Origin of the sequence: Pantoea sp. Cy-640 (assembly GCF_011752635.1) — a bacterium.
Taxonomy (GTDB): domain Bacteria; phylum Pseudomonadota; class Gammaproteobacteria; order Enterobacterales; family Enterobacteriaceae; genus Pantoea; species Pantoea dispersa.
Genome location: NZ_VWXB01000010.1, coordinates 172351 through 214099, shown reverse-complemented (window position 1 = coordinate 214099; position 41749 = coordinate 172351). Strand labels below are relative to the sequence as shown.

At 59.5% G+C, this 41749-nt stretch carries 22 protein-coding genes; 17 read left to right on the top strand and 5 right to left on the bottom strand.

What is annotated here, in order from left to right; translation table 11 throughout:
* The first annotated feature begins 255 nt into the window (after positions 1–255).
* Complete coding sequence (locus F3J36_RS21185; RefSeq protein WP_166720520.1) at positions 256–711, top strand: DUF943 family protein; 456 nt, start codon at positions 256–258, stop codon at positions 709–711.
* A gap of 159 nt (positions 712–870) precedes the next feature.
* On the opposite strand, the gene metK is transcribed toward F3J36_RS21185, so the two are convergent.
* Positions 871–2022 carry a methionine adenosyltransferase gene (gene metK / locus F3J36_RS21180; RefSeq protein WP_021506636.1) on the bottom strand — a complete coding sequence of 384 codons (1152 nt, stop codon included), beginning with the start codon at positions 2020–2022 and terminating at the stop codon, positions 871–873.
* A gap of 796 nt (positions 2023–2818) precedes the next feature.
* Here metK and speA point away from each other — a divergent pair.
* The 7 genes from speA (at position 2819) to speB (ending at position 25364) form a co-directional block, all read left to right on the top strand.
* Positions 2819–4798: a biosynthetic arginine decarboxylase gene (gene speA, locus F3J36_RS21175; protein ID WP_166720519.1), complete on the top strand. Its 1980-nt coding sequence runs from the start codon at positions 2819–2821 to the stop codon at positions 4796–4798.
* A gap of 706 nt (positions 4799–5504) precedes the next feature.
* Positions 5505–6200 (top strand): EAL domain-containing protein, encoded by a 696-nt coding sequence (locus F3J36_RS21170; protein WP_058757107.1) that lies wholly within the window; start codon positions 5505–5507, stop codon positions 6198–6200.
* A gap of 200 nt (positions 6201–6400) precedes the next feature.
* The gene (locus F3J36_RS21165) at positions 6401–19384 is read left to right on the top strand and encodes an Ig-like domain-containing protein (protein WP_166720518.1); all 12984 of its coding nucleotides are present in this window, start codon (positions 6401–6403) and stop codon (positions 19382–19384) included.
* A 71-nt stretch (positions 19385–19455) separates the two neighbouring features.
* Positions 19456–20907, top strand: a complete 1452-nt coding sequence (locus F3J36_RS21160) for a TolC family outer membrane protein (protein ID WP_031279469.1) — start codon at positions 19456–19458, stop codon at positions 20905–20907.
* Entirely contained in the window at positions 20904–23087 is a 2184-nt protein-coding gene (locus F3J36_RS21155; protein WP_166720517.1) for a type I secretion system permease/ATPase, read from the top strand. The genes F3J36_RS21160 and F3J36_RS21155 overlap by 4 nt, the downstream gene beginning before the upstream one ends.
* Positions 23087–24310, top strand: coding sequence for an HlyD family type I secretion periplasmic adaptor subunit (locus tag F3J36_RS21150; protein WP_369974314.1), 1224 nt, complete (start codon positions 23087–23089; stop codon positions 24308–24310). The genes F3J36_RS21155 and F3J36_RS21150 overlap by 1 nt, the downstream gene beginning before the upstream one ends.
* A gap of 133 nt (positions 24311–24443) precedes the next feature.
* On the top strand, positions 24444–25364 hold the full coding sequence (gene speB / locus F3J36_RS21145; protein ID WP_021506644.1) for an agmatinase: 921 nt from the start codon (positions 24444–24446) through the stop codon (positions 25362–25364).
* 407 nt (positions 25365–25771) lie between these two features.
* Here speB and F3J36_RS21140 read toward each other — a convergent pair whose 3' ends face one another.
* Positions 25772–26527, bottom strand: a complete 756-nt coding sequence (locus F3J36_RS21140; protein WP_021506645.1) for a M48 family metallopeptidase — start codon at positions 26525–26527, stop codon at positions 25772–25774.
* Positions 26528–26800: 273 nt separating this feature from the next.
* Here F3J36_RS21140 and tkt point away from each other — a divergent pair, with 273 nt between their 5' ends.
* The 6 genes from tkt (at position 26801) to argO (ending at position 34425) form a co-directional block, all read left to right on the top strand.
* On the top strand, positions 26801–28792 hold the full coding sequence (tkt, locus tag F3J36_RS21135) for a transketolase (RefSeq protein WP_166720516.1): 1992 nt from the start codon (positions 26801–26803) through the stop codon (positions 28790–28792).
* 398 nt (positions 28793–29190) lie between these two features.
* Entirely contained in the window at positions 29191–30210 is a 1020-nt protein-coding gene (gene epd / locus F3J36_RS21130) for an erythrose-4-phosphate dehydrogenase (protein WP_166720515.1), read from the top strand.
* A gap of 51 nt (positions 30211–30261) precedes the next feature.
* Positions 30262–31425 (top strand): phosphoglycerate kinase, encoded by a 1164-nt coding sequence (gene pgk, locus F3J36_RS21125; protein ID WP_021506648.1) that lies wholly within the window; start codon positions 30262–30264, stop codon positions 31423–31425.
* 104 nt (positions 31426–31529) lie between these two features.
* Positions 31530–32609, top strand: a complete 1080-nt coding sequence (fbaA, locus tag F3J36_RS21120; protein ID WP_058757103.1) for a class II fructose-bisphosphate aldolase — start codon at positions 31530–31532, stop codon at positions 32607–32609.
* Between the two features lie 187 nt (positions 32610–32796).
* Positions 32797–33672 (top strand): small-conductance mechanosensitive channel MscS, encoded by an 876-nt coding sequence (gene mscS / locus F3J36_RS21115; protein WP_021506650.1) that lies wholly within the window; start codon positions 32797–32799, stop codon positions 33670–33672.
* A 129-nt stretch (positions 33673–33801) separates the two neighbouring features.
* A complete protein-coding gene (gene argO / locus F3J36_RS21110) occupies positions 33802–34425 on the top strand; it encodes an arginine exporter ArgO (protein WP_088517202.1) in 624 nt (207 codons plus the stop codon).
* Here the strand turns inward: argO and F3J36_RS21105 are convergent.
* Positions 34404–36680 (bottom strand): FAD-dependent oxidoreductase, encoded by a 2277-nt coding sequence (locus F3J36_RS21105; RefSeq protein WP_371742071.1) that lies wholly within the window; start codon positions 36678–36680, stop codon positions 34404–34406. The genes argO and F3J36_RS21105 overlap by 22 nt on opposite strands.
* A 61-nt stretch (positions 36681–36741) precedes the next feature.
* Between F3J36_RS21105 and F3J36_RS21100 the strand changes: the two genes are divergently transcribed.
* Entirely contained in the window at positions 36742–37440 is a 699-nt protein-coding gene (locus F3J36_RS21100) for an IclR family transcriptional regulator (RefSeq protein WP_021506653.1), read from the top strand.
* On the opposite strand, the gene F3J36_RS21095 is transcribed toward F3J36_RS21100, so the two are convergent.
* Positions 37427–38734: an MFS transporter gene (locus F3J36_RS21095; RefSeq protein WP_166720513.1), complete on the bottom strand. Its 1308-nt coding sequence runs from the start codon at positions 38732–38734 to the stop codon at positions 37427–37429. The two genes, F3J36_RS21100 and F3J36_RS21095, sit on opposite strands and share 14 nt — an antisense overlap.
* A gap of 219 nt (positions 38735–38953) precedes the next feature.
* Here F3J36_RS21095 and F3J36_RS21090 point away from each other — a divergent pair, with 219 nt between their 5' ends.
* Complete coding sequence (locus tag F3J36_RS21090; RefSeq protein WP_166720512.1) at positions 38954–39685, top strand: oxidative stress defense protein; 732 nt, start codon at positions 38954–38956, stop codon at positions 39683–39685.
* 115 nt (positions 39686–39800) lie between these two features.
* On the opposite strand, the gene F3J36_RS21085 is transcribed toward F3J36_RS21090, so the two are convergent.
* A complete protein-coding gene (locus F3J36_RS21085) occupies positions 39801–40706 on the bottom strand; it encodes a LysR family transcriptional regulator ArgP (RefSeq protein WP_021506656.1) in 906 nt (301 codons plus the stop codon).
* A 182-nt stretch (positions 40707–40888) separates the two neighbouring features.
* Between F3J36_RS21085 and rpiA the strand changes: the two genes are divergently transcribed.
* A complete protein-coding gene (gene rpiA / locus F3J36_RS21080; protein WP_058771548.1) occupies positions 40889–41548 on the top strand; it encodes a ribose-5-phosphate isomerase RpiA in 660 nt (219 codons plus the stop codon).
* Positions 41549–41749 lie beyond the last annotated feature (201 nt).

Below are 41749 nucleotides of genomic sequence, written 5' to 3'. Positions count from 1 at the left end.
ATGAATTCAAGGCGTTGCATGGTAACAGTCTCAGTCCAGGGCATAGTGAGTCTCCTCTGCTATGCCGTTTATAACTGTTACCCATGTGCCCGGTCTAAAGTGTTACCCATGTGGCCGGTTTGTACCTAAATGCGCACCCTACAAAAAGTAACCCGCTCAGATGTAGGGGCGCCATTCATGGCGACCTGAAATAGCGGACTTACAATCATCAATACATCATGCCAATTTCACTTTGGATGAGAAACCAGAGTTATCATGTTTAAAACAGCTAAAGCCACAATAGTCATATTGACACTGGGTGCCGTCTTTTTCTCAAAATATTTTAGGGTGGAGGCTTTCTATCACCCCGTAATCAAAGGTTTTTTTTCGGGGAATGGCGCATTAATGGTCGTTGTTCAGCATCCCCCCGCATCAGGTAAAGCACTTGAGAATTGGTGGATGAATAAACTTAAGCCAATGATTGATCAGCTACCGAACCCGCAGCAACACGATTTAAAATCCATATTCGTGGTGAATTTTAACGGCGGATATAAATCTTTATCGTTTTCTGAAAAGGATTTCTCTGGCGAAAGTGATGAGGATTACATTTGTTTTGAGAAAATAAAAAGCGAAAAAAGATGCTTATTAAAAGACTATCCGGTTTTTATAAATGTTGGGAGTGTTTATTATTCATTGCATATGGGTGAGTTGACTATAAACCTAAAAAAATAGCTTTTTAATAGTCTTCCAGAGAGTGTACGGAAAAGTAGTACATTCAGCGTATTAAAATAAAAGTTTGCTGTTATAAAAAAGCCCGCTTGCGCGGGCTCGATTTTACCTTCTCCGCTAAGAGAAGATCGGGGTGAGGGCCTTCGCCCCCACCCGCGGAGATTACAGGCCTGCGGCCTCGCGCAGCTGGGCGGCTTTGTCGGTCTGTTCCCACGGGAAGTGTTCACGACCAAAGTGACCGTAGGCAGCGGTTTCTTTGTAGATTGGCTTCAGCAGATCCATCATCTGAATCAGACCGTATGGACGCAGGTCGAAGAACTCACGCACCAGCAGCGTCAGCTGTTCGGTTGAAACTTTCTCGGTACCGAAGGTTTCCACCATGATTGAGGTCGGTTCTGCCACACCAATCGCGTAAGAAACCTGGATTTCGCAGCGATCGGCCAGGCCAGCGGCAACGATGTTTTTCGCCACGTAGCGCGCAGCGTAAGCCGCTGAGCGGTCAACTTTCGACGGATCTTTACCGGAGAACGCGCCGCCGCCGTGACGGGCCATGCCGCCGTAGGTATCGACGATGATTTTACGACCGGTCAGGCCGCAGTCGCCCATCGGGCCGCCGATCACGAAACGACCGGTTGGGTTGATGTGGTATTTGGTGCTGGCGTTAATCCACTCGGTCGGCAGTACCGGCTTGATGATCTCTTCCATCACCGCTTCACGCAGATCGGCCTGAGAAATCTCTTCTGAATGCTGAGTTGACAGCACTACCGCATCGATACCGACAATCTTGCCGCCGTCGTACTGGAAGGTAATCTGGCTTTTGGCATCCGGGCGCAGCCATGGCAGCGTACCGTTTTTACGCACTTCAGCCTGACGCTGCACCAGACGATGCGCGTAGGTCACCGGTGCCGGCATCAGCACGTCGGTTTCATTGGTGGCGTAACCAAACATCAGGCCCTGGTCGCCCGCGCCCTGTTCCAGCGGATCGGTACGGTCTACGCCCTGGTTGATGTCCGGCGACTGTTTACCAATCGCGCTCAGCACCGCACAGGAGTTAGCATCAAAGCCCATATCGGAATGAACATAGCCGATTTCACGTACGGTATTACGGGTGATCTCTTCGATATCGACCCAGGCGCTGGTGGTGATCTCACCGCCAACCAGCACCATACCGGTTTTTACGTAGGTTTCGCAGGCGACGCGTGCTTTGGGATCCTGTTCAAGGATGGCGTCCAGCACGGCATCGGAAATCTGATCGGCGATTTTATCAGGATGTCCTTCTGATACGGACTCGGATGTAAAAAGGTGTTTAGCCATTCTGTTCTTTACCTTGCAAATGGTTTGAATTCGACTGCATAGCGTAAGCGGGATGATGCCAGCTCGACGCCCCTTCAGGCAAAGCCGCAAGCAGTAGGAAGTGTCAGCGTACCAGGCTCACACCGCCTGGATGTTAATCAGTTTAGATGGAAAACCATCTGGACGGCTATTTTAGGTCACTCAGTGCGCGTTTTTCCAGTGCTTTTTCGCCATCCGCATTTATCGCTACAGATCAACTGGAATATTTTCCTGACACCCGCCGCAGCGCGCCGACAAAGATTTTGCATTTTGCCGCGTCAGACTGTATAAAACGCCGCAGTTGTCCCATGGATGACGCCCCCGTGCGTCGCGCTGTCAGAGGCTGTTGATCTGATTTTCATCCACTCCGTTTCCGCATGCTGTTAGCAGGCGCTGGAGGTGATAAAAACAATGAACCACATTTTCGCTCTCTTCGGTTCACGGCGCCGTTCTGGCGCGCTGGCACGCCTTTCCATTTCCAGTTCTGCTCTTTTCTCTCGTCGAAGTTTTCTGCGTTGCGGTAATTATCCCGACACGAGCGCCGGCTAAGCTATTCCCCCAGTTTCTCTGCTGTGTTTCACTCGCCTGTGGTGAGGTGATGCGGGACGATTTTGCCCCGTTGTGCACCGCTTCCGGCACGGTGTTTTACACTTAACCTCAGTAAGGCGCACGGTAACCTGCTGAGGCAAGATAAGCAGAGTGAGGAAATTTCCATCCGGCGCAGTAGCAGCAAAATCCGGCAACTTTTTCATATTTCAACGGAAAATTGAGGTTCGTGATGTCTGACGACATGAAGAATATCAAGGGTTCGTCAGCTGGCGAACAGGGTGTACTCCGCTCGATGCAGGAGGTGGCAATGAACGATCAGGACGCAAGCAGAATGCTGCGCACCTACAACATTGCCTGGTGGGGAAACAACTATTACGACGTCAACGAACTCGGCCACATCAGCGTCTGCCCGGATCCGGATCAGCCGGAAGTGCGCGTTGACCTGGCGAAGCTGGTTAAAGAGCGCGAGGCCGACGGCCAGCGCCTGCCTGCGCTGTTCTGCTTCCCGCAAATTCTGCAGCACCGTCTGCGTTCGATTAATGCCGCCTTTAAACGCGCGCGTGAATCCTACGGCTATAAGGGCGACTACTTCCTGGTTTACCCGATCAAAGTTAACCAGCATAAGCGCGTGATTGAATCGCTGGTCAACTCCGGCGAGCCGCTGGGGCTGGAGGCGGGTTCCAAAGCTGAGCTGATGGCGGTGCTGGCGCACGCCGGTAAAACCCGCTCGGTGATAGTGTGTAACGGCTATAAAGACCGCGAATATATCCGTCTGGCGCTGATTGGTGAAAAGCTCGGCCATAAAGTCTATCTGGTGATTGAGAAGATGACCGAAGTGCGCCTGGTGCTGGAAGAAGCCGAGCGGCTAAACGTAGTGCCGCGCCTCGGCATCCGCGCCCGTCTGGCATCGCAGGGTTCCGGTAAGTGGCAGTCGAGCGGCGGCGAGAAATCCAAATTTGGTCTGGCGGCATCGCAGGTGCTGCAGCTGGTCGATATCATGCGCAAAGCGGGTCGTCTCGACAGCCTGCAGCTGCTGCATTTCCACCTCGGCTCGCAGATGTCCAATATTCGCGATATCGCCACCGGCGTGCGTGAATCGGCGCGCTTCTATGTTGAGCTGGCGAAGCTGGGCGTCAACATCAAGTGCTTTGACGTCGGCGGCGGGCTTGGGGTTGACTACGAAGGCACACGTTCGCAGTCAGACTGTTCAGTCAACTACGGCCTGAACGAATACGCCAATAACGTGATCTGGGCCATCGGCGACGCCTGTGAAGAGCACGGTCTGGAGCATCCGACCGTGATTACGGAATCGGGGCGTGCGGTGACCGCGCATCATACCGTGCTGGTCTCCAACATCATCGGCGTTGAGCGCAATGAATTCAGTACGCCGGTCGCACCGGATGCCGACTCACCGCGCCCGATTCAGAGCCTGTGGGATACCTGGCAGGAGATGCACGAGCCAAGCGTACGCCGTTCGCTGCGCGAATGGCTGCATGACAGCCAGATGGACCTGTTCGACATCCATACCGGCTATTCGTCAGGCACCTACGATCTCGGTCAGCGCGCCTGGGCAGAGCAGCTGTATCTCAGCATCTGCCACTATATTCAGCAGCACCTTGACCCGAGCAACCGCGCCCATCGGCCGATCATTGATGAGCTGCAGGAGCGCATGGCGGACAAGATTTACGTCAACTTCTCGCTGTTCCAGTCGATGCCGGATGCGTGGGGCATCGATCAGCTGTTCCCGGTACTGCCGCTGGAAGGGCTGAACAAAACTCCGCAGCGTCGTGCGGTACTGCTGGATATCACCTGTGATTCCGATGGCACCATCGATCACTACGTTGACGGCGACGGTATTGCCACCACCATGCCAATGCCAGAGTACAATGTGGATAATCCACCGATGCTGGGCTTCTTCATGGTCGGGGCGTATCAGGAAATCCTTGGTAACATGCACAACCTGTTTGGCGATACCGAAGCGGTTGACGTCTTCGCCTTCCCGGATGGCAGCGTAGAAGTGCAGCTGTCTGATGAAGGGGATACCGTGGCGGATATGCTGCAATACGTGCAGCTCAATCCTAACGATCTGATGACGTTATTCCGCGATCAGGTAAAACAGCAGCAGGATATTGACGAAGAGCTGCGGGCGCAGTTCCTTGAAGAGTTTGAGAGTGGACTTTACGGCTACACCTATCTCGAAGACGAGTAAGTGTATTTCCCGCAACGGGCTCCGGCTGGAGCCCGTTATTATCACCTTCCCTTACAATCCTTCCTGCCATTTATTCAATTCGTGATCGCTATCACTCTGAAATTATCCCGGCCGAAACAGCAAATTCAAACCGTTTATTAACAAAAGCTATCTGCTTAATTCAGCAGCGAAAGCGCCTCGGCAGCGAAAAAAACGTTTTTTAAATCTGTGGCTTAGTGTTGCACCTGCCCGAAAATGACAAATCTTTCTTTTATGAGTTTCTGGCTATCTATAATAAAAATTTAAGCATAAGGCGTTGGTTGAGCGATGTGCAGGCTGTCGGTTTTTTGACGCTTTCTGGAATCCCGTTTCAAGCAGTGCAATATCCCATCTTAAGGACAAAGACAGAATTTATACCAATGACGTATAATTTATTCCTTACTAATCAATTGAGTATTGGTTTTATTTTTTGTCAAGGCCGATAAGAAAAAATCCAGATACTAAGAATTATCTGATCTTTATGTGAAAAGTGTAATGAAAATGAAGCTTTATTGATTGGTTTAAACGATTAAAGTTCACGCTGTTGTTCACTGAAATCTATTTTTCAAAATGTAAGTTGTAAGTTAACCTTCAGTTAAGGTGTTAAGTTTTATCGATGTTTCCCTTACGAATCACATGAGAAAAGCTGACGGTTTAACGCGCTATCAGCCAGTGTAAGGATCGTAAAATGCGCTGCAAATCCGACTACATTCTGATGCTGGAGCCGGTTCACGCTATTTCCGGTGAAGTGGTGGCATGGGAATTGTTGACGCGTTTCGCAGATGATGCAGATACCAATAATAAGCGTAACCCTGACAGGGATGCAGGGTTCTTCAGTCGGCTTTCTGCTGACGAAAAATGGCAGTTATTCCTCCACCAGGTCGAAAAACTTATTCAGCTTTACCATGCGGGGTTTGAGCAGGTCATCAGCGTTAATGTAGACAGAGATATTGTTTCAGGCATTTTTAAAGATGCTGAAATACAAAGAAAACTGGCCGCGCTGACGCGATTACGGCTGGAAATCTCTGCCTTCTTCACCGCACGTTTTAATAGTGCCGACCTGCTGATCCTGAAAGGCGTAGCCAAAATCACGCCGGCCCCGTTATGGCTCGATGACTTTGGTCCGGGTTATTCCAACCTGACCATGCTCGATAGCGGAATATTCGACATCGTCAAGATTGATAAAAATTTTTTTTGGCAATTTGGCGAAGATCGCACTTTCGACATTCTGCTCGACCACCTCAATCAATTATGTCGCGGCGTGATTATTGAGGGCGTTGAACATCAACGTCAGGTTGATTTGCTGTCGCAAAAATCAATTTACGGCATGCAAGGCTACCACTGGAAGAGCGTCTATCTCACTGATTTGTTGGCGCAAGTCTGAAAAGAGTTCGGCAGAACTGTTTTTCGGGCGAGCGGCAAATAACGACTCAGCGCGTTTTCACTGTGCCTCTGGCAGATGAAACCGGCCTGGAGAGGATGTGAGTAATTCATTGAATTATTCGCGAAGAATACCGGTGTCTGGCGATACCGGGCGTTTTTATGGATGCCATTAAGCTTATAACTGCGCGGGATATCGATAAAATGAACAATATCTCTGTAACGCCTAAAGGCGGAACGATTGCTACTGAAGTGAGCGGTAATCAGGTTAATTTGACTGCTCCCAGTGTGGTTAAGCTCAACCTTAATCAGGCTGATATTAAGTCTTTCACACGCAATGGTAGTGATTTAGTGGTCACCACTAAATCCGGTGAAGTCGTTGTTATTCATAAATTCTACGATGCTAACGGCGACAGCGATCTGGTGCTGCAGGACGACAAAGGCGCGCTGTGGTGGGTGGAAGACCCCGGCACAGAAGGCTTCCAGTTTGTCTCTATCGACAGCACGGAAGGGCTGTTAGCGGAAAACGTCACGGGTGACGGAACACTAACCGCCTTTGGTATCGCCGGCGCCGCGCTGGCCGGTATCGGTGCGCTGATCGCCGGTAATAACGGCGGTGGCGGTGGCGGCGGTGGGGATAACGGCGGCGGCGACAATGGCGGCGGCGGTGATACCACGGCTCCGGCGGCAGTCAGCGATCTGCTGATCACGGATAACGCGGGCAGCGTGCAGGGCGCTATCACGGGTGGCACCAGCACCGATGACAACACGCCTACACTGAGCGGCACGGCCGAAGCGGGGACCATTGTCAGTATTTACGACGGCACCACGCTGCTGGGTACGGTCACCGTCGGTGCCGATGGCCGCTGGAGCTTCACGACACCCGCCCTGGGTGAAGGGCAGCACAGCCTGACGGTTACTGTCACCGATGCGGCCGGCAACACCAGTCCGGCCACCAGCCCGGTTGATTTCACTGTCGATACGCAGCCACCGGCAGTGGCCACGGACGTGGCCCTGACCAACAACAGCGGCGGCAGCACCACGCCGGTACCAAACGGATCGAGCAGCGATGACAACACGCCGACCCTGAGCGGTCGCGGTGAAGCGGGCGCTGTGGTCAGCGTTTACGATGGTCAGACGCTGCTCGGCACGGCGCTGGTGGGCGCGAACGGCAACTGGAGTTTTACCACGCCAGCGCTGAGCAATGGCAGCCACAGCCTGACCGTGACGCTGACGGACGCTGCCGGCAACGTCAGCGCTGCGTCCTCGCCGTTTGTGGTGACGATTCAGGCGGGCCTGCCGTCAACCAGCAGTTCGCTGCAAATTACCGACGATAGCGATACCACGCTGCGCACGCTGAGCGATGGTGCCAGCACCAAAGACAGCACGCCGGTGCTGAGCGGCCTGGCGAGCGCTAACGCCGTCATCACGCTGTACAACGGCACCACGCTGCTGGGCAGTACTATTGCCGACGGCAGCGGTCAGTGGCGCTTCACTCCCGCCACGCTGGCAGATGGTACTTACGCGTTCCGCGCGGTTGCCACCGACGCCGCCGGTAACGTCACCACCTCCGTCACCCTGACGGTCACCATTGATACCGTGGCGCCCGGCGCGGCAGGCGATCTGCTGCTGACCGGCGACAGTAATGGCACGGTGACGCCGATTGCCGCCGGCGGCAGCAGCAATGACAACACGCTGGTGCTGAGCGGCACGGCAGAGGCCGGCAGCACCGTTACGGTACGCGATGGCAACGTCGTGCTCGGCACGGCTATCGTCGGCAGTAACGGCAGCTGGAGCTTCACCACGCCAGCGCTCAGCGACGGCAATCACAGCCTGACTACCACGGTAACCGACAGCGCCGGCAACACCGGTCCGGCGTCAGCGGCTATTGTGGTCACCGTCGATACCACCGCACCGGCGGCGATCGGCGATCTGCAGGTGATCGACAACGTGGGTGCCAGCCAGGGCCCGCTGACGTCGGGCGCTACCACCGATGACAACACACCTACCCTGAGCGGCAGCGGCGAAGCCGGTGCGCTGATCAGCATTTACGACGGCAGCACGCTCCTGGGCAATACCCTTGTCGGGGCCAACGGCAGCTGGAGCTTTACCACGCCAGCGCTCAGCAACGGCAGCCACAGCCTGACCGTTACGCAAACTGATGCGGCGGGCAACGTCAGCAGCGCGACCGCGGAATTTGTGGTCAATGTGGACGCTGCGCTGCCACCCGCCAGCGCCAGCATTGAGCTGGTGGGTGACAGCGGCAATACCCTCGTCTCACTGCAAAACGGCGCCGTCACCAATGACGACAGCCCGACCCTCGCCGGCCTGACCCGGGCGGGCAGCCTCGTCCGCATCTTTGACGGCGGCGATCTGCTCGGCAGCACCACCGCCGATGGCAATGGGCAGTGGAGCTTTGCCCTGAGCAACCTGAGTGAGGGCGGCCACGCGTTCAGCGCCACCATTACCGACGTTGACGGCAATGTGATTGACACCGTCACCCTGAACATTACGGTTGATACCACGCCACCGGCGGCAGCCAGCGATCTGGCACTGCTGAACGATGCCGGCAGTACCGCACAGCCGGTGACGGGCGGCAGCGCGATTAACGATGCGACACCGCTGCTGAGCGGCACGGCGGAAGCCGGCAGTATTGTCACGATTCGCGACGGCAACACCGTTCTCGGCAGCGTCAGCGTGGGCAGTAACGGCAGCTGGAGCTTCACCACGCCAGCGCTGGGCGAGGGCAATCACAGCCTGAGCACCACGGTGACCGATGCCGCCGGCAACGTCAGTCCGGCATCAACGCCGATCGCCTTTAGCGTTGACACCACCGCGCCTGCCGCCGTCAGCGGCCTGCAGGTGACGGATAACGCGGGCAGCGTCACCGGCGCGCTGGCTTCCGGCCAGACCACCGACGATCGCACGCCAGCCCTGAGCGGTTCGGCAGAAGCGGGCGCGGTGGTGCGTATCTATGACGGTACCACGCTGCTCGGTAGCGTTACCGCCGGCAGCAACGGCAGCTGGAGCTTTACGCCAGATCCGCTCACCAACGGGCAGCACAGCCTGACCACCACGGTGACTGACGCGGCCGGCAACGTCAGCCCGGCATCGCCGGTGTTCACGGTCAACATTGAGGCGGGCGTGCCGGCCACCAGCAGCCTGCTGATTGTCACCGATGATAACGGCAGCACACTGGTCGAACTGGCCAATAACGACAGCACCACCGACAGCACGCCGATTCTCAGCGGCCAGGCCGGGGCGGGCGATCTCGTCACCCTGTACAACGGCAGCACGGTTTTGGGCAGCGTGGTCGCGGGCAGCAACGGACAGTGGAGCTTCACGCCAGCGGCGCTGGCCGACGGCACCTACGCATTCCGCGCCAGCGCCGATAACGGCAGCGGCACGGTGACGGATTCGCCGGTGATCACCATCACCATCGACACCGTCGCGCCCGCGGCACCGACAGGCATCCAGCTGACCAACGATGACGGCGATCCGCTGGGCACAGGCAGCACTAACGTCTCTGCGCCAACCCTGAGCGGCAGCGGCGAAGCTGGCGGTGTGGTGATTATCTCCGATGGCGGTACGGTGATTGGCAGCACCACGGTGGGCAACGATGGCAACTGGAGTTTCACCACGCCGCCCCTCAGCGATGGCAGCCACAGCCTGACCAGCACCGTGACCGATGCGGCCGGCAACACCGGACCGGCGTCAACACCGGTAACCGTCACCGTCGATACGCAGGCACCGGCGGCGGCAGGCAATCTGCAGCTCAGCAATGGCGACGGCACACCGGTTGCCGCGGGCGGCAGCACCAATGACACCACGCCAACCCTGAGCGGTACCGCTGAACCTGGCAGCACGGTGACCGTCAGCGACGGCGATACGGTGCTGGGCACGGCGACGGCAGGCAGCGACGGCAGCTGGAGCTTCACCCCGACCGATCCGCTGAGCGAAGGGCAGCACAACCTGACGTCCACCGTTACCGACACGGCGGGCAATACCGGGCCGGGCAGCACGGCGGTGATTGTCATCGTCGATACCAGCGCCCCTGCCGTGGCCAGCGAGCTGCTGCTCAGCAACGACCAGAGCGGCACAGCGGTGCCGGTCAGCAATGGCCTCACCAATGACACCACGCCGGTGCTGAGTGGCCGCGCGGAACCGGGCAGCACCGTGACCATTTCCGATGGCGATACGGTACTGGGCACCGCCACCGTCGGCAACGACGGTAGCTGGAGCTTCACTGCACCGGTGCTGGCGGCGGGCGACCATAGCCTGACGGCGACGGTGACCGATACCGCCGGCAATACCAGCGAACCCTCGGCCGCCCTCAGCTTTACCATCGATACCACCACGCCAGCCGCGCCGGGCAATGTGCAGCTCAGTGATGATCAGAGCGGCACGCCGGTGCTGATCACCAGCGGTGCCACTAACGACACCACGCCGGTCCTGAGCGGCAGCGGCACCGCCGGCAGTACCATCACCGTCTCGGATGGCAATACCGTGCTGGGCACCACCACCGTTAACGACGATGGCAGCTGGAGCTTCACGCCAGCCACTGCGCTGGGCGAGGGGCCGCACAGCCTGACGGCGACCGAAACCAGTCCGGCTGGCAATACCAGTGCACCGTCGGCCCCGCTGGAGGTGAACATCGATCTCACCGATCCAGCGCCCGCCGCAGACTTGCTGCTGGTTAACGATCAGGGCGCAACGCCGCTGCCGATCGCGGCGGATGGCGTCACTAATGACACCACGCCGCTGTTCAGCGGCAGCGCAGAGCCGGGCAGCCTCGTCGCGATTTACGACAATGGCAGCGTGATTGGCTCGGCGCAGGCCGATGCAAACGGCAACTGGAGCTTCACGCCGGATCCGGCACTGGAGGCGGGCACGCATAGCCTGACCACCGTTGTCACCGACACGGCGGGCAACAGCGGGCCGGTGTCTGATGCGTTTGATTTCACAATCGATCTCACCACGCCGTCTGCCGCCGTTGATGTCGTGCTGAACAACGATAACGGCGAGACGCTGCAGCCGATCAACAGCGGCACCGCGACCAACGACACCACGCCGCAGCTGAGCGGCACCGCCGATGCCGGCAGTACCGTCACCATCCTTGATGGCAACACGGTGCTGGGCAGCGTGCTGGTGGGTGCCGGTGGCACATGGACCTATGCGGTACCGACGCTGAGCCAGGGCGAACATAGCCTGGCCACCACGGTTACCAGCCCGGCGGGCAACGTTAGCGCACCGTCCGCGGCAATTGATTTTACCGTGGATACCACGGCACCGGCCGAGCCGACCGGCCTGCTGCTGGTGAACGATGAGGTTGATCCGGCCGTACCGGTGGCCTCTGGCGGAGCGACCAACGACACCACACCAGTGTTGAGCGGTAGCGCCGAGCCTGACAGCGTAGTGATCGTGCGCGACAACGGCGTGATCATCGGCTCGGCTACCGCCGGCAATGACGGCAGCTGGCGCTTCACGCCAGATACCGCCCTGGAAGCGGGCAGTCACAGCCTGACGGCCAGCGTCACCGATCCGGCAGGCAACGTCGGGCCGGAGTCCGCGCCGTACACCTTCACCGTTGATCTCACGCCACCGGCAGCGCCAGTGGACGTGGTGCTGAGCAATAACGATGGCAGCACGCTGGTGGCGATTGCCGCCAATGGCGCGACCAACGACACTACGCCGCAGCTCTCCGGCAGCGCCACGGCGGGCAGTATCATCACTGTCTACGATGGCGACAGCACGACGCCGATCGGTTCTGTGACCGTGGGCGCCGATGGCAGCTGGCAGTTTGTTACCGGTACGCTGGACGAGGGCGATCACAGCCTGACGGTAACGGTGACTGATGCGGCGGGTAACGTCAGCGATCCTTCCGCGCCGATTAGCTTTACCGTGGATACCACGGCGCCGGACGCGGTCGTCGATCTGCTGCTGGTGAACAACAATGTCGATCCGGCCACGCCAATCACCTCAGGCAGCAACACCAATGACAGCACGCCGCTGCTCAGCGGAACGGCGGAGCCGAACAGCACCATCATCGTCTATGACGGACAGACGCCTATCGGCACGGCGACGGCAGGTAACGACGGCGCATGGACCTTCTCACCTGAACTGACCGATGGCTCGCACAGCCTCAGCGTGACGGTCACCGACGTCGCCGGCAATGTCAGTGCACCGAGCGCCAGTGTGGCGATCACCGTCGATACCGTAGCACCGTCGGCGGTCACCCAGCTGAGCGTCGCCAGCGACAATGGCAACGGCGATCCGGTCACCATCCCGAACGGCGGCTTAACCAGTGACAACACGCCGGTGCTGAGCGGCAGCGGCGATCCGGGCAGCCTGATTGTGATTACCTCGCAGGACGGTCCGGTGGGCAGCGTCACTGTCGGCAGCAGCGGCAGCTGGAGCTTCACGCCGGCCAGCGCGCTGAGTGACGGCAGCTACACCTTAACCGTTGTGGCGCGCGACGCGGCGGGCAACGTCAGCGCGCCGGTTACGGCACAGTTGGTGATTGACGCCACCGCTCCGGATCAGGTGACGGAAATCAGTCTCTCCAATGACAACGGCAGTGCGCTGGTGGATATTCCGTCGGGATCGACCACCAGCGATACCACGCCGCTGCTGGCGGGCGTTGCTGAGCCGGGCAGCACGGTGAACATTCTGGATAATGGCGCGCCGATTGGTACGGCGATTGCGGGCAGTGACGGCGCGTGGAGTTTCAACGTGCCAACCCTCACCAACGCGGCGCACAGCCTGACGGTGACGGTCACCGATGCGGCCGGTAACACCGGGCCGGCGTCGGCACCGATTACCTTTACCGTGGATAGCCAGGCTCCGGCCCAGGCCACGCTGGAAGTAAATAACGACAACGGCACCGATCTGGTACTGGTACCTGATGGCACCTATACCAATGACAACACGCCACGCCTGAGCGGTACGGCGGAGGCTGACAGCCTGGTGACCATTTACGATGGCAATGTGGTGCTGGGTTCGACCACCGTCAATGCGGCCGGCGAATGGGTGTTCCTGTCGCCCGTGCTCACCGATGGTCAGCACACCCTGACGGCTACGGTGACGGACAGCCTCGGCAACGTCAGTGCGCCGTCTTCCAGCTTCACCGTTCAGGTTGATGCCACGCCGCCGCAGCCGGTCAGCGCCGTGCTGCTGCAGAATGACAACGATCCGGATAATCCAGTCACCATCGCCAACGGTGGCGCCACCAACGACAACACGCCGCTGCTGAGCGGCAGCGGTGAGGCGGGTGGTCTCGTCAACGTGTACAACGGCAACGTGCTGGTGGGGTCGGCGACGGTGGACAGCGAAGGCAACTGGAGCCTGAATACGTCGCCGCTGGATAACGGCAACTACACGCTGACGGTGGTCGTCAGTGACAGCGCGGGTAACGTCAGCGACCCGGTGAGCATTGGCGTGACGGTCAACACTGTCGGGCCGGATCCGGTGCTGTCGTTTGAGGTCAACGCCAATAACGGTCCGACCGCACTGCAGCTGGTGGATGGCAGCTTTACCAACGACACCACGCCGGTGCTGAGCGGAACGGCGCAGGCCGGTGCCATCATCAATCTGTTGCAGGACGATACGGTGATTGGCTCGGTGGTCGCCGATGCCAATGGCGTATGGCGCTTTGAAACCAGCGCGCTGCAGGATGGCAGCTACGCTTTCTCGGTGCAGGTGGTGGATGCCGCTGGCAACGTCAGCGAGCCGGCGGGGCCGGTGAATATCACCGTCGATACGCTGGTGCCAGACGCGGTTCCTGACCTGGTGGTCGCCGACAACGTGGGTGGCACGACGGGCCCGCTGGATGACGGCGCGTCGACCGATGACAACACGCCAACCCTGAGCGGTACGGCAGAAGCCGGCAGCACGGTGAACATCTACGATGGCACCACGCTGCTGGGCACTGCGCTGGCCGGCTCGGGCGGGGCCTGGAGCTTTACGACCGCGGCGCTCAACAACGGACCTCACAGCTTCACCGTGACCGTGACCGATGCGGCGGGCAACGTCAGCACGGCGACGCCGGCGTTCAGCCTTAACGTGCAGGCCGATCTGCCGCCAGCCACCTCGACGCTGCAAATCACTGACGACACAGGCACGACGCTGGTGACGCTGGCAGACGGCGCGGTAACCCGCGACACTACGCCAACGCTCAGCGGCTCTGCCGAAGCCGGTCAGCTGATTCGTATTTATGACGCAAACACGGATGCGGTAATCACCAGCGTTACGGCGGATGCTAACGGCCAGTGGAGCTATACGCCGACGCTGGCTGAAGGCAGCTACGCCTACTACATTACCGCGCAAAACCCTGGCGGTGATGAGGGGACGCCATCGGCTACCCTCGGCTTCACCGTGGATATCACCGCGCCGGCGGTGGCCGCTGATGTGGTAATCAGCAACGATCGCAGCGGTACGGCGGTGCCGATTAGCGACGGCAGCGTCATCAATGACAACACGCCGGTACTCAGCGGCAGCGCCGAAGTGGGCAGCCTGGTCACAGTGTACGATGGCAACAGCGCTATCGCGTCGGTGGTGGTGGGCGCAGGGGGAAGCTGGACGCTGACCACGCCTGCATTGAGCGAAGGGGCGCACGCGCTGAGCGTGGGCGTCAGCGATGCAGCAGGTAACAGCAGCGACCGCACCCCGGCGCTTAGCTTCACTGTGGACAGCATCGCACCGAACGCTTCGACGCTGGTCATCACCAACGATGATACCGCGCAGCCGGTGCTCAACGGCGGCTACAGCAGCGATGCCACGCCAACCCTGAGCGGTGTAGCGGAAGCGGGCAGCACGGTCACCATCCTCAACAATGGTGATGTGCTGACCACGCTGACCGTGCCGTCCAGCGGCAACTGGAGCTACACGCCAGCGACAGCGCTGATTGAAGGATCGCACACCCTGAGCGTTTCGGTGACCGATGCGGCGGGCAACGTCAGCACCAGCACCAGCGCGACGGTAATCGTTGATACCCTGGCGCCGGACGATCTGACGCTGACGGCCAGCAACAACAACGGCAGCACGCCGGTGACGATTGCTGACGGCGGTACCACTAATGACAACACGCCACTGTTACGCGGTGTGGCAGAAGCGGGCAGCGTGGTGACCATTCGCCTCGATGGCGATGTGGTGGCCTCGCTGACGGTCGGCAGCAGCGGTAACTGGAGTTACACCTCTGCGGCACTGAGCGACGGCAGCCATACCTTCAGCGTCACGGAAACGGACGCGGCGGGTAACACAGGCGAGGCGCTCAGCGTGACGCTGATCGTTGATGCGACGCCACCGCTGGTGGCCACCAACCTGACCATCACTAACGACGTTACCGGCGTCAGCATACCGGCTGGCGGCGCGACTAACGACACCACGCCAACGCTGAGCGGCAGCGCCGAGGCCAACGCCACGGTTAGTGTTTATGACGGCAACACGCTGCTCGGCACGGCGCTTGTGAACGGCAGCGGCGCATGGAGCTTTGTCTCACCGACGCTGGGTAACGGTGCGCATGCGCTGAGCGTGGCGGTCACCGATGCGGCGGGCAATACCGGCCCGCGCACCACGCCGGTAACTATCACCGTCGATACCGTTGCGCCGGGCGCGGCCACGCTGGTGGTCACCAACGACGTCAGCGGCAGCGTCATCCCGAATGGCGGCGTCACCAGCGATACCACGCCGGTGCTGAGCGGTCGGGCGGAGGCGGGCAGCATCGTCACCGTGCTGGATGGCACCACGCTGGTCGGTTCCGCGCTGGTGGGCAGTGACGGTAACTGGACGCTGACGCCAGCCACGGCGCTGAGCGAAACGCTTCATACGCTCAACGTCACGGTCACCGATGCGGCCGGTAACGTCAGTGTCACCACCAGCGCCACGCTGGTGATCGACACCACGCCGCCGGTGGCTATCACCGGGCTGGCAGCGGTAAACAACAACGGCAGCACGCCGGTGGCGATTGCGGCGGGTGGCGTCACTAATGACAGCACGCCACGCCTGAGCGGCACGGCGGAAGCCAACAGCATTGTGACCATCCGCGATGGTGATACGGTGCTGGGTTCGGTAACCGCCGCCAGCAACGGCAGCTGGAGCTTCGTCACTGGCACCCTGTCTGACGGTTTACACACCTTCAGCGTGACGGCCACCGATGCGGCAGGCAATACCGGTCCCGCAGCGTCCCTTGCGCTGACCGTCGACACCGCGCCGCCGCTGGCGGCAACCGGGCTGACGCTGACCAACGACGTCACCGGTGTGGCTATCGTCAATAACGGGGTCACCAACGACAGCACGCCGACGCTGCAGGGCACGGCGGAAGCGAACGCCATTGTCACGGTTTACGATGGCAACACGCTGCTCGGAACGGTGCAGGCTAACGCCAGCGGTAACTGGAGCTTCGTCTCGCCGACGCTGAGCAATGCCGCCCACGCGCTGAGCGTGACGGTGACCGACAGCGCGGGCAACGTCAGTCCCCGTTCCGAGGTGATTAACCTCACCGTGGATACGGTGGCGCCAGCGAACACCAGTCTCACCATTATTAATGATGCGACCGGTGCCACCATTGTTAACGGCGGCGCGACCAACGACACCACGCCAACGCTGCGCGGCAGCGTCAGCGCGGCGGAGGCCGGGGCACGCGTCACTATTCTGGACAACGGTCTGGCACTGGGCACGGCGATTGTGCAGGCCGACGGCAGCTGGAGCTTCACGCCACTGGCTGCGCTGAGCGCCGGTCCGCACCCGATCACGGTGACGGTAACGGATGCGGCAGGTAACGTCAGCGGCACCACCGCGGCCACGGTGATCATCGATACCACGGCACCGGCGGCCATCACCAATCTGCTGGCGCTCAACAACAACGGCAGCACGGCGGTGACCATTCCGAATAATGGCGTCACCAACGACAGCACGCCGCTGCTGAGCGGCAACGGCGAGGCGGGCGCGCGCATCACGGTGTACGACGGCACCACATTGCTGGGCACCACCACGGTGGGCAGCAACGGCAGCTGGAGCTTCGTGGTAGGCAACGCGCTGAGCAACGGCAGCCACACGCTGAACGTGACGCAGACCGACCCGGCGGGCAACGTCAGCCCGCAGGTGTCGACCACGCTGATCGTTGATACCGTGGTGCCGGTCGCCAGTACGCTGACCATCATTGATGACATCAGCGGTACGCCGGTGACGCTGGCGAACGGCGCCTTTACGCGCGATACCACGCCAACGCTGCGCGGCACCACGGAAGCGGGTGCCGTGGTCACCATCTACGACGGTGCCAGCGCCATTGGTTCTGTGACCGCGGGGAGTGATGGCAGCTGGAGCTTCACCACCGCCACGCTGGCGAACGGCGCGCACACGCTGAGCACCACGGTGACCGATGCGGCCGGTAACGTCAGCACCGGCAACATCACGGCGACGGTGAACGTCGATACCCTGCCTCCGGCGGCGGTAAGCGGGCTGGCGATCAACAGCGCCGGTACCCTTGTCACCGGTAGCGGTGAAGTCGGGGCTACGGTAACGGTGCGCGATGCCAGCGGCAACGCGCTCGGCACCACCACGGTCGGCAGCGGCGGCAACTGGTCGGTGACGCTCACCACCGCGCAGATCACCGGTGCGCCGCTCTCGGTGATCCAGACGGATCGCGCCGGTAACGTCTCGCCGGGGGCCTCGCTGACCGGTGCGATTCGCATCGTGGCGACCAACGACAGCAACGAGGTGGATTACACCAGCACGCAGGCGACGGTGAATAACGGTACGGTCAACTCGTCGCACACCGCGCTGCTGACCGTGGGGCTGGGTACGGTGCTCAATGCCAGCGTACTGAACAACGGTAATGCTTACCTGTTCAGCGTGGGTAACGATGACAGCCGTACCGTGACGCTCAACGGTTCGGTGACCAGTCTCGGCGTGGCCGCCAACTATTCGTTAAACCTGTACGAACAGCAGGCGAACGGCTCGTGGCAGTTGATCAGTATCAAGACCAACTACATCAGCGCGCTGCTGACGATCGGTACGCTGAAAGGGGCAAACGTCACCTACACCGGACTGGGGACCGGCAACTATGCGGTGGTGGTCGCAGCCACCACCAACATTAGCGTGTTGCCAACCACCACGGTAAGCACGGTGTCGGATTTCACCACGCTGGCGGTCACCACCGCCGCGACGGTCACCGGTAACCTGCTGACCAACGACACCAGCTCGATCGCCGGGACGATTCCGTCCGGCACGGCGGTGGCGTCGGTGGGCAGCAGCGCGGTGGCGTCCAGCGGCAATACGGTGATCAACACCACCTACGGTACGCTGACCATTGATGCGAAGGGTAACTACACCTACACGCTGAAGGCCGGGCTGGATATCGATACCCTGCCATCCGCAGACACCTTCACCTACTCGGTGCGGGATGCCAGCGGTGCAGTGACCTCGGCGACGCTGACGGTGACGTTGCATAACGGTGCGGCCACCGCGCTGTTCGCCACCACCAGTCTGGCGGCGGAAACCACCACCAGCAGCGAGCATGATGCCAGCGGCAGCATCTGGGGAGACAGCAATGTCAGCCACAGCGGCACGCTGAGCATCCTCAATGAGCACGGCGATCTCACCACCGTGAGCAGCGTGGGCAGCACGGCGGTGGCCGGGGACTTTGGTGTGCTGACCATCGCCGCCAACGGTAGCTATACCTATACCCTGAACGCGGATGTGAATATCCAGAACATCACGCATAAGGAGGTGTTTACCTACACCCTGGCGTCGTCCGACGGCACCATCACCAGCAACACCTTTACCATTGAGCTTCACCCGACCATCACGGGCAGCGCCGCGGCTGACAGCCTCACCAGCAGCGCCTACGACGATACCATTACCAGCGGTGCCGGCGCAGATACGCTGGTTTACCACCTGCTGAGCAGCGCAGATGCCACCGGTGGCAACGGCCATGACACCTGGACCGACTTTAACGTCGCGCAGGGTGACAAGATCGACGTCAGCAGTCTGCTGATCGGCTGGAATGATTCCACCAGTAATATCAATGACTTTGTGAAAGTGGATCATACCGCGGATGGCAATACGGTGTTGTCAATTGACCGTGACGGCAGCGGCACGGGGTACAGCAGTACGCAGCTGATTACCCTGGAAGGCGTAAACGTCTCACTGGAGGAGTTGCTGCAGCAACCGCATCAAAACCACACGGCTTAGTGGGTGTAACGCAGGGAAGCATAACGGGCACAGGGAGGTGCCCCTTTCTCTCTTTTACTGGTGAACAATCGATGGATCTGATGCAATCAGGCGCAACAACTCGCCGTACCTGTAAGCTCAGCGCCCTGTGTGCTGGCATTGTGTTTTTTCACAGTTCTCATCTTATGGCTGCCAGTGATGCCGTGACGCAGGCGGGGCGCATAACCTCAGCCGGTCTGGCGCAGCAGCAGGATCTTCCCTCCTTAACCGGTCAGGTGGCCGAACCCGCGCTGGCTAACGTGCCGGATACCTTAACCCTTAACCAGGCCGTACAGCGCGCCATCCAGTGGCATCCGGACATCGCACAGGCGATTGGCAAAATGCTGGAGCAGGCCAGCCAGGTCGATGTGGCGCAGGCCAAATACTATCCGCAAATCAGTGCCGGCATGAACAACGGCTACAGCAACGCCTACAGCGAAAAGGGCTTCAGCCCGTCATTTGTGCTGTCGGTATCACAGATGCTGTATGACTTCGGCAAAGTCAGCAGTTCGGTGCGCTCCGCCGAAGCCGGGGTGGCGCAGGAGCAGGCCAGCGTGCTGGTGAGTATCGATACCGTCGCGCACGACACCGCCGCCGCGCTGGTGCAGGTGCAGGGCTATCAGCAGCTGGTGAAGATCGCCCAGGATCAGCTGACAGCGCTGAGTAAGATTGGCGATCTGGCGCGTCAGCGCAATGAAGAGGGGGCGGCATCGCTCTCGGACGCCACCCAGACCGACGCGCGTATCGAAGGGGCGCGCACCACGCTGACCCAGTATCAGGCCAGCCTCAACCGCTGGCGTGCCACGCTGGCCAGCTATCTCGGCTGGCCACTGGTGAAGAAGGTCAGCGATGCGTTTCCGCCCAGCCTGACGCGCGCCTGCGCGGTGGGCAAAGCCGACGACAAATCCAATCCGGCGGTGCTGGCGGCGTGGGCGCAGGCGCGGCAGGCGCAGGCTAAACTGGATAACGCCAACGCGCAGAATTTACCTACCATTTCGCTGGAACCGCAGGTCACGCATTACCTCAACAATCACTACTCCGGCAGCGAAACGCTCGACCGCACCCAGTATTCCGCGTTCGTCAAAGTTGAGATGCCGCTGTATCAGGGCGGCGGCATTACCGCGGCGCGCGATGCGGCGGCCAGCGCGCTGCAGGCGGCCAATGCGGCGGTGAACTCGGCGCGCCTCAAAGCGCAGCAGCAGCTCAGCGAATCGCAAACCGAAGCGCTGAGCCTGTCGCAGAGCCTGGCGATCATGTCGCGTCAGCAGACGCTGGGCGAGAAGACGCAGCAGCTATATCAGGATCAGTATCTGCAGCTCGGCACCCGTCCGCTGCTGGACGTGCTCAACGCCGAACAGGAAGTGTTTCAGACGCGCTTCGCCATGCAGCAAACCATCAGTCAGTTACGTTCACTGCAGCTCGACTGCTTATACAGCACCGGGCAGATGCGGTCAGCGTTTGCGCTGAATAACCAGCGCATCCAGTCCGTGGAGATCCAGCCATGACGCAATTACAGATTCCGGACGCACCCAATGGCAATCCCGCCAGCGCCGCCGGTGGCGAGGTGCCGCTACACGGCTGGGCCACCGCCATTATTCTCATCGCGACCCATTATCGCCTGCCGTGCTCGCCGGGCATGATCATGGCTGCCAGCGAATGGCAGGGCAAACAGTCACGTGATAAAGCGCTGCGCCATCTGGCGCGTCAGGCCGGACTGTCGCTGCAGCTGTATGAAGAGCATCAGTGGGAGATCAGCAGCTGGCGCTTGCCGCTGGCGGTGGAACTGAGCGACGGCCAGGTCGGCGTCATCACCAGCTTTGATGGCGATGACACGGTGCGCGTGCACCTGGCCGGCGATGAACAACCGGCGCCGATCGTGCTGAACACGCTGCTGCCGCAGATCCGTTACGCCGCGGCGCTGCGTCCGGTGACGGCCGCCAAAGATAGCCGTGTCGATCGCTATCTCGCCACGGTCAGGCCCGACTGGCTGCGCCGTCTGGTGCTGCACGACATGCGTCCTTACGGCTACGTGATGCTGGGATCGTTCCTGATCAATCTGCTGGCGCTGGTCGGCATCATCTTCTCGATGCAGGTGTACGATCGGGTGATCCCGGCGCAGTCGTACCCCACGCTGTACGTGCTGTATATCGGGGTGATTCTCTCGGTGGTGTTCACCTATATTCTGCGCGTCGGTCGCGATCACGTCACCGATCTGCTCGGCAAGCGCGCCGATATGCGCGTCTCCGACCGTGTGTTCGGCCACGCGCTGCGGCTGCGTAACAGCGCGGTACCGCGATCGACCGGCACCTTTATCTCGCAGCTGCGCGAGCTGGAAGCGGTGCGCGAAATGGTGACGTCGACCACGGTGACGGCGATCGTCGATATGCCATTCTTCCTGCTGTTTATGCTGGTGATGGCGATCATCGCGCCGCAGCTGGCGTGGATCGCGCCGGTGGCGGTGCTGCTGATGATCCTGCCCGGCGTGCTGAGCCAGAAAAAACTGGCAAAGCTGGCGCAGCAAAATCTGAAAGAGTCGACGCTGCGCAACGCGGTGCTGGTGGAGAGCGTGCAGGGGCTGGAAGATATTAAGCTGATGCAGGCGGAGGATCGCTTTCTGCAGCAGTGGAACAGCTATATCCGCATCACCGCGCAGTCGGGCGTCGAGATGCGCAAAGTGATGCATGCGCTGATCAGCTGGGGCGTCACCATTCAGGGACTGGTGTACGCCAGCGTGATCGTGGTCGGGGCGCCGATGGTGATCAACGGCGATATCACCACCGGGGCGATTGTCGCCGCGTCGCTGCTGTCTTCGCGCATGATTGCGCCGATGGCGACGCTGTGTGGCGTGCTGGCGCGCTGGCAGCAGGTAAAAGCGGCGAAGAGCAGCCTCGATGCGCTGATGAATCTGCCGGTGGAGAACAGTAAAGACGAAACGCGCATTCACTGTCCGGTGCTGTTTGGCCACTATCAGTTCACCGATGCCATGTTCCGCTACTACAGCGATTCGCTGACGGTGGCGTTGCGCATCAAGACGCTGACCATCAAGCCGGGTGAGCGCATCGCCGTGCTGGGGCGCAACGGCTCTGGCAAATCCACGCTGCTGCAGGCGATGGCCGGCGGCATGGATCTGGTGGGCGGCGAGCTGCGGCTGGACAACCTCAGCCTGCCGCATATTGATGTCGCGGACGTGCGGCGCAACGTCGGGCTGCTGACGCAGAACGCGCGGCTGTTCCACGGTACGCTGCGGGAAAACCTCACCATGGGCGCGGCGCACGCCACCGACGAAGCGATTTTTGCCGCGCTGACGGTCAGTGGCGGGGCCGATTTTATTCGCCGTCTGCCGCTCGGGCTCGATCATCCGGTCATGGAGGGCGGCGTCGGGCTGTCCGGCGGTCAGCGTCAGTCGCTGCTGCTGGCGCGCATGCTGCTGCGCGATCCTAATATCGTGCTGCTGGATGAGCCGACCGCTTCGCTCGACGATCATACCGAGAAGGATTTTATTGAGCGGCTGGGCGCCTGGCTGAATGGCCGCACGCTGATCGTGGCGACGCACCGCGCGGCGATTCTGTCGCTGGTGGATCGCATACTGGTGCTGAAAGAGGGGCAGCTGGTAATGGACAGCCCGAAAGAGAACGCGCTGCCGGCACCGCGCGCCAGCGGAGCGGCGGGGGAGGGACAGGCATGATGAAACAATTGCCGGCAAAACTGCGGCTGGTGACCGCCGCGGAAGTGGATTCGTCCGACGATCTGCTCGGTGAACTGAAATCGGAAAGCCACTACACCGGCGCAGTGCGGCTGATCGTTATCAGCACCGCGCTGATCGTGGTGGCGCTGGTGTGGGCGTGGTTTGGCATGCTGGATGAGGTCTCAACCGGCACCGGGAAGGTGATCCCCAGTTCGCGCGAGCAGGTGCTGCAGTCGCTGGAAGGCGGCATTCTCACGGAACTGTATGTGCATGAGGGCGATCGCGTGCAGGCCGGGCAGATCGTGGCGAAACTGGATGCCACGCGCTCGCAGTCCAGCGTCGGCGAGAGCGCGGCGCGCTACCGGGCCGCACTGGCAGCGGCCTCGCGCCTGCGTGCGGAGGTAAACGATGATCCGCTCACGTTTCCCGCCGAGCTGAAGGGCTACCCGGATCTTATCGCGGCGGAAACCCGGCTGTATAACACCAAACGCGCCCAGCTTAATGATGCAACCCGGCAGTTTAAGGAGTCGCTGGCGCTGGCTAATCGCGAACTGGCGATCACCCAGCGGCTGGCGAAAACCGGTGCCGCCAGCAGCGTGGAAGTGCTGCGCTTACAGCGCGATAAGTCCGACCTGGAGCTGAAACTTACCGATATGCGCTCGCAGTATTATGTGCAGGCGCGCGAAGAGCTGGCGAAGGCCAGCGCCGAAGCCGACAGCCTGGCACAGGTGATTAAAGGACGCGAAGATACCGTAACGCGTCTGACCATCCGCGCGCCGATGCGCGGCATCGTGAAAAACATCAAAGTCTCGACGGTGGGCGGGGTGATTCCGCCCAACGGTGAGTTGATGAACATCGTACCGATGAACGATCGGCTGCTGATTGAAGCGCGCCTGTCGCCGCGCGATATTGCTTTTATCCATCCCGGCCAGCGCGCGGTGGTAAAAATCTCCGCTTACGATTACGCCATCTACGGCGGCCTGAACGGCGTGGTGGAAAGCATTTCGCCGGATACCATCCAGGACGAAGTTAAACCGGAGATTTACTACTACCGCGTGTTTATTCGTACTGATAACGACTATGTGCAGAACAAGGCTGGCCGGCGCTTTGCCATCAGCCCGGGCATGGTGTCCACCGTGGATATCAAAACCGGCGAGAAGAGCATCATGGATTATCTGGTCAAACCGTTTAACAAGGCCAAAGAGGCGATGCGCGAGCGCTAATTGCGATGCGCGGCAAACTCGGCGATAATCACGCCCATCAATCCCTTCCTCGTCGGGCCTAACGACGCGGAGGGGATTTTTTTCATCTATACCTTAACTGGCTAACCGATTTAAGGATTTAAGAGGACTCGTTATGTACAACACGCTGGGCAATCAGTACGACAACTCCCTGGTTTCTAACGCCTTCGGTTTCATGCGCTTTCCGCTGAACTTCCAGCCTTACGACAGCGACGCCGAGTGGGTGATTACCGGTGTGCCGTTTGATGCCGCGACGTCAGGCCGGCCGGGCAGCCGCTTAGGGCCGGGCGCGATCCGTCAGATCTCCACTAATCTGGCGTGGGAAGGCTGCCGCTGGCCGTGGGATTTCGATCTGCGTCAGCGCCTCAACGTGGTGGACTGCGGCGATCTGGTGTACGCCTTCGGCGATTCACAGGATCTGTCCGACAAGCTGCAGGCGCACGCGGAGAAGCTGCTGGCGAACGGTAAGCGCATGCTGACTTTTGGCGGTGATCACTATGTCACACTGCCGCTGCTGCGCGCGCACGCCAAACACTTCGGCAAGATGGCGCTGGTGCACTTCGATGCGCATACCGATACCTACTCCAACGGCCCGACTTTTGACCACGGCACTATGTTCTACACTGCGCCGCAGGAAGGGCTGATCGATCCGCAGCATTCGGTGCAGATTGGTATCCGTACCGAGTTCGATAAGAGCCTGGGCTTCAACGTGCTGGACGCCGCGCAGGTTAATGACCGCAGCGTGGACGATATTCTGGCCGAAGTGAAGCGCACCGTGGGCGATCTGCCGGTGTACCTGACGTTTGATATCGACTGCCTCGATCCGGCGCATGCACCAGGCACCGGTACGCCAGTGATTGGCGGCCTGACCAGCGATAAAGCCACCAAGCTGATTCGCGGCCTGCAGGGTATGAACATTGTGGGGATGGATCTGGTGGAAGTGGCACCGGGCTACGATCACGCCGACCTGACCTCACTGGCCGCTGCGACGCTGGCGCTGGATATGCTGCACGTGCAGGCCGCTAATAAAGGCTAAGCGGCGGTGCGGACGGCTGCCCTCACCCTGACCCTCTCCCCCAGGAGAGGGAACCGATCGAGCGGGCGGTGAGAACAGCACGGACTGCCCCCTCTCCCGCGTGCGGGAGAGGGAGCCGATCGAGCCGGCAGTGAAAACAGCACGGACTGCTCCCTCTCCCGCGAGCGGGAGAGGGCTGGGGTGAGGGGAAGACCGGCGACTGCTTACCATCCGCCGCGATGCGGACGGCTGCCCTCACCCTGACCCTCTCCCTCAGGAGAGGGAACCGATCGAGCGGGCGGTGAGAACAGCACGGACTGCCCCCTCTCCCCCAGGAGAGGGAACCGATCGAGCCGGCGGTGAGAACAGCACGGACTACTCCCTCTCCCGCGTGCGGGAGAGGGCTGGGGTGAGGGGAAGACCGGCGACTACTTACCATCCGCCGCGATGCGGTCGCGAATATGCTGCGCGCGCGACTCAGAATCCGGATGCGAGTCAAACATTGAGCTCTGGCGGCCCTGATCCAGCTTCGCCAGCTTCTCAAAGCTGGTCGCCAGACCAAGCGGATTAATGCCGCGCTTCTTCAGCAGATCGTACGAATAGTCATCCGCCTGCGACTCCTGGGTCTGTGAGAACTGCGCGTTAACCAGCTTCTCGCCCATCTCGCCCAGCTGTGACTGCGACAGCGAACCAATCACGCCGCCCACCGACGCTGCAGCATTGCGTGCCGCCGTGGTAGCGAAAGCTACCTGCATCGCTTTGCGCGTATGGCCGAGCGCGACGTGGCCCATTTCATGGCCGAGCACGCCTTCCACTTCGTTGTCGCTCATCATATCCATCAGACCGCTATAAACGCGGATACAGCCATTGGCCATCGCCCAGGCGTTGACGTCTTTGGTCAGATACACCTTGTAGTTGGCCGGTACGCCGTTGATGTTATCGCCCAGCGCGGCGGCGATTTTGTTCAGCCGCTGCTGATAGCTGCTGTTGGCCGGCGCCAGCTGGTTCTCTTTATCCATCTGAGCACATGATTGATCGCTCAGCTCTTTAACCTGGGCGTCATTCAGTGAGTAAGCCTGAAACGCCTGCGCGCCAGACTGCAACAGTGCGTTATTATCCATTCCTTCGCAGCCGCTCAGCAGCGAAACCATTCCCAGCGCGACAACCATGGCGCGAATTTTCATATCAGCATCCTTTGAGTAACAAGTAGAGAAAACAAACACCTGAAAAACCACGCAGGTGTTTAAACGCATTGGTTATAGCGTGCCAGGGGCGGATTGGCTAGCAGACAGGCCCCGAAATGCAACCCTGAACCGCAGATTTAGCATCCTGATACATGTACTTTTGCCCCGATTTTCATGTACATTGATGTGCGACTTTTTTCTCGCTTCGCCTTATAACTCATTAATTACAATCAGTTAAGCGTGGCGGAGCATTAATCCGACCTGGAGTAGAAGATGCCCTCTCGTAAAGAGCTTGCCAACGCCATTCGCGCGTTAAGTATGGATGCAGTACAGAAAGCGAAATCGGGACATCCGGGTGCCCCAATGGGCATGGCCGATATCGCTGAAGTGCTGTGGCGTGATTTCCTGAACCACAATCCAACTAACCCGCTGTGGGCAGATCGCGACCGTTTCGTGCTGTCCAACGGCCACGGCTCGATGCTGATTTACAGCCTGCTGCACCTCACCGGCTATGACCTGCCGATGAGCGAGCTGCAGAACTTTCGTCAGCTGCACTCTAAAACCCCAGGCCACCCGGAATACGGCTACACCGCAGGCGTAGAAACCACTACCGGCCCACTGGGTCAGGGCATCGCGAACGCCGTGGGCTTCGCCATTGCTGAGCGCACGCTGGCGGCGCAGTTCAACCGTCCGGGTCATGACATCGTAGACCATCACACTTACGTGTTCATGGGCGACGGCTGCATGATGGAAGGTATCTCACACGAAGTGTGCTCCATCGCCGGTAACCTGAAGCTCGGCAAGCTGGTGGCGTTCTATGACGACAACGGCATTTCTATCGACGGCCACGTGGATGGCTGGTTCACCGACGACACCGCCAAACGCTTCGAAGCGTACGGCTGGCACGTGGTGCGTGGCGTGGACGGTCACGACGCCGACGCGATCAAAAAAGCGGTAGAAGAAGCCAAAGCGGTCACCGACAAGCCATCGCTGCTGATGTGCAAAACCATCATCGGTTTCGGTTCCCCGAACAAAGCCGGTACGCACGATTCGCACGGTGCCCCGCTGGGTGACGACGAAATCGCACTGACCCGCAAACAGCTGGGCTGGAACTACGCGCCATTTGAAATTCCTTCTGAAATCTACGCACAGTGGGATGCCAAAGAAGCCGGCCAGGCGAAAGAGAAAGCCTGGGACGAGAAGTTTGCTGCTTACGCCGCTGCGCATCCGGAACTGGCCACAGAGTTCAAACGCCGCGTGAACAACGAGCTGCCTGCTAACTGGCAGGCGGAATCGCAGAAGTTCATCGAGCAGCTGCAGGCTAATCCGGCAAAAATCGCCAGCCGTAAAGCATCGCAGAATGCCATCGAAGCCTTCGGTAAGCTGCTGCCGGAATATCTGGGCGGCTCGGCTGACCTGGCGCCAAGCAACCTGACCATGTGGTCCGGCTCGAAGCCGATCAATGAAGATGCCGCAGGCAACTACATTCATTACGGCGTGCGTGAGTTTGGTATGACTGCCATCGCCAACGGTATTGCGCTGCACGGTGGCTTCCTGCCGTACACTGCAACCTTCCTGATGTTCGTCGAGTACGCGCGTAACGCGGCACGCATGGCGGCGCTGATGAAAATCCGTCAGGTGATGGTTTATACCCACGACTCTATCGGTCTGGGTGAAGATGGCCCGACGCACCAGCCGGTTGAGCAGATGGCCAGCCTGCGCACCACCCCGAATATGAGCCTGTGGCGTCCGTGTGACCAGGTAGAGTCTGCGGTGGCATGGAAATACGCTATCGAGCGCGTTGACGGCCCATCAGCCCTGATCTTCTCGCGTCAGAACCTGGCGCAGCAGGATCGTAGCGCTGAGCAGCTGGCTAACGTGGCGCGCGGTGGTTACGTGCTGAAAGATTGCGACGGCACGCCGGAGCTGATTCTGATTGCGACCGGTTCTGAAGTTGAGCTGGCGGTCGGCGCTTACGAGCAGCTGAGCGCGGAAGGTCGTAAGGTGCGCGTGGTGTCCATGCCGTCTACCGATGCGTTTGATAAGCAGGATGCGGCTTATCGTGAGTCGGTGCTGCCGAAAGCGGTTGGCGCACGCGTTGCTATCGAAGCCGGTATTGCGGATTACTGGTTCAAATACACCGGCCTGCACGGTGCCATCGTTGGCATGACCACCTTCGGTGAGTCAGCGCCAGCTGAGAAGCTGTTCGAAGAGTTCGGCTTCACTGTGGCCAACGTGGTGAAAACCGCGAAATCGATTCTGTAATTTCGCGTAATCCGTCGCGCCGCTGCGCGTTGTAGCGGCGCGATTCATCGCGCATTTCTGCTGCCATCCTCATGCTTTACCACGCGCAATAAATTGCGCCGCGACACCGATGTGCAGATCGGCGGTCCTGTTATCGCCTGAACCTGAAACGGTTCAATTATTCCTGCAGTAATAATCGCCATTGCCTGAATTTGTGACGCAGATCCAATAATCAGCAGCACAGTTGATCGCAATCATTCCTGTTATTCCTTCCATGCTTTATTCTCGCTGAACCGTTTCAGTTGCAGCCGTGTGCTCTCCGTCAGCAACCGTAACCGGGCAAGAATTCCCTGTACAAAACGCAGCGAAACGCTCAAGGTATTTGGCACGTTTTTTCAGGTGTGGCTGCAGGAAGTGAGATGACCATTCGTATCGCAATAAATGGTTTTGGTCGTATCGGGCGCAACGTGTTGCGTGCGCTGTATGAAACCGGTCGCCGGGCGGAAATCACCGTAGTGGCGATTAACGAACTGGCGGAAGCGGCTGGCATGGCGCATCTGCTGAAGTACGACACCAGCCACGGCCGCTTTGCCTTTGACGTACGCCAGGAGCGCGATCAGCTGTGGGTTGGCGAAGATACCATCCGTATCCTGCATCAGGCTGAGATTGCCGCGCTGCCGTGGCGCGAGCTGAATGTTGATATCGTGCTGGACTGCACCGGCGTGTACGGCTGCCGCGACGATGGTGAAGCGCATCTGCAGGCTGGCGCGAAGAAAGTGTTGTTCTCGCATCCCGGCGGCAACGATTTGGATGCCACCGTAGTGTTCGGCGTTAACGAACAGGCTCTTAAACAAACTGACCGCATTGTCTCCAACGCATCCTGCACCACCAACTGCATTATTCCGGTGATCAAGCTGCTGGATGACGCCTTTGGCATTGAGTCGGGCACCGTGACCACCATCCACTCGGCGATGCACGATCAGCAGGTGATTGACGCGTATCACAGCGACCTGCGCCGTACCCGTGCCGCCAGTCAGTCGATCATCCCGGTCGATACGCGTCTTGCCGCTGGCATTACCCGTATTTTTCCGAAATTTAACGATCGCTTCGAGGCTATCGCGGTGCGCGTGCCGACGATCAACGTGACCGCCATTGATCTGAGCGTTTCGGTGCGCCAGGCGGTGAAGGCGTGTGAGGTCAACGCGTTGCTGCAAAACGCGTCAGAGGGGGCATTTCGTGGTATAGTTGACTATACGGAATTACCGTTAGTCTCAGTAGATTTTAACCACGATCCGCACAGTGCCATAGTGGACGGCACGCAAACGCGGGTCAGCGGTCACCACCTGATCAAAACCCTGGTCTGGTGTGACAACGAATGGGGCTTTGCTAACCGCATGATCGACACCACGTTAGCAATGGCCGCAAGCGGTTTCAGGTAAGACGCGGACTGCGTCTGGCAAAACTTATGAGAATCAACGAGAGGGTTCACCATGTCTGTAATTAAGATGACCGATCTGGATCTTGCTGGTAAACGCGTTCTGATCCGTGCCGATCTCAACGTACCAGTGAAAGAAGGGAAAGTGACGTCAGATGCACGTATTCGTGCTTCTCTGCCTACCATCGAAGCGGCGTTGAAACAGGGCGCGAAAGTGATGGTTACCTCTCACCTGGGGCGCCCGACCGAAGGTGAATACAACGAAGAGTTCTCGCTCCTGCCGGTTGTTAACTACCTGAAAGAAAAACTGAACGGCACTAACGTGACCCTGGCGAAAGACTACCTCGACGGCGTTGAAGTGGGCGCGGGTGAACTGGTGGTGCTGGAAAACGTTCGCTTCAACAAAGGCGAGAAAAAAGACGACGAAACCCTGTCGAAGAAATATGCCGCGCTGTGTGACGTGTTCGTCATGGATGCATTCGGCACCGCGCACCGCGCGCAGGCGTCCACTCACGGCGTGGGCAAATTCGCTCCTATCGCCTGTGCCGGTCCGCTGCTGTCTGCCGAACTGGAAGCGCTGGGCAAAGTGATGAGCAATCCACAGCGTCCACTGGTCGCCGTGGTGGGTGGTTCTAAAGTGTCGACCAAATTCGACGTGCTGCAGTCGCTGGTGAAAATCGCTGACACCGTGATTGTCGGTGGCGGTATCGCTAACACCTTCGTGGCGATCGACAACAACGTCGGCAAATCGCTGTACGAGCCAGACTTCGTTGAGGCCGCTAAAGGCCTGCGCGACCAGTACGGCATTCCGGTACCTACCGATTCACGCGTCGGCACGGAATTCTCCGAAACTGCCCCGGCAACCGTGAAAAAGGTTTCCGAAGTAGCAGATAACGAAGAAATTATGGACTTCGGTGACGAAACCGCACAGAACATGGCGAAGCTGCTGAAAGACGCAAAAACCATTCTGTGGAACGGTCCGGTTGGCGTGTTTGAGTTCCCGAACTTCCGTAAGGGCACCGAAATCGTTGCCAACGCTATCGCAGACAGCGACGCGTTCTCTGTTGCCGGCGGCGGTGATACCCTGGCGGCTATCGACCTGTTCGGTATCGAGGACAAAATCTCCTACATCTCTACCGGTGGCGGTGCGTTCCTCGAGTTCGTGGAAGGCAAAAAACTGCCGGCAGTAGCCATGCTGGAAGAGCGCGCGAAGCAGTAATATTTGGGGGCAGCGCTTCTGCGCTGTCTGAAGGCTTGCCCGCTGTGGGCGAACAGATCGCATTCCCGTTGGGGAGTGGACGATAAACGAAACAGGACACAACCATGTCTAAAATTTTTGATTTCGTAAAACCCGGCGTTGTCACTGGTGATGACGTTCAGAAAATCTTCAAAGTAGCGAAAGAAAACAAATTCGCTCTGCCAGCCGTTAACTGCGTCGGCACGGATTCCATCAACGCGGTACTGGAAGCTGCGGCTAAAGTTAAAGCGCCGGTCATCGTTCAGTTCTCCAACGGTGGTGCTGCCTTCATCGCCGGTAAAGGTTTCAAAACCGACAAACCACAGGGCGCTGCGATTTTCGGCGCAATCGCTGGTGCACACCATGTGCATCTGATGGCTGAACAGTACGGCGTGCCAGTAATCCTGCACACCGACCACTGTGCGAAGAAACTGCTGCCGTGGATCGACGGCCTGCTGGATGCTGGCGAAGAGCACTTCAAGAAAACCGGTAAGCCTCTGTTCTCTTCACACATGATCGACCTGTCTGAAGAGTCACTGGAAGAGAACATCGAGATTTCTTCTAAATATCTGGCGCGCATGGCGAAACTGGATATGACGCTGGAAATCGAACTGGGCTGCACCGGTGGTGAAGAAGATGGCGTGGACAACAGCCACATGGACGCTTCTGCACTGTACACTCAGCCAGAAGACGTAGATTACGCTTACACCGAGCTGAGCAAAATCAGCCCGCGTTTCACCATCGCTGCGTCCTTCGGTAACGTGCACGGCGTGTACAAGCCAGGCAACGTGAAACTGACCCCAACCATTCTGCGTGATTCGCAGAAATACGTTTCAGAGAAACACGGCCTGCCGCACAACGCGCTGGACTTCGTGTTCCACGGCGGTTCCGGTTCTTCTGCTGCAGAAATCGAAGAGTCTATCAGCTACGGCGTGATCAAGATGAACATCGATACCGATACCCAGTGGGCAACCTGGGACGGCATCCTGCAGTACTACAAAACCAACGAAGCGTACCTGCAGGGTCAGCTTGGCAACCCGAACGGCGCTGACAGCCCGAACAAAAAATACTACGACCCACGCGTCTGGCTGCGTGCGGCACAATCTTCCATGGTTGTGCGCTTAGAGCAGGCTTTCAAAGAGCTGAACGCTGTCGACGTACTGTAATTTTTGCTTACCGTACAAAAAGGCCCGAAAGGGCCTTTTTTTATGCGTCCCGTCTGGAAATCCCGGTTTATACAGCACATTTTTGGCGCTTCGCCCCATTATTGTTTACCCTTGTACTCGGGAGTGTCGGATTGAATCTGGCAGTTTTTGTACTTTCCTGCGGGAAACTCAACAACAGGGCTAACAAATGGAAGATCTTAACGTCGTTGACGGCATTAACAATGCAGGTGGCTGGCTGGTGCGCAACCAGGCGCTGATCCTCAGCTATGCGGTGAACATCGTGGCGGCTATCGCCATCATTATTGTCGGGATGATTATCGCGCGCGTGGTATCGAACGGCGTCAATCGCCTGCTGGTCGCGCGTCATATTGATGCCACCGTGGCTGATTTCCTCTCGGCGCTGGTGCGCTACGGTATCATTGCCTTCACGATTATTGCCGCGCTGGGTCGCGTCGGCGTGCAGACTGCCTCGGTGATCGCCGTGCTCGGTGCTGCCGGTCTGGCCGTCGGTCTGGCACTGCAGGGGTCGCTCTCCAACCTGGCGGCAGGCGTACTGCTGGTGACCTTCCGTCCATTCCGCACCGGTGAGTTCGTCGATCTCGGTGGCGTGATGGGGACCGTACAGAATGTACAGATCTTCTCGACCACGCTGAAAACCGCTGACGGCAAAATCGTGGTGGTGCCAAACGGCAAAATCATCGCCGGCAACATCGTCAACTTTTCGCGCGAACCTATCCGCCGCAACGAGTTCATTATTGGCGTCGCCTACGATGCGGATGTCGATCAGGTGATCGATCTGCTGCGTGAAGTGGTGGAAGCGGACGAGCGCGTGCTGAAAGATCTGGGTATCCAGATTGGCCTGAACGAACTGGCGGCTTCGTCGCTGAACTTTGTGGTGCGCTGCTGGAGCAAAAGCGGTGATCTGCAAAACGTCTACTGGGATCTGATGAAGAACTTCAAGCGCACCCTGGATGCGCACGGTATCGGTATTCCTTATCCGCAGATGGACGTGCACCTGCATCAGGTGCAGAGCGAGGCGCAGCAGCCTGCGCGCAGCGAGTAAGTTATCAGGGCACCGGCGGGTGCCCTTGTTTTATCAGTTACGCTAATGACCGATTAATTCTTTCCATTTCCGCTAATATCCACGCCTCACTATACTGCACAGCAACACTACTTTATCAGGAACTCTTCTGTGTTATCTGTTTACTTACAAGGGCTTGCCCTTGGTGCTGCGCTGATCCTGCCGTTAGGCCCGCAGAACGCCTTCGTCCTGAACCAGGGCATTAAGCGCCACTACCATTTGATGACCGCGTCGTTGTGCACACTGAGCGATATTGCGCTGATCTGTGGCGGAATATTTGGCGGCAGCGCGCTGTTGCAGCAGTCGCCGGTTCTGCTGATGCTGATCACCTGGGCTGGCGTGGCGTTTCTGCTGTGGTATGGCTGGGGCGCGCTGCGCAGTGCCTGGCAGGGCGATGTCACGCTGGCGTCAGAGGCGGCGCTGAAGCAGGGGCGCTGGCGCATTGTCGCCACTATGCTGGCGGTGACCTGGCTCAATCCGCATGTCTATCTCGACACTTTCGTGGTGCTCGGCAGCCTCGGCAGTCAGCTGCCGTCGGCGGAGGCGCGCCGCTGGTTTGCTTTCGGCACCGCCAGCGCCTCGCTGCTGTGGTTTTTCGGTCTGGCGCTGCTGGCCGCCTGGCTGTCGCCGCGCCTGCGCACCGTACGGGCGCAGCGCATCATTAATCTGCTGGTGGGCGGCGTGATGTGGTTTATCGCCGTGCAGCTGGCGCGTCAGGGCATCGCCGGCTGGTGATGCACATGCAGGCCGTAAAGCGCGGGCAGGGCGCCTGCGCTGGCCAGCAGCTCCAGCCGAATCTGGCGGAACGCGGTATCCGGGGGCAGCGCATGATGGCACAGCGAGTGATGATTATCGCTGACCTCGGCCAGCAGCGTGTCATCCAGCCACAGGCGATAGTGGGTAGTGCAGTGCGGCGTTAGCGCCTGCGCATGGCCCATCTGCACCGTTTCCATCGCATGATCGAAATCGTTATCGAACAGCAACGTAATCTGGCTGGCGCGCTGCGCATCCGGCCACTGCCAGCACACCCACGGCTGGCGATCGTCCGCTGCCGGCAGCCAGCCGTTGGTGTGACTTTCCGGCCGCAGTTTACCGTTGAGCAAATAGTCGCAGTGCCACAGCCGCAGCGGCGTCGCCAGACTAAACGCGATCAGGATCTGATTGGGCGCGCGGCGCGGTAGCCAGAAATCAAACTCATCCACGCCGTAATCGCCGTCGTTTATCTGCCGGGTGCGTTTCGCGACGCGCGGATTGAGGCTGTTGAATACCATCATAATGCCCGGCAGGCGCTGACGGGTGAGCGCCACTTCAACCGCCGGATTTTCCTCGAAGGCGATAAACAGGTAACGATCGCACTCCGCACGGTAGTCAAACGGCAGCGAATACGCCTCTTCACCGCTAATCTGCAGGCTGTGTGTGGCCAGCAGCCGATCGCCGCAGGTGTTGGCCGGATTGTCGCTGGTCACCAGTGAAACCTGCAGCGTCTGCGCGGATGACGCTCGCAGCCGCACCGTCAGCGCTGGCAGGCGTTCTCCGGCTTTAAGCGGCAGCAGCAGGGCGCAGCGTGAGGTGAGGGCGTGCCAGCCGCCATCCGCGGGCAGGGCGTGCAGCGCGAAGGTACTGCTGACGCTGACCTGAGCGGCACCGGCCGGATGCGCCAGCTGCTGACGCGGAATGAACGCGCCGTGGCGCAGCAGCTGTTGCTGCAGCTGACCAATATGCTCCGGCTGCGCCAGCTGACGCGGTGTCTGGTTGTGCTGCTGACACAGCGCCGCCGCGCGGCCCACCACTTCGCCCAGCACGCCACAGGTGCACATCACGCGCGCGCTGCCAAAGGCAACGTGCGTGGCAGAGATAAGCCGACCGGTCAGCAGCAGATTATCCAGCGACTGGCTGTACAGCGCCCGAAACGGAATGGTGTAAGTGCCTTTGCTGTGGAACTGGCGGCAGCCATCGTGAGCGCTGTACACGCCGTCGGCCGGATGCAGATCAATCGACCAGCCGCCGTAGGCCACCGCATCGTAGTGGTCGCGCTGCGCGATGATATCCTGCTGACACAGCAGAGTATCGCCGAGAAAGCGTCGGCTCTCGCGCTTGCCGGGAATCAGCCCAACCCATTCAATGGTCAGCGTGTCGGCATCGGCAAACTCGCCGGAGTTTTTGATGTAATCCCACACGCCCCAGACAATCTTCCACAGCTCCCACTTGATGGTTTCGCTTTCATGCACGGTATCCAGCCGGCCGCCCCACTCAAGCCACCACAGATCGCAGCCGTTGAGATCGGAGCTCAGGCGTTTATAGCGCGGAATGGCGGTGATCTCTTTCAGCGCAAAGGAGGGCGGTACAAAGCGCACCGGCTGCGCGCTGCGTTTGGTATAAAAATAGATCGAGTGGCCGAGCTTGTGGCCAAACTGCTCGCCCGGCGCCATTTTTTCGCCAAACTCCTGCGGTGATTCTGCGCCCACACGGTGCGCTGCCCCGGCCAGATAGCCGAGCACGCCGTCGCCGCTGGCATCAATAAACTGGTCGGCCGTCACGCGATAGCGGGTCTGATTGATGGCGTTGAAAGCCTGAACCGCCTGCAGGCGCTGCGCGGATTTTTCGATGTCGCTGACTATGGTATTGAGCAGCAGCGTCAGACGCGGCTGCGCCTGCACGATGTCCAGCAGCACCATGTCGAACAGTACCGGGTTGCCCTCTTTGTTGCGCCACAGGTTCTCCTCCATGATCTCGCCCATGATGCCGCCTTCACGCGCCCAGCGGTTGTTATTACCCATATGCGACGTCGCGCCGTTGGCCCACAGCCGCACTTCGCTGGAGGCGTTGCCGCCGAGCACCGGGCGATCCTGAATCAGCACCACCTGCTGGCCCGCGCGTGCCGCAGCCAGCGCGGCGCACACGCCCGCCAGACCGCCACCGGCGACCAGCACATCGGCGTGTAACGACTGCAACGGAAAGGCACGCGTGGCCTGAGAAGAGAAAGTTTGCATCATGAGGTTACTCCCGCCTGAAGGCTGCTAAGATTGAATTTTTACCGTCACAAGGTGATTTATGTCTTCGCAACCCAACCAGAGCCTGATTGACGGAATTCGCTGCCTGCAATATCTGGTCTCCAGTGACAAAGCGGTCGGCGGCCGTGAACTGGCGCGCCAGATGGGGATGAACAGCACGCGGGTAAACCGTCTGCTGATGACCATGGCGTCCATCGGCCTGACGATTCAGGATGAACACCGGCGCTATCTGCCAGGCCCGGGCATTCATGCGCTGGCGGCGCAGGCCATTCGTGGATCGTCGCTGTTTGCTTCGGCACTGCCGCAGCTGGAGGCGCACGCGCCGCGCGATATCGTGGTGGCGCTTGGCGTGCTGTGGGAGGACCAGGTCATCTACATCTGGCACTCGGAGCCCGGCGAGCGTACCAGTACCAGCCAGGCGCTGGCCGGATTCCGCATGCTGCCCGCGTGGCAGTCGGTGATTGGCGTCGCGCTGCTGGCGGCGGAGAGTGACGAGGTGCTGCGGCCACGCTTCAGTGACGAACAGTGGGCGCAGATTGCGCCGCTGCTGGCGCGCAAACGCACCGGGGATTATCTGGTGTGGCATCGCGAGGACGGCGAAATCAGTATGGCGCAGCCGATCAATAACAACCGCGCGGCGCTGGCCTTCGCCAAAATCTGGCAGGCCGATGAGGCCCAGCTGGCGCAGCGTCTGCAACAGCTGCACGCGCTGGCGAAACGGCTCATCAGCGCGCGCTGACATGGTCAATTTTTCCTACTACAAACAGATAGCTGCAGATGCCAATAGCGGCCAGCACGGCGATAAAGGCCAGCGCCGGCGCGAAGTTGCTGCCGTCAATCAAAGCACCGATGGCGATCGGCACCACGATGGATGACAGCGCGCCGGTAAAGTTAAACACGCCGCCGGCCAGACCGATCAGATGGCGCGGCGCCAGCGCGGTAACAAACACCCAGGTGATGGTCGCCAGGCCATTACCAAAAAACGCCAGCGACATAAACAGGATGATCAGCCGCGAATCTTCGGTGTAGTTAGCACCCAGAATGAACAGCGTGAGGAACAAGCCGAGGATCACCGGCAGCTTGCGCGCCACGCTGGCTGACACGCCGCGCCGGATCATGCGGTCTGAGGCAAAGCCAGCCAGCAGCACACCACAAAACGCCGCGAAGTAGGGCATCGACGCCACATAGCCGCTCTTGATAAAGTCCATGTGGCGATACTCCACCAGATAGGTAGGAAACCAGGTGAGGAAAAACCAGAAGGTGGCAGAGATGGTGAACTGGCCAATATAGATGCCGACCAGCTTGCGGCTGCGAAACATCTGCGCCAGATCGGCCCAGCGTGCACGCGGCGGCTGGCTGCCCTGGCGATTTTCCAGCAGTGCGCCGTTGTCACGCAGATAGTTAAGTTCAGCCTCTGATACGCCTTTGTGCTGGTTCGGCTCGCGATACAGCAGATACCACACCAGCGCCCAAATCATGCCCGCCACGCCGGTAATCAGAAACAGCCCGCGCCAGCCAAACGCAGCCTGCACGTGAAACAGCAGCGGCGTCATACAGGCGAGGCCAACAAACTGTGCGGACGAGTAGATGCCAATTGCACTGGCACGCTCCTGCTCGGGGAACCAGCTGGAAATCACCCGATTGTTAGCCGGCATCACCGGTGCCTCGAAGGCGCCGACGCCGAGGCGCAGACCGAACAGCGCGCCAAAGCTGCTGGCAAAAGCGTGCAGCGCGGTGATTAGCGACCAGGCAAACAGCCCCGCGCCGTATACCAGCCGCGCGCCGAGACGATCGATCAGGAATCCACCGGGAATCTGCAGCGCCGCATAGATCCAGCCGAACGCCGAGAAGATCAGCCCCATCTCCAGCGGCGTGAAGCGCAGTTCACCGGCCATTTGTGTGGCGGCCACCGACAGGTTGGTGCGATCCATGTAGTTAATGATGATGTTGATAAACACCAGGGCCAGCATCATAAAGCGTGTGCGTCCGGCTCGCACGCTGACCGCGCTTTGGCTAAGTGGCTGTTCTGTCATAATACAACTCTCCCGAGGGGCAGAAGTGTTTCTTTAATAGAAACGCAGGCGGCGCTTTTCAGCGAATCTGTAGCGATAAATTTGCGATCGCGGATACGTTAAACCTGAGCAAAGCCGAACTTTTTGCTAATTTCAAACTCAGACCATCACGCATAGTAATGTGTTTTGGGTTTCGCCATAGTGGCGACCTGCAAATTGAACCCTTCAAGGAGGACTTTCGTGAAACTGAAAGCACTGGCGCTGGCCGCCGTAATGAGCACGGGCGCACTGTCCGGTCTGGTCCAGGCGGGAGAAGTGCCGAACGGACCGCACGTGGTGACATCAGGACAGGCCAGCGTGGATGCCCGTCCGGATATGGCTACGCTCTCCATCGTGGTGAATGTTTCGTCGAAAGACGCGGCGGATGCAAAAAAACAGGCTGACGACCGCGTGGCGCAATATTTTGATTTCCTGCAAAAGAACGGCATCGAGAAGAAAGATATTGATGCGGCTAATCTCAGCACCCAGCCGGAGTATGACTACACCAAAGAGGGTAAATCGGTGCTGAAAGGCTACCGTGCGGTGCGTCAGGTGGAAGTCACGCTGCGGCAGCTGGACAAGCTGAATGAGCTGCTGGACGGCGCGCTGAAGTCGGGCCTGAATGAGATTCGTTCTGTTGAGCTGGGCGTGGCTAATGCGGACAGCTACAAAGATCAGGCGCGTAAAGCGGCGATTGCCAATGCCACACAGCAGGCGAGCGCCCTGGCGGAAGGCTTCAATGCCAGACTGGGCCCGGTGTACAGCATTCGTTATCACGTGGCTAACTACCAGCCGATGCCGATGGCGCGCATGTACAAAGCGGCCGGTGCCGCAGCGGACACCACCGCGCAGCAGACCTACGAGCAGCAGAGCATCCATTTTGACGATCAGGTGGATGTGGTATTCGAAATCAAACCGAATACGGCGCAGTAAGTTAGCCTGTAAAATTGTAGCGGCGCGATTCATCGCGCTTTCCAGCAGCAGAACCGCTGTTAAAACGCGCGATGAATCGCGCCGCTACGACTGTTGTGCGCTAATCTGAACGGCGCTAGGCCGCAACTTCATCCTGGCGCAATACGCGGTGGCCGTGGGCAATCAGCGCATCGGTCACGCTGCGCATCAGACGGCTTTCCGGCGCGAAACGGTGCCAGTACAGCATCCGGCGCTGATACAGACCCGGTGTCAAATCAACCAGCTCTCCCTGCGCCAGCTCGCGCTCAATCTGCAGGTGCGGAATCATACAGCACACCGATCCCTGTCGCGCCAGCTGCACAAAAGCCTCTGACGAGTTCACGATGTGGCACGGCACGCTGCCCGGCGATAAATCAAAGTTCTGCTGCAAAAAGGCCTGATGCATATCGTCGAGGTGATCAAACGCCACCGCCGGGGCTTTCAGCAGCGCCGAGCGCGTCACGCCATTGGGGAAATAGCGCGCGGCAAACTCCGGCGAGGCGCAGAACAGATAGTCCAGCGCGCCCAGCTGATCCACCAGGCAACTTGGCAACGGCTGCGGCTGGATACTCACCGCGCCGACCACTTCACCGCGCCGTAAACGCTCCTGCGTGCGGGTTTCATCTTCCACCTGCAGATTCAGGCGCACCGGTGAGTCGGCCAGCACATCTTTCAGCGCCGGCAGCAGCCAGGTAGCAAGACTGTCGGCGTTCACCGCCAGCGACAGCAGCAGCGGCGTGGTGCCACCGTTATCATCGCCCAGCCACTCCTCTTCCAGCAGCTCCACCTGATGCAGCAGCGCCAGCAATTTTTGTCCCTGCTCGGTCGGGCGCGGCGGCACGGTACGCACCAGCAGCGGCTGACCAAATAAATTTTCCAGCTGTTTAATGCGCTGCGACACCGCAGACTGCGTGATGCACAGCTTCTGGGCGGCACGCTCAAAGCCGCGTTCGCGAATCACAGCATCCAGCGCCTGAAGCGTTCGATAATCCGGGCGTTTCATTGTTGTTCTCTCTCGTTCAGGGTGGAAACTACTATGCCATAAAACGGCGAAGCTGTGCGGCCGACGCGTTTTTGCGGGCTGGCTTCCAAAGGCTTACATCCAACGTCGGTCAGCCGCGCTTTTTGACAGCGCCTTGCTTTATACTACGCGCACTTCGATGTCGCACAGGTTTTAAACATACCATGACCCAGGATGAACTGAAAAAAGCGGTAGGTTGGGCAGCGCTGCAGTATGTGCAGCCAGGCACCATTGTTGGCGTAGGCACCGGTTCAACGGCGGCGCACTTTATTGACGCGCTTGGTACCATCAGGAATCAGATCGAGGGCGCGGTTTCCAGTTCGGAAGCCTCAACCGAAAAGCTTAAATCGCTGGGCATTCCGGTATTCGATCTCAACAACGTGGATGCGCTGTCGGTGTATGTCGACGGGGCTGATGAGATCAATCCACAGATGCAGATGATCAAGGGCGGCGGTGCAGCGCTGACGCGCGAGAAAATTGTCGCGGCGGTGGCGCAGAAATTTATCTGCATCGCTGATGCGTCCAAGCAGGTCGATGTGCTGGGCAACTTCCCGCTTCCGGTGGAGGTGATTCCGATGGCGCGCGCTTATGTGGCGCGGGAGCTGGTGAAGCTGGGCGGCCTGCCGGAGTATCGTCAGCACGTGGTTACGGATAACGGCAACATTATTCTCGACGTACATAATCTGCGCATCCTTGACCCGATTGCGCTGGAAAAAACCATTAATGCGCTGCCGGGCGTCGTCACCGTGGGGCTGTTTGCCGCACGCGGAGCGGATATTGCGCTGATTGGCACGCCGGACGGCGTGAAAACCATCACCAATTGATCTCACCGGCGCGCCGCCAGCGCCGGTTATTTCCATCCGCAAAACATCTTTTCTTGCTGCAGTGAAATTTGGTGACTTATGTCACAAATAATTCATCAACAGCAGGTTCGTACTTTGCGCTCTCGTCATCTCACGATTTTGTGTGGATTTGTGTTGTCTGCACGTGGGCGCGTGCTGGCGTGCAGGCAATCGTTTGTATTG

Bases quoted from the DNA above. Each gene is read 5' to 3' on its own strand.
- F3J36_RS21185 (WP_166720520.1), top strand. From the start codon at position 256: ATGTTTAAAACAGCTAAAGCCACAATAGTCATATTGACACTGGGTGCC.
- metK (WP_021506636.1), bottom strand. From the start codon at position 2,022: ATGGCTAAACACCTTTTTACATCCGAGTCCGTATCAGAAGGACATCCT.
- speA (WP_166720519.1), top strand. From the start codon at position 2,819: ATGTCTGACGACATGAAGAATATCAAGGGTTCGTCAGCTGGCGAACAG.
- F3J36_RS21170 (WP_058757107.1), top strand. From the start codon at position 5,505: ATGCGCTGCAAATCCGACTACATTCTGATGCTGGAGCCGGTTCACGCT.
- F3J36_RS21165 (WP_166720518.1), top strand. From the start codon at position 6,401: ATGAACAATATCTCTGTAACGCCTAAAGGCGGAACGATTGCTACTGAA.
- F3J36_RS21160 (WP_031279469.1), top strand. From the start codon at position 19,456: ATGGATCTGATGCAATCAGGCGCAACAACTCGCCGTACCTGTAAGCTC.
- F3J36_RS21155 (WP_166720517.1), top strand. From the start codon at position 20,904: ATGACGCAATTACAGATTCCGGACGCACCCAATGGCAATCCCGCCAGC.
- F3J36_RS21150 (WP_369974314.1), top strand. From the start codon at position 23,087: ATGAAACAATTGCCGGCAAAACTGCGGCTGGTGACCGCCGCGGAAGTG.
- speB (WP_021506644.1), top strand. From the start codon at position 24,444: ATGTACAACACGCTGGGCAATCAGTACGACAACTCCCTGGTTTCTAAC.
- F3J36_RS21140 (WP_021506645.1), bottom strand. From the start codon at position 26,527: ATGAAAATTCGCGCCATGGTTGTCGCGCTGGGAATGGTTTCGCTGCTG.
- tkt (WP_166720516.1), top strand. From the start codon at position 26,801: ATGCCCTCTCGTAAAGAGCTTGCCAACGCCATTCGCGCGTTAAGTATG.
- epd (WP_166720515.1), top strand. From the start codon at position 29,191: ATGACCATTCGTATCGCAATAAATGGTTTTGGTCGTATCGGGCGCAAC.
- pgk (WP_021506648.1), top strand. From the start codon at position 30,262: ATGTCTGTAATTAAGATGACCGATCTGGATCTTGCTGGTAAACGCGTT.
- fbaA (WP_058757103.1), top strand. From the start codon at position 31,530: ATGTCTAAAATTTTTGATTTCGTAAAACCCGGCGTTGTCACTGGTGAT.
- mscS (WP_021506650.1), top strand. From the start codon at position 32,797: ATGGAAGATCTTAACGTCGTTGACGGCATTAACAATGCAGGTGGCTGG.
- F3J36_RS21105 (WP_371742071.1), bottom strand. From the start codon at position 36,680: ATGCAAACTTTCTCTTCTCAGGCCACGCGTGCCTTTCCGTTGCAGTCG.
- F3J36_RS21100 (WP_021506653.1), top strand. From the start codon at position 36,742: ATGTCTTCGCAACCCAACCAGAGCCTGATTGACGGAATTCGCTGCCTG.
- F3J36_RS21095 (WP_166720513.1), bottom strand. From the start codon at position 38,734: ATGACAGAACAGCCACTTAGCCAAAGCGCGGTCAGCGTGCGAGCCGGA.
- F3J36_RS21085 (WP_021506656.1), bottom strand. From the start codon at position 40,706: ATGAAACGCCCGGATTATCGAACGCTTCAGGCGCTGGATGCTGTGATT.
- rpiA (WP_058771548.1), top strand. From the start codon at position 40,889: ATGACCCAGGATGAACTGAAAAAAGCGGTAGGTTGGGCAGCGCTGCAG.